Source organism: Bacteroides sp. D2, assembly GCF_025147085.1.
Lineage (GTDB): Bacteria > Bacteroidota > Bacteroidia > Bacteroidales > Bacteroidaceae > Bacteroides.
On record NZ_CP102261.1, the window covers coordinates 5,190,438 to 5,247,837 of the forward strand.

The window sequence follows — 57,400 nt, forward strand, 5'->3', positions numbered from 1 at the left end:
GTGTGATAATCAAGATTATAAATCTGTCCATCCTCTATCCGGATAGTCTCAATAAATGGGTACATATACTTTTTGTTTCATTTCATTATACTCGCTTTCCACATCACTCTGGCAGGTGATCCCACCTCCACTTTTAAAATACATCTTCTCTCCTTCCTGTTCTACAAAACGTATCATAACAGCACTATCTAAATCAATGCCATCAGAATATCCCATAACTCCTGTATAAAATCCTCTGTCATAGGTTTCAGCTTCCTGGATAATCTGCATCGTCTTTTTCTTTGGAGCACCGGTAATAGAACCGGCTGGCAGTAATCTGAAAATAATATCTCCCAAATGCTCCTGATAATTTTCGGGCAATATACCCTGAATTTCAGAACTCGTCTGAAAAATAGCTCCCCGATTAGTCTGTAACCTATCCATATACCGATACCGGGAAACTGACACTCGGTTGGCAACCATACTTAAATCATTACGAATCAGATCTACAATGGTAGCATGTTCGGCAGTCTCTTTTGGATCATTCATCAATAATTGAGCAGCAAAGGGAATTGAAGCATCAATGGTTCCCTTCATCGGATATGAGCTAATTTTTCCCTGATGAATTCTAACAAATATTTCAGGAGAGAAAACCGTAAAACGGTCTTTAATCCATAGCTTATAAATCGCTTTTGAATGAAAATAAATATCATTCAGAGTGAGATTGGTTTCTACCGGAGTGCGACACGTCAAATTAGTAAGGAAGCTATTTCCTGCCAGGATGTTCTGTCGCACGATATTAAACGAGCGTTGATAGGAAGAGAAAGATTCTGCGAAAGGCTGCCAATGTAGTGAAGGCATTGTTTTTGCAGAGTAAGTGGCTATATTATCTTCTGCTGATATAATCTGATTGGTAAATCCATTCAGATTATATAAAACTTCAGTAGAATCAACAGCAGCGACCTCCTCTATATAAGATACATCTTGTAGATAATTTATAATGAAAATGAAAGGACGATGGAGTTGTCCCAACTGATTCATTCGTTTGATAGCCTGTTCCTTATTATATAAGTGCATAAAATACTTCTACGTTTAGGGAAGGCAAATGTACGCAAAAAGTATAGATTAGAAAAAGATAGCAATAAAAAAAGGGTTGCCCGATGTGTCATATCGGCAACCCTTTATCATTTATAAGATTGGTCAAATTACTTCATTACAGCTTTTACTTGAGGAAGCATCTTCTTTACATTTTCATTTTCCGGAGAGATCTTAGCAGCTTCTTCCAGATAGTCTAATGCTTCTTTAAATCTACCATCGGCTTTTTCTTTTTCTGCAGCATATTTATCTGCATCAGAATTTGCCAAAGGAGCAGCTTTCTTCAGGATATTAGCACCATCATTATAGCACAGAACTCCTAAACTGTACAATGCATTTGTCTTATACTGCTTGTGATCCAAAGGAATTACTTTCTTGAAACAGTCTTCTGCTTCTTCTGCTTTTCCGGCTTTCTGTGCAGCAAGTCCTGCTTTCAGATAGTGAAGGCTATAATTCTTCACCATTGTTGTATTCTTAGGATCTACTTTCAATCCTTCTTCCAATGTAGCTACATATTCAGCAGTCTTCTTTTGCGCATCTAAAGCCAAAGCTTTGCGAGCATAGGCATTTCCGATATTGAACTTCTTTTGAATTGCTATATCAAAAAAAGTCACAGCTTCCGGATATTTCTTCACAGCATCGGCAGCTATACCACAATAATAAGCGGTTGCAGAATCTTGATTATTCGTTTGTTTCAAATATTCACTGAATTTCGCATACGCTACAGGATAATTTTTAGCATTAAATGCATCATTTCCTTCTTTTTTCAATTGCTCTGGGTCGGTTTGTGCAAAAACATTAGTCACTACAATACAAAATGCAAATAAAAAAATCAATTTCTTCATAACTTTATGTGTTTTTTAGTTGTTTATCGCTCAAAAGTAAAAGTTATAATAGAAAAACACAACCCTATTTTATTTTTTTGAGCTTTTTGAAACCTATATAACGTTCGTTATTCTTCGTAAAAATGGCGTTTTTCTATTCATTCTTCCCAAACCATATAAATAAACAAAATTCTATCTCTATTATAAACTACTGATTCATAGTCACAAAGAAATATATGAATAAAAAAATGCCAGAAAGTTTTTGAGTTTTCATAAAAAGCACTACCTTTGCATCCGCAAATAAGGCTGGTTCCGTAGCTCAGCTGGATAGAGCAACGCCCTTCTAAGGCGTGGGTCAAGCGTTCGAATCGCTTCGGAATCACTTAAAGGACTGATTATAATTCATTGATAATCAGTCCTTTTTCTTTTCTATGAAAAGCCGAAAGGCTATAAAAAAAAGATACCATTTCTCACCGGAAAGTCACCAACAGTGGAAAAACAGTGTCTTTAAAAACTTATAGCTTATGGCAACACTATCATTAACCATTCTATCCGCTAAGCCCACCAAGGCTGGCAAATTTCCTATTCTTATCCGCGTATCAGTCAAGAATGATAAGGAGTACATTAAAACGGAATATCAATTGGACGATGCTTGCCAATGGTATAACGGAAAAGTAGTAGCCCGCAATGATGCTACAATGATGAACAAACAACTTATATATGAGTTGAAAAAATACAAAGAACGTTTGCAGTATATTGACAACTACGATTGTTATACCGCCAAACAACTAAAAATTATACTAACACAGCAAGATAAAATCGCTCCAGACATACGTACATTCAATGATTTCATGCGACAGAGGATCAAGGAAAAAAAAGAAGAAGGAAAGACTAGTCATGCTAAAATGCTAGAAGACACATTAAAGATCTTTGAGAGCGCAGAAGGTGAGGTACCGATAATTATTATGAATCACATTACCGTTGAACATTTTGATAGATGGATGAAACTCCATGGCCATACTGACGGGGGCCGACAGATTCGGTTAAGTCACATAAAAGCACGGATTAATGAAGCTATTAAGTTAGGGATAATACGATGTGACAAACACCCATTTGCCTACACAAAGATTCCCATCCCAGAGCCAAGGAGTCTTGATATATCTGTAGACGCGATAAGAAAGATTATTAGTGCGGATGTCTCAAAGAGCAAACAGCTGTCTTTAGCTAAGGATATGTTTCTGCTATCATTCTACTTAGGAGGTATCAATTATGCGGATCTTATTCAAGTAGATTTATCAGAAGATGTAATTAGCTATATACGATTAAAAAGTGGTGAGCATAAAACGAAAAACCGAACTACGAGTATAGCTGTCTGCCCGGAAGCCAAAAGCATAATAAATAAATATATTGGGAAAAATGGAAAGCTGAAGTTTGACTACAAATACACAGCAGGTAATTTACAACGCTATATCAATAAATGCTTAAAGCTCCTAGCAACAGAGCTAAATATAAAGGAGGGATTAACCTTTTATTCAGCCCGTAAAACTTTTGCCCAGTTCGCTTCCGAGATTGGGATACCCTATCCTATTATTGAATACTGTTTGGGGCACTCCATAAAGACCAGCATTACTATTAATTCTTATGTTCGGGTTAAACAGCATCAGGCAGACGCAGCAATTCAAAGAGTTATTGAATATATTAATAATCCAGAAGTATTCAAACCATATATAGAGATGCGAGCACAAATGCAAATGATGATGTAATATAAATAATGAGTTAAGAGGTAGCTTATTCGGCTACCTCTTCCTGCTATATTCACCAGAGAGTGATCTATGCTAATTCTCTTACCATATTCAAAATAGATTTTGTCTTGATACATAACGGTAACAAAATTATCTATGTAGCCGATAAACTTTGAAAATATCTCTATTCGAATTTATTAACTTCCATTATGAGCTTACTAAATTTACCATCATTTTCATTTTCAAAAATACTCAAATCTCCAAGAGTCTGTTCCGATAAAGAAAAAGTAGAATTAGATGTAAAATTAGTTATAAACTCTCTGCTATCCATTACAATACTCAAAAGTTCCAATTGATACGAAAGAAGATAATTAAAATTTATATTGTATTGTTCCTTTAAGATGCTCATCAAATCATTCACCCTAATATTAAGCTCTTTAGTTTTATATTTGACCATTCGAGGCTTGAGTTCTCCATTTTTCAATTGACCTATAAGTACTCGATATTCATTCCTTATTTCAAGTATTTCATTAATAAAAAACTCCTTAATAAACCTTTTACTATCAACTTTAGCTTGAATTGTATTAACAATCCATATAGAAAGCCCAGCAGTTATAGCAATACCTCCTATTTGAATCCAATCCGAGACAGTTATCACTAATGAATTTACTACTGAAATCAACTCCATTTCTTTAATTCTAAAGAATCATTAACAATTCTATACCATGCTTCATGCTCTTCCGTAGTTTTTGGTTTTTTATCTTTTAAACGTCTATCCTCCCACTGAAGGTATGTTTGCGATTTAATCATCTCAAGCCAGTGAGGTTCATAAACAGAAACGATATTAAGATATTTCTCTACTATTTTCAAAGAAAAATCAAAAACTAAATTTCCTATAGCCTCATCCAAGAAAGATGGAGCAAAACCGTCCGCCCCATCTAACTCCAAGGTCAAACGCTCTTTTTTCTCAAAAGCCTCTTTAAACTTCTGGTTTAAAAGAGAATGATAGAATTCTTCACCAGACCTTTCACTAATATCACAATGCCTAAGTCCAGTATATTTTGAGAAATCTTTTGCTATATTTAAGACTGCCATATTATTAATTATCAATACTATTAAAAAAACATTCTTTTCTCAAAACCCACCGATACATGGTGCCTTTAAACAGATTTTTTTCTGTTGCAAAGATAAGACTTTTATTAGGATTAACAAAATCAAGTCTAACATTGTTCGTGATTACCAATAACTCTTGGATATATCCATCGTCACAACAATTTTTAATACCTGGAAGTCCCTTACCCCTATTTTCCTCTTGTGTATTCGAACCATATTTTTTATTAAAAGCATTTTTTAAAATAGTTAATCGATCATCATTGAAAAAAAATTCTTTTATCAATTGACTGTGCTTCCTATAAATAGTATCAAGGATACCTTTACCTAAATCTACAGCTGTAAAAACAACCTCATTATTACCGTACATTATTCCTAATTGCCATTTCTTATTATGTGAATTACTCCATTCTATTGAATTTCCACAAATTTCTTTAAGCATTGATTTTAGAGATGTATTTGAAGAAAGTCCTCCTGTCAAATATTTACATGTATGCTCCACACAATTACTAATCATTTCCATTTGGCTAACAGTTAATTTACCTTCTCCTTTTTCAAAATACATCAATTCTGACTTTGATGTATTTTGAAATTTCTTACCATTTTCATCATACATCTTCGATAAAAAGCCTGAATCTACTAAAAAACGCCTACAATTCAAATCTTTTGGCAATTCTCCTCTTGTATTAATTCCTCTCGATTTCATTTCATCTATTATACTTAAAAAAGTCACAATAGCATGAAAATCAATATTTTTCACGTTACTTAATGAAACATATAAAAATTTTCTTCTATTTACAATCCACAAAGACTCTGAAAGTCTCAACTTATTAAAAAAGCAAGCACAATCATTTGTAGACTCAACAAAACTACAGTTCTCCGGAGCATCTATAACCAATCCCATTTTATCTTTTTGCCTATCAACATTTACTATTACAATATATTTCCGTCTCTTTGGTCTGCTCCGACGTTGAAGTAAACGACATAATCTATTATGTCTGCTTTTATATTTTTTTGTTGTATATAGCTTTTTCATAATCAAATCAAAATGAACCGCTAAAATACAAAAAGAAATTGAATATCTAACAAAATACATATATATATATGATCGTTCAATGCACTACATCTTTATTCATTTTTCTTTTTCACTTTCTCTAAGGCTTTTTCGGAGTCTACCAATAATTTAATTATTTTTGTAGTCTACATTACAAAGATAGGACAGTGAATAAATAAAGGAAAATAAACTTCATAAATGCTGGGAAATATGTTATAAACGATAAAAAGACCCCAAATCTTTCGTCCTGGGGCAATTATTTGTTCGCTAACAAATAAACGTCTGCTTCATTTTAAACGATAAGCCAACCATCCTGCAATTAACAAACCTATAATACCTATATACACTTTATCTTTATGCAAATCCCACCATGATAGTTCTACGACAGTTTCTTTTTGATTCAGCAAAACATTAACCTTATTACTAATAGTATCAAGTCGATTCGAGAACTGCTGCAAAGTAATGGATAATGTTTCATAAACTTCAGTCCGTTCTTGCTCCTGCTTGGAAGCGGTGGTAGTACTTTCTTTAATCGGATGTTGTTTCCCTGTTGAATCCGGAGCAGACAAGTAAACTGTTTTATTCTCAATCTTTAGATCACTCAACTTGTCCGTAGTAACCTTCGTTTGCTTATTCACGTTCATCTGTAGAGACTCAATCATGTTTCGCAGGTATTGGAACTCTTCGGAATAGTCCACCTGCTTTTGCATCTCGATGTTGCGGGAAGCCTTACAAGACGATAACCATATTGCTGACGTTAGCAATATGGTAATGTATATTATTCGATTCATGGCCGGATCACTGTATTGCGTAAGAAATTGGAAAATTCACTTCGGACATCGAAGCAGGGACACGCTTTGATATATTCTGCCGGCTCTACTTCACCGCTGCCGTCCAGATCCGGCGAAGTATCACGGTGTCCGAGTACTTCAATTATAGGATATTCCTTACAGAGCTTCGCGACCAATTCACGTAGTGCTGCCCTTTGAGCCGGAGTACGTGTGTCTGCAGGCTTACCGTTTGGATCTAATCCACCGATGTAGCAAATTCCAATACTGTGCTTATTATACGATGTAGTAGAAAACCCCTTCGTGTTGCAATGCGCCCCATCAATGCTCAATGGTCGTCCATTCTCTACCATTCCATCAAGGTCAATGACGAAGTTATAACCGATCTGACTAAAGCCTCTTTGTTTGTGCATCCGGTCAATGTCTTTAGCACGTAAATCTTGCCCAGCACGTGTGGCCGAGCAATGAATAATAATCGAATCAATAGTTTTCATTTCTTTTCCTCCTTATCTTTAGTTATTGTAACTCTACGTGGTGGAATACGACGACTACAGTCATTATCAGGTCGATCACAACGATTATGTTCAGCATCCTTCAATTGTAGTTCCAACTCGTGACATTTATGTATCCAAATTAATTTATCATTCTGCTCATTACGTAATTCAACATAGATAGCATCTATTTTCGTGTCACGCTGTGCAATACGATCCTCTAGCCAATCCACTTGTTTACGTTCATTCTCATCTTCCATAGAGTCAGCAGAAGCATCCTCTTTCCTTGCATCAGTCTTCCGGTTAACATAGAAGTTAACCATCCATTTGATTGCCTCTAAGCCTCCTAAAGCTCCAAGTATTGTTAGCCAGTCGTTTAGTTCCATCATTCCTTATCTATAAAAGATTCACTAATATCCCAATAAGAATCGTCATTCGTTGACACGGCTGTAATAGTACCTTGTGAACCTGGAGACAAGCATACAAAAGAATGAGCACTTATACTACCTGACTTAGTTTGCATAAAAGATGCAGATTGACATTTAAATCCAATTACATCAAAACTACGTGTACCCAATCGGCAATTTATATCCAATATGGCTCCTGGAACATCCGATGGATTAGGGAGATTGATGTAACGAGGCTCGCCAACATACGCTGTCAGTGTCTCAATATATGTTCCCTTTCTCAAATCTATATTATATGGATTTCTACCATGAATACCAAGTTCATCCATTTCATGAACAGCTGACCTCCATATAACTCTTGGTCTACTTCTTTGATATAAATATCCATATTCATCCCAATAAATAGAATTATCTGCCAGCACCCCAGTACCATCTTCCCTCAATACTATTTTCCCATTCGCAAGAGATAAGCTTCCCTCCTCAACTTCCACTCTTCCTTTGAACTTATACTTTTTATTTATTGGATCAAGTTCGAAAACTATTTCACCATCAACAACCGCAAATATCCCTGTACGCTTCTCGCCAGTTGTCTTATCGGTCAAACATTCCTTTCCTTGCACAATTCCAGTCAAATTTCCATCAGATGATTTGATACCAGAGAACATCTTGGGAGTAACAATATACTCTTCCCCTAATTCCGTTGCATAACCGTTCCACTTTTCTATCCATGGAAGAAGGTTTGCGTCCTGACCATCCTTACCCGGCTCCCCCTTCACTCGTATAGGATCACCCCATTCACCTGAATCCGCACTTTCTGATACCTTCTGTGAAATCCACACAACCGCATTCGTCGCATCGGTATGCCATCCGTCCGATGTTCCTCTTCCGGTAGGTTTAGCAGGTTCCGCTTCGCTATCATGATAAGTGATATAAACCCTCATTCCGTCCTTGCCGTCAGTACCGTCAATCCCATCGTTACCGTCTGCGACCATTAATGCCCATGCCGTACCATTATAGATATAAACTCGACCGTTATCCGTATCACGATACACCCAATTCTTTTGAGGATTAGCAGGCGGAATTGAAGAGTCTCCTTTCCAAACAATATCAAGACCATCCTTACCATCTTCACCGTTAATTCCGTCTAATCCATCTTTACCATCCGATCCATCAACCGTCATAACATACCATGCGTTATCCTGATAGACATAGGTTTTCTTGTCGGATATATTGCGGTAATACCAGCCGTTTTGAGGATTGGAGGGATGGGAGGTGAACTCGCCTTTATATACGAGGCTTGTTCCGTCTTCCCCGTTGATTCCATCAGCACCGTTGTTTCCGTCACGTCCGGGTTCACCTTTCAGATTCTCTTTTGTTTCACTGTCCAAGTTATCCCAAGTAAGTTTCACGCCACTCCCGAAATGAAAGCCTCCTTTGTCCCAGTATATTGCTCTGTTGAATATGTCGCCATTGCCATCCTTGTCCCATCTGATATTGCCTTTTGCAATGAATCCGGAACTGTCGGGATTGAACTGGTACAAGATTGTCCCGTCTTCGTCTACGGCTTTCAGCATACCGTTGACGCAATAGAATCCTTTCAGCCCGGCCGTTCCGGGTATGTCACCGCCCATGCGCACTTTCAGGCAATTGCTCCAGTCCTTTGTATAGATACCGTCAAGCACGTCTATTGCAGGCTGTCCGCTTTCATCAGCGTGCATATAAATAGCGGAATGTCTTCCTGCGTACTGCTCTTCGTATGAGCTGTTTCCGAATTGCACGATGTCGTCACCCGGCATGGGTGGATTCGTGACAAAGGTTATCCCGTCCTCGTTTACTTCCGATTCAAACTCCGATACCGGTATGTGAATTACTCCATCAACGATTGATTCAATCTCCACATGATACAATCGCTGGTTGCCTGTAAACTCCTGACAGCGGATGAAGTCATGCTCCATGAAACTCATATCGGTATCCTCGAGCGTGATAAGGTAGGCAGCCCCGTCTTCCGATATCCCGACTGTCTTAATCTTACCGCACCCCTGCGTGATAGTCTGCGCACCGATTATCGCCCTAATCTTAGATACCAGAAGTTCGAATATCGTAAACTGTCCACGTACACGGATAGCGTCAATTTCAAGCATCCACTTCCCCTTGATGTATTCCCATAGTTTCCATCCGTGCCCGGCAAAGCCGGACATGAAATCTTCCACATACTCTTTTACTCCATTCGCCAATTTCTGTCCTGTCTCTTTCACCGAACAGAGAAAGCCGTAAAACTTACCGTTACTTAATATTGCCATATTTTATATTTATTTATTATACGATGATAGTGGATATATTCTACTGGAATACTGTGACCACCAACTATTTCCTTTATAAGTTTCAACTGAATCGTCCGGAACATAAATCTTACAAGCAGCATTGAAGCCATAACCCAGATTTGCGGATGAACATGCAGGTGGGACACTTGAAGAAATCTTCAGATAAATCATAGACTTGCAATCATAGAATAAATCGTTACCAAACGAAGTAACCGAAGCAGGTACTTCCAATCCGGTTAATACGTTACACCCACGAAACATAAGTTTACCTAATAGAGTTAGTCCATTAACAGGTAATATTACAGTCTTCAGACTGGAGCAGTAATCAAAGAAGTTATCCATACCCTCGCTGATTATTTCGTCAGGAAATTCGAAGCTTTCTAAAGAACCGCATTTTTCAAAAATGGACCATCTTAGTTTTAAAGGTTTCATTCTACCACTTTCAAACTCAACTTTCTTTAAATTAGGACAACCTGAAAAAATAGACTGCTGTATATATTCAACATATTTAGGAATAGTCATTTCTTCTATTGCTGTCCCTCTGAAAGCTTCATAAGCAATCTCTGTTACATAGGGAGGTAGTATGAAAGATTTCAAATTAGAGCAATATTTTAATAAACCCGGTTTAATCATTGAGATGGATGTCATGTACTGAAATTCATCAAAGTACATTATTTGAGTATTATTACTGAAAGGAGTACCAAACTGTGAATCTGTTATATTCGCCAATTGCGCTTTAATAATACCAGTACCATCACCATAATTCCCAACCATGTAAGAACCTACGAAATCGTCTTTGAATCGTAGATAAAATTCACCTGTTATATTAAGTACTAGCCGATTGAAATAACTACGAAGAGCTATGGCTGTATCTTCATAGCAATTCGTATTGATATGAAGCGTTCCATCAAGAACCGGGCGAGGATCATCACCAGCTACACCGGAACTGTTAAGCCCGACATAAGTCCCGTCTGCCAGCTTTCCAAGGTTATCAAGCATCTCGGCTCCATTCTCATTATAGGTATATTCCCCAAACACTGCACGCACACGTTTAAGGGCATGCGCTTCTCCCTGTTCCTGCTGTGCATCCATGATCTTGATTAAAAGGTCAACCGGATTAAGTTTCGGACAATCACTGACAAAGAAGTCCGTAATCTTTCCGGCACAATCATCGATAAGCACTCCCTCCTGTTTCAACAGAGGGAAGTTCTGTAATGTCAAATACCTGTTCGTGGATGGATATTGAACCAGTTCCAGACACCCGCCTTGCGGAAGCCTTATCTGTGTCAGTGACGTTCCATCAGCCCAAACTCTACGTAAATGAGTACATACAGAAAGGTCAAGAGAACCGGCCAACGTGGCTATGTTAGACAAAAGGATAGATTGCAGAGATACACAATCCGAGATAGTAAGTCCCGTAATCGCAATAACAATCCGCTCTGTACGGCTTCCCAGCTCTAATTCACGTAACATTCTTCCCTTGATGATAAGATTTCCGTTTACGTTTTTATCATGCCACTTACCAATACTCATCAGCCAACTGGCTCCCTGAATGATATTCTGCTGGTCACCTGTGCCACCCAGGTCTATTATCATTCTGCATACCTGTCCGGCCTTTGTCCTGCTACCCTTTACAATTGATGTACCGTTTGCAATAGTGGGATACATATCGATGGCGGGAATTATATCATAGGCGATAGCGTTTCCGGCAGCACGAACATTTATTGAATCTGTTCCATTTGCAGAATACTCCCCAAAACTATATTTTGAAGACATATACTGGATGCGCTTTTTCATCCATGCCGTTTCCGCGCTGTATAAATCCCCTAGTTCCTGTGTCAATGGGTCAGTATCATTCGTGTATCGTCCGGCATTCATCATTAGCTTGGCATTCTCATAGCGTTTGGAATCTTCATTCACTGTTACAGCCGGAAAATACTCTTTCACGTTGAGATAGTATTTCTGGTACCATGCATAGACTTTTTCTGCATGAGTACCGGATTTCAAGCCGCCTAATACCTCCATAGCCGACATCATAGAACGCATCCCTGCAGCAAGTTCGTCCGGAAACGCCAGTTCTAACAGATTCCAGAACACGGAAGTTTCTCCATTCCAGACAGGAGCTCCGGTATCATAACTGTCATGTACCTCGACATAATACCCTTTTCGAAGTTGTCCCTGATTGGTGATAGGCATTATTGTATCAAGGTCGTCCTGTCTCCATTTCCATTTACAACCTTCTCCAAAACAATAGGGGTATGTGTTTTTTGCCCGGTTGTCGGTAGCAGCAACAAATTCGGTAAAGTTGTGATGGAATATTGCGTCGGAAATATCAAAGTAGGTCTTAGCTTCAGCCCTGAATTTGGCAATGCGGGCGTTGATGAAAAGTGTATTCAGTTCATCATTTGTTTTCCCCACCAAATCAGCACTTGATAAACCGTACCCCTTATTTACAAGTTGGTGTATCAGGTTTATTTGTCCTTCACCTATGTCGGATGGTATGAACTGTTTTTCTGCAGCTTCATAATAATACAGGTTATACAGATTTGTATCACCCGGTTTTGCGATCCAGTATTCTACACCATTCTCTTTATAACCGGATGCGTCAGCATTCAATTCACCCAATGTCCCGTCAAACGGGCAAATTTTGCTCGAACAGGAATAAGCTAGATTATAAGCGGGTATCCAGTATTTTATATTTTCGGGAAGTCCGCCGTCAAAACCTATGCTGTTTTCTCCATTGTATTGCCATGACTCTTCGTCTTCGCTATATGTAATTCTTCCCGTATTCCAAGGTACGCGAAACAATGCCGGAAGTGGGGAGTTATCCGCTCCCTCAATAGAGATGAGACCAGGAAACAAATCGGTATCATAGCCAAAACAATACTTGTCCCCCTTGTCCGGACCACCTGTGAATTCACCCATACAGGTATATACTATTTCACCCTCGTCATTAAGTTCCTTGCGGAAAGCCATAAAGGGCTCCTGATAGACAGAAACACGGACTTTTGGATCAAGAGCCATTGCTTCATTAGTGAGTCCGAGCTGTTTATACAAATCCGTATATGAATTAACCGAACCAGCCTTGTGGTCTTGCATGGATGATGCCCAGTTTTTCTTGAATGTAACGGATGCACATGCAGGAACGTTATCAAACATGATAAACTTCTTTGTGGTTGTTGACCCGTCAGCATAAGTAATAACAGACTTCGTCTTGTCAACCTTACACTTTTCATTCCATTCCCAGTATTTTTTAGAAGATGTGCCCTGACCACTCATTTCCACATTGGTGATGGTCACATTTCGTTCCGGGCGGTTTACAAATAGTATTTCAAGTGTACCTGTTCTCTTTGCTGTATCATAATAAGACGGGAATATATTATCGAATACAAAGACATTCATTTTTGCCCTTATGGCATCGAAGTCTAACTGTGTGGCCATTGCGTCATAAAGATTGTTATTCTCGCTTTCTTCAACCTTTTCATCGGTGCCGGGCAACCAATTGATATAATTCTTATGTACTGCATTGGAACCTAGACCAGTTTCATATATACGGATTCCATAGACATCCACGTCAGCATAGTCAGAACCTATAATTATATCTCCATTCTGCGCCCAATAATCATTTGATTCGTAAAGGAAAGTACGATTCTTTTTTCCATTGATATAAATAGAGCAAAGATTAAATCCGGCATTCCCATACATATTTGGTGAAATGGTCATGGCTATCCTAACACGTACACCATCATCGGTTGGAATTGATTGTAACTCCTCATTTTTAAGAGACTGGCTACACGGCCAGATGTTGTTGGCATAAATATTAAGTCCGGTAAATCCTTGCCCATCCGGTACCGACAAAGTAATAATAGGCTCGGAGTAGTCGGTAACATTATAAATCTTATAATCCAGTTCAATGGTTTTCCCATTACGGGCACTTTCTATTTCAAAAGGCTTGTAACCGATATCCAACAAACTTCCGGCCATCATTCTTAATACACGGTTTCCGTCACTGTCTACAGTCCATCCGTCGTTATTCCAGTTCATGCCTTCCCATTCGGCTGCGATTTGAGAACTGTCTATTTCATTGATAATCTTTTGGTAATTTGACTGACTGTTAGTACGTGTACGCGGGTTCATGTAAAAGACTGATCCGGCTGTAGCGGAAAAGCCGGAAGAGTTGCTCACAGGGAAGATCATAGTATCGGTCAAAGGCTCTCCATTATCCGATACGGCTACAGAGATTTCAAAGTCCGTATCATCCACGGTTTCAATCTCCATTGCATAAGAGAAGCTGTTTTTCGTGTTGGTCGGTATCGTGCTCTCTTCACTGGTATAGACGGTAAGGTCATCCATTTTTATGGAGAACGTACCGCTTGTGGCCGTGGCGTCACCGTCATAGACGGCATATTCGAAAAGCTTGTTGTTCGCCCAGTTGGAAGCCTTATCAGAGAGGCTGTTCACGCACATCAGCTTCACCTGCTCGCCTTCCGATGCGCACATGATATTGAAAGACACCGTTTTGGTTTTAATGGTGCCATCGGAGTTTTCAAGATAAACGGATAATTTGTATACACCCGTCTGTTCGGGGTGGTCAATAGAGAAATTCAAAGCGGTATCCGTATAGATAACGTTTCCCAGCACCTGTTCATACGCTTTGGCGTAGTTTTCTCCCTCAAGGGTGACTTTAAGTGTCTTGTTTACATTTCCGGATATATAGAGAGGAATAGAAATCGCTCCGGAATACAATGTCCACCACTGGAAAGTATCAGCCTTGACAGACAATGACGTCATCGTTACATTATAAGTATAAGCCGGAGTAGCCTGCCCGGTCACTTCACCGGTTATTTTAACCATGATTGAGTTGGCCCCATTCGCAAGAAACTCGGCTATATCAACTTTTGTGGCAGTAATGGAGTTAACCATCAGGGTTTTTATCAGGGTATAGTCTGCACTGACAGAGTTTTTTATGAATATCTCACACTTGCCACGTTCTCCGGTATTCTCGTAAGGATCATTATAGCTGTAACGTTCCTGTGAAATGAATGTGAAATTTAATACGCAAGGTTCACCCTTTTGTGAGGTAAAGGACTTATCACCATTATTTTGGACACGGATATAGTATTGAACTCCAGTTGTGGAGTCAAGACGCTGGTAGATATCGTTGACAGAATCTTGCAAACTGTCTATTTCTTCTGAATGAATTGCGATAACTTCTTTATCCGCATCGGTAAAGTCATTGGTAGATAAATTTTTTCCGTCCACTTTATCTACTTTTTTGTCAATAAGTTCCCGTAGTACGGTATCATCAAAATTTGTCTGATAATCTACCCATTCGCCATTTTTATATTGATACTCCTTATCTGTCTCTTTTACATAGACGACACAGCCTTCTGTCAATCGGTCGGCTGTAATGGCATTCCTTGCGTCAATAGTAGATACCTCCTTATGACCACCTTTACCATAAATAGAATAATGCGTAGGATATACGTCTCTACTTGTGCCCGGAACAATAGGGGAATATACATTCGTTCCCTTCAATTCTTCACTCATTTCACCTCAATATTTAATACACCCGTCTGGATGCTATTCAAACGATAAATAGTGTAACTCTCTTTGTACCCGAAAGCGTTTGTAACTTCACGAGTTTCTTCTTTCCAGTCTGTATTACGCAATCCTCCAATCCAGAACTGAATACCGGTTACCATAGATGTAGGAAGAATGTAATAAGGATACTTACCACCGGTACAATCGAATACAGTAGAGCCTTGCGTCCGGCCGGCCCATGTACTTGATAAAGCTAAAATCTCATCATTTGTCAATGTTCCGTTTGCAGACACACCGTAATACTTCTTCACCTTAAATTGGGCTGATACGGACTTTGTATATGCCTGTCCGCCCTGTATCGCTTTCAGAGTATAAGTTGTATCCGTAGCAACATTTACGTATTGCTTTGCCCTGATTCCGATTAACAGTGATTCATTGTTGATTGATTGTGATTCAATATCCCGATCATAAGTCCATGAAAGATTTATAGTCAGTGAACTACCTTTCTCATAAGTTCCACCTCCTGATAGTGTCATAGTAAACGGAAAGACTTTCGACATGAGTTGTGAGACTTGAGAGAATAAAGTGGTATTAATTGTCCAACCAGAAGCTCCGGCAAGACGTACAAGCAAATCGTCCGTATCTGATATCTTATCTGCTTCGTCAGTTACGTTATCAAGTTCACCTAATGTTACCGCACCACTTGTAGCAATATGCATTTCCTCAATAAATACATCTTCGTTCTCTTCTACAATACCATCCTCGAACTCTTCTGATAATAAAGACATCAGCATAGGTTCTACAGCTTCTGTCTTACGAACAACCAAGCCGTTATTAGCTTCAATTAGTTCTTCAGAAATGAGACCTTTCGAAAAAGTAATTAATCCGGTGGCTGTGTCATTTTTGACCTTGGATAGATACAAGTCTTTTAAAGAGTCGATAGCCTCCTTAAACCTTTCGTTGATTGTATCAAGTTCTTTGTTTATTCGGAGTGACGAGAGAACATTGCTATCTGAAAGTTCCGTTACCTCATCACTCTTTATTATCCGTGATAGAATTTCAGCAAGAACTCGAAGTGATGAAAGAACATTTTTATCGGTTAACGATCTCATATCATCAACCTTTATGATATCGATATTAGTCCCCCCGCTTCCTGTTATTACTGTACTTCCGCCTCCGTTACCAGAGCGTACAACAGTAGCCCCAGCTGGATAATTCTTTGACCGGGGATTAGATGGAATTGCTTTGGACTTTATTAATATCTGATCACTCATACTTCTATCATTATACATTCAAACCGATTCATCTTATAGTCGATTGTACCTCCGACATTGATAAATCTTTTATTAACCATATAATTGTCAGACAAACGGGATAGAGGGGTTAAATCGGATGTATGTTTTATTACCTGTGTTAGTTTAATGCGGGGGGCACTATACCGTTTAATTATTCTTCGTATGAGTTGTTCTTCCGGGCGAACAGTTGTTCCTTCAATAGCCAAGTATAAGTTATCGGTCAGATAGTCATCATCCCAAATAACCTTACTGTGGCACGCTCCATCGTTATTATAACTGGATATTTTGAATTCTATTTCATCAAGTTCATTGATATAATTCTCATTAACTACATTCTCATAAGTACGGTCTGAATTTTCGTTATCGTTTATATCTATTGGAGAACAGTATTTTAGTTTGAGGTCTTTTATTAAATACCCGTATGGAACTTGTCCCTCTCTTTCCGTTAATGTCGGTGCGTAGATTGACAACTCAAGTGTACCGTATATATTTGTCGGAATATTAATTACAACTCCGTCTGCATCGGAATACTTGCCGAGTACTCCGTATGTTTTATACAATGGAACAAACCCCGTTCCCATTTTACCATCAGCATTTTCCACATTAGATTGATCCAAACTTATAGACATAGTCGCCGGGGTGTCACTCCACGTAAATCGTCCGTAATCATCTTTCGAAACATATTTATCGCCGATTCTTATCCCAACCTTAACCATATCTTTTAAATAGGTAATTCCGCCCTCGGATGGAACTATTCCACCCCCAAAAGGGGAATCATATTTATCCTTCTGCAAAACCTTGATACTCATGTTGAGAGAAAGTGCACCACCTTTTCCAAAAAATAAAGCTTCATTCTTTGCACTGATAACTACAGTCGAATCATTAAAGACGGAATTAGGAGTTATATCATTAATCGGATCATATTTCGTGCCACAACGTTGCCGGACTTGTATTGCGCACTCATAATTGTATGATTGCGTAGTTGGTGTCTTTAGCCCTGATTCATAAGAGGCGTATCTTAATGGAATAGCCCCCAGCAATTCGGCAGCATTACTCTTGTTTTTATAAATGGACAAGTCTGTAACAGGAGACAAAACACCATTTTTGTAGGTAAATTGATGCATCGTTAAAATGTTAGGATATAACACCTCTCTCTGCGTATGTCTTGTATTACCGTTGCCTAGATTAGTAGATACTTCTCCAATATTTGACAATAACTTTAGTTTATCAAAATCTTCGGTAATTTTAATTTCCTCTATGGGATAATTACTACATTTAACAGTTACTTTATTATAGCCCGGCAAAATATCTAATGCGTGATCCGATCCAGCAAAACCAACATTTTGTATGTTAAGCAAAGTCGGGGAAACAGTTCCATTTTTCTTAAACGTTATTGGATCGTATTTATAGAACTCTCCGATATGGTCTATATCGATGAAATATAGCTCGCCTTTCCAATCAACACAGGTCCAATTAAGGAACTTACAGATCTCCTCTAACACCTCTTTCAAAGTCATTGCTTTATCATCTTCATCAAAGAAATTCTGTTCACTTACTGTCATATTTTCCAGTACATTAGTTCCTTCTGCATAACTTTCTGTATCTTTCGCATATACATGTGGGAAATATATGGCGTTGTATTGAGCAGAAGCCGAAGTAATACATTTTTTTATCAAGTCCCAAAAAGACACAAATGTGCGGCTCTCCCCTATTTGTTTGTAATCAATAAACTCGAGAGTGGACATGGCACTTATGCACTCCAGATCAAGATTAAATGTCTTCAGGGTATAATCTTGTGTATAAAGCTCTGGCTTTATGAATCCACACCAAGTAACTAAGCCATCTACTTTCAAGGTCACCCGATACATTTGATAACCTGTAGAAAATAAATTCTGCAAATAATCACTGCCAACAACCCGGATCGTTGCTGAACTAAATCTGGTAGGAGTATAAAGAAATTCTTCATCCTCTATATCAACTGTAAAAGGAGAATCTCCAGCAGGAGTTAACTCTTTTGATTTACCTGTATAGCCTTCTTTTTCGATTTCTACCACACATGGAACATTGTCCAGTGTGGCGAATGGTACTGTATATATAAGTGCGTAACTCATGATATTGGTTTCTTCCCTTGTGATTTAAGTTCATTATTAATCGTAAGAATAAGGTCTTTAGCCCGAACTCTAGTAGTTACGGTGGAGGACATATTTCCACTTCCTCCCAACTTTCCGGAATTGATAGCTTCAAATAGTCGTGACTGCTGCCCTCGGTTTAAAATCATTTCGCCGGCATTGACACGGGCTAGTATTTTATCTCCAGAAGTGGGACCACCGGTTATAACGCCTCCTGTAGCAAATTTAGGAATAGAAGCAAACAACGCGACTGCAGCAGCTATTGCTGCACCAATGGCAATAATGTTTGCTGGGAATGGTAAACTTGCAGCACTAGATCCAGCTGCACTTACTCCCTTTGCAGTATTGGCAGCCACTTCCTTCGTTGCTGTAGTTACTGCTGTGGCAGCCTCTGAAGTATCTGCAGTTTTTTTAATTTCCGAATTTGCAACTTTTACACCTGTGACAGTCGTATCAACAGCAGCTTCTGTTACTTTTGAAGCAGTGGCTACACCAGTCATTTTAGCCTCCTGCTCTTTTGCCTGTGTGAGTTTATTGGTGATTTCTGTCAGACTCTCAATCATCTTAATGATAGATAAGAAAGTGTCTACTACATTTGTCATTGCGTTCCAGATAGCCATAATTCTCTCCCATCCGGATGCATCTACGTCATTCATTACATCGCGAAGGTTACTGAACGCACTAACAATACGGTCTGAACTGCTTGCAATGTCTTTAACGCCAGAATACAATGATTCATTAAGCTCTTTATTGAAATTCTTGATATCCTCTTTTACCTGTGCTAATTTCAAAGCTTCATCTAATGAAGTGACCTTGGTCATTGCCTTATTAAGTTCTTCGGTCATTTCTGCCCCCAATACCTTTGCTTCCTCTTTTGCATCATCCCGCCATTTTTTAGCAATATTGAGTTTGTCACTTAGAATCTCTGGCTTAGTCTTTTTGTAATCGAATGTTGCATCATATTTTTGTTCTTTTGTCCTCTTAGAAAGGAGCTTGGCTTTTAACTGAATAGCGGAGATAAATACATCAGCCTCATCTCCGATACCTTTGATACCGGCAGCGGATTTGGCAGCTTCGATCGAAAGGGATGCAATATTACTGTTTAAATCCTTTTGAGACATTAAACCTTTGGCCTGCTGTGCACGGGCCTCTTCGACCTTTGTGTTATAGTCTTTCTGAACCTTTTCAAATTCAACGAGAGCAGTATTTTTATCTTGATCTTTGATTGCCTTTTCTGCAGCTTGTTTTCTAGCTTTCAAATATTCACTTTCTAGCACTTTTTTATTACCTGTTCCTTTAGCTTGAGCATACATCTTAATGTTCAATTCACCAAGATTCTTGTTATATTCAGCTTGAGTAATCTTTCCTATTTCTAGTTCGGCTTTTAATTCTTCGAATTGTTTATTGAAAGATTCCTGCTCTTTTTGTAGAGGAGTTTTTTTCTTTTTGCTATCATCGGGATCAGTGATAGGAGTATTTTTTATTTCCTCCTTAGCGACTAAAGCAGCATATGCTTTTGAGTTTTTATCTGCATCAACTAAAATTTTATTAGTATTGTTTAAATCTTTAGTTATAAGTTCAAGCTCTTTAAACGGCAATATATCTTTTGACGTTTTGACAAAAGAATCATAATCATATGATGTCGAGTTTACATCTATGGGGCTTTGGGGATGTCTCTTATTATATTTATCTACAATTTCATGTTTCTGTTTTGTCAGTTCTTTGCGTTCTTGCAATGATTGCGTATATTGATTTGTATAGTAATCCGCTAAAGCTGTATTTCTCATTAATGCTACACGTTGCTGTATAGCCTTATTGATATCGCCATTAACTTTTAATGTTTTACTGTCGATAGAGAATGCTGTTCCAAGAAGTGTATTCAGCTGGTTTAGAGCACCGACGCGAGTTTTATATGAGTTATTTGTGTCGTTTATTATATTTCTTAATTGAGTAAGCTTTATAACCTCTGCATAATTTCCAGCACCTGCCTTTTGAGCACCTTTCTGATATTCCTGATATTTTTCATTAACTTCTTTCTGTCTATCTCTCCATGCGCTAATAACTTGAATTATCTGTGTAATGCCAGCGATTATCATCATTGGAGCCAACGATTTTACAGCAGACTTCAAAGCTATATTAAGCTTTGCGGCACCCGCAACAGCCGAATTATAAAAACGATTTGCTCTGAATCCAGCTTCATCGAATGCTTGTCCCGCTTCCTTGGCCATCTTTTTAGCGGCAACTAATGCCGCCCTTTGCATTTTGGCAAATTCAGCAGTTATATAACCAAATACCTTACCTCCAATATAACCAGAAACAGCAGATACAATCCACGTAAGTAAAGTTTTCAAGTTCTTCTGTACATACTGAACAGCTTTTGTAGTTCCATCAACAATCTGTTTGTAAAGATCCTGTATTCCTGTGTTATTAGTAAAATCTGTAAATGCATTTTTCAGGCGATTTACGGATGTTTCCAAGTTATCAGTATCAACGTTAGGAATCATCTCGTTGAGTGCTTCTGCAAACTTAGGAAGTACATCTGCGCTCATTAGCTTACCTTGCTTCATTAATTTGTCAAGTCCACCAACAGAGACACCAGCGGCTTTTGCCATAGCCTGTAATGCTACCGGAAGACGTTCACCCATCTGTAGGCGTAATTCCTCGGAACTAATCTTACCTTTACTCATCATTTGGGAGAGTGCAAGCATTACACCGTTACTATCGTCTGCGCTCATCCCAAAGGCTGTACATGCACGGGAAACGGATTCGAATACTTTACGCTGGTTCATCATGGACATACCGGAAATAGAAGCAGCTGCCGTGAATTTCGCATAGTTTGCAGTCAGAGCATTAATCTCCAGCCCGTACTTCTTTGCCAGATCCAACAAATACCTTTGGTTATCCGCATACCGTGACATAGTACCGGACACATTCTTTAGTGCGGTAGTCACTCTATTAGTTTCACGGGCTACTTCTATGAGCCGTGAGACAAAATTACTCAAACCTAAGCCACCGGCTCCCAAGGCTGCAGCAAAAGTAAGAAGCTGCATTTGCATTGATCTAAATGCAGCTTTCACTTGATTTGATCCTCTCTTGAAGTTCTCTGTCAAGAGATTTATTGCTATACTAAAACTTAATTTACCTGCCATAACATCTTTGTTCTTAGGTGTTTATTCCATTATTCATAAATAACTCGAAAATGTCCGCATCTTCCGCCAATGCTCTTTCCGCTTCTTTCATATCCTCCATCTCTTCCCAAGGAAATGTTATCAGGTCTCTAGCACCATTCTTTAACTTACTTGCGTCAATATGTGGAAGGATTTTATAGTAGGTCCATAGCCTATCACTCTCCATCTGCTCCTTTTTTCTCCGTTCGTAGGCATCTATGTATATTGGAAGATCACATAGTTCCATTTCTTCCAGAGCATAATGCGCATCAAGTCCAGCCATGATAAGTGTCGCAACCAATTCACCAATCATCCCAGGTGTGACGTCGTGATTTGCTATGTCATCCTCTTTTTGCTTTTTTTGAAATTGAGCGAGAACTGCTGTTTCTCGCTCCAAAGCCATAACCATTTCACGAGTTATCTTTTCGTTTGATAGGGTGTGCCGGAATACTTCAAACGTATACATCTTGCCTTCATTGTTGCATACTGTAGTTGTGTAAAGTAATGCATCTACATCATCCTTATCGGCATAATCCATTAAGGAGAATGATTTTCCCCGAAGCTGTTCCCATCTGATTATTGATTGAATATTCAGTTTTACTTTCGGATCAAAACGAAATCTTTTCCTCGGTGCAGGGCTATTTACCACTGTTGGAGGACCCGGGCGGCAGCATTTACTATCAATAATTGCAACTACTGTAACTAGGGTAAATACGATTATTATGATTGTGATGAATAAACTCATAGTTGTTCTAATTAAAAAAGGCGGCCATCATCTGACCGCCTTCACGTTTATTACTTTTTATGCTTATTCCCCTGCAGGAACGGCTTCAACCTTTTGCAAGGCACCAACACCTTTAAAAGATGCGGAACACGTTGCAATTTGCCCATTATCACTCTTTAAAGACAAAGAGGTAAGCATAATCTCACCTTTATAATTCGGTTTGGTAGTATCAATTGCGAAGCTGCCACCAACGTTAGTTTTATCGGTGATAGTTGACTCACCGACTACGAACTGGAATGTTTCACCAGTATCTACATGTTTCAGTAGTTCGTCATAACTGGTTGCTCCTTGTAACCGGGTAAGCAATGATTCGCTACTGATGGTGAAACTCTTTTTTCCAGGTAACGACGCCGCCCAATCGCCGCACATTTTATTGGAGATATCAATTTCTTCAACTGACACTTCCAAAGAACAACTGGATGCGAACGCTACCGGATTTTCACCAAGGAAAAGGAATAACTGACCTCTTACGAGGTCTTTACTTGAATCATGTTTAACTGCTGCCATACTATTTAAAATTTTAGTTTTACGTTTCATTTTTTACTCTACTGAAAATTGAAGCACCTGAAAGTATTTCCCCTCTGAATAATCTTCCGTGGAATCTTCCAGGTGTATTGTCATATCCGGATTAGAGAAGTCACCTTCTAAAGCCTCATATATAAGAGAAGCTAGTTCTAAGCTACGATCATAATCATCACTAACAGCGTTTACGAATACAGTAGGAATTTGCCGGGCAACGCCCATTTTAGTATATTCTTGTTTGTAACCATCACGCTGATATATGATGAAGTCACCCTCTGTCTTCATTGGGGCAACAACAGGAAATATTTTCTTTCCTATCAGAGAGGTGATATCTCCTGAATCGAGTAAAATATTTCTAATCTCGGTTGTAATCGCCAGTTTATTCATTAGCTTCTGTTATTTATTCGTTGAACGGCTTTTTGAACACCTTGATAGAGTGCACTCATGGCCTTACTCTCTTCACTCACTTTTGCATCTGACCAAAAACGATTAGCCGGCATAATACCTCGATTTGCTCCGCTTTTAGTCGTTCGGACTTTCGTTCCGGAATCTACCAAGTGAGAATGATTACCACCCGGACGATCAAAGCCCGCAAGTGCTCCAAGTTTGTTCCGTTTAACCCGGTTCGTAAACGAGTTCATCAGGTGGTTGGTCTGTTTACCACGATGAAGAAGACGGGACCGGAGGTTAGCCCTACCTTTAACTCTGAAAACATTGACAGCAGATCGAAGCCCGCTTCTAATAGCCTTGTCCTTTTCAAAGTCCTCTAAATTGTCTACGAGGTACTGAATGTTTTCCCGGTCTATTTGTTTAACCTCAATCATGTATCAATTTTTTCAAGAGTTAATAGCAGACTGTTATCGTTCATTTGAGGATTAACCATTTTGAGATTATACTCGTTACCGTTGTAAACAACATGAAGATTCTCTTTGATAGCCGGATAATTACGCACTTGGAAAACGAGTGTATGCCCGATAAATTGCTCCATCGCACTAACTCCATCCCGATCTGCGATAAGAGACATTTTCTTTCTGCATGCCCGGCATTGGAATACTTCTTTATACTCCTTCTTCACTGCACCTGTAGGGCTTTGTGTCTCAATTGGGGATTTGAATACAAGTGTTTCACGTAATAATCCTGCTCTCATTTTGAATAGTCTCTATAAAGATCAACTAAGTATTTCGCTCCATGGGGAATTTCCTTTAGAGTGGCATAAGCGGTATTTTCCCGATTTGCATAATAGGCACCAAGACACAGCAACATCGCCTGAACCAGTGGCGTAGGAATATTCTTACCGCCATCAATGGTAGCAAGTTCTTCCACGGATACGCAAAGTTCCTTTGCAGTCTTCTCCTCGACTACTTTAATAAGAGCCTCTATATACGAATCTTCATCCGTATATGAGGGCTCTATATTCAAGTGCCTTTTTGCCATATCTAAGGTCACGTATGTCATATTACTTCATCGATGCGACACAGAATGACTCTTTACGAATAAAGCCCATGTTCCAATAAGAATTGGTAATGAGTCTTACAGTACCTTTGAGAGCCTGTGTATAAGGATCAACTAACAATTCAATACCACCCCACTGGCCTAAGAAATAATCAGACCAGTTACCGAACACCGCTCCGAATTCATCATTACCCTCTCCCAACTCTTTTGGCAAGTTATTCGTACGCAAAGCCTTATAGCCATTCAATTGCCCGTCCCCATTGCCTGCAAAGATGAAACCTCCAGCCCCTGATGCATCTTTCACTTTTGTCTTAGCCTTACCAATGAGTGACGGATGCAAGATATATGCAAGGTTGCCAAACAAAGCGTTCTGCGTATCTGCACTCGTCTCCATTGCAACGATCTGCGCCCAGTTGATATCCCCTTTTACAGTATTACTAAGGGTGTGGAACATACCATCGGGAGTATTTTCTACGCCCTTAGTTTTGCTAAATGCCGTTTGCTCTATCTTCTGTGCGATGGCTACAGCAATAGCTTGGCGAATATAGGCTTCAACAGAAGCGTTCTCCTGCACAAGCAACTGCTTAGAGATATCCACATATGCTGTCAATCGGAGCGGCTTGAACACATCCCCTTTGGAGAATTTTCCGGCTCCGTCTTTTGCCTCTTCATTTTCTCCTTCCCAAAACACATTAGCCCCTGAAAACTGCGGCCAATAGATATTACCCTGCAGACCTGTCATAAAACGAGCTCCTGCACGGGCCAACACTAGTGCCGATTGCAATGGAAGCAGCATTTCCTGTTGTTCTTCATCGATGATAACGCCAGTAGCGGCTTCGGTAGCAGCTGTAAATGCTGCACGGCTCTCTAAATTTACAGGAACTACAATACTGCGCTTATCCGCCATTTGTGCTCCTGATGTGTTATGTAGTGTGGTAGCTGCATCAATAACACTTGCGTCAGACTCGTTCTGTTGAGCTCCGTCCACCATATTTGCAATGGCTCTACGTAATGAGAACCTTTCATTTGCTATTGGCTGATGCCTCTTTCCTTGCTGACGATTCATAACCTCGTGTTCTTCGATCTCAAGATCAATTTCTGCTCTGCGCTGCTGGTTTGTTCCCAGTTCTTCGGCTTCTTCCGGTTTGAACTGACGTTTTTCAGTCTTTGCGCCATTAATAATCTCTTTAGAACGAGCAATCAGTTGATTTCTTTCGTCCTTTAACTCTGTAATACTTTTTTCTTTTGCCATAAATTTATAAATTTAGTGATTTCTCTATGCTTTGGTAATATTCTTCAGGGACTGTCTGCTCTTTCTTACGAAGTTCTTCTTCGACTTGCTCTTTACCACGCAAACACACGGACGTTTTGCTGTATGCCGCATTATACACCGGTGAAGCATCGTACAAATTGCCAATTTTATGAACTGTACGTTTCCAGGTTCCGTCATTTTTCTTTTCCCAAGTGTCTTTTTCAACATCGAAACAAAAAGAACTCTGGTCTATCTCTCCGCGACGAAGGTTTTCCAGTAATTCTTCTCCGAGTGCTGTTTTCGGTGCCTCGAATCGATATTTCAATCCCTTGTCATCCACGGACAGAAATAATGATCCGGTCCCTTCTTTGCTTCTTGCAAGAATACCACGGGTCTGATTGTGATTCAGTAATGCAAATACATCGCTTTTCTCAATAACTCCGTCTAAAGCCCCACGCTCTATAACTTCCTCAAATGGAAGCCCGTCAGATGGTGTATTGAATAGCAGTGCGTAGCCTTCTACAGTTCTCTTTTCCTCCGTATCTCCGGTCAATTGCACCTGGAATGAAGTATTTCTAATTTCTCTTTTTTCGTCCATAACTGTACTTTTACTAACTAACCAAATTTTTGTCTGACAAATCGGGATTATTTTGCGGTTCATCCACTTTTTCTTTCACGGCATTATCCAATGTCTGTACATTCACTTGTACAAAAGCCTTATCTCCATTCTCTATTCTAGGCATATTATTCTCTCTTCGAACTTCGTTGGGTGTAGCCGCTCCTACTGTAGCCAAATCCTTCCAAAATGCAGCCTGTGCACTTTTATCGGTTCTTAGAATAGCGGAAGTATCGAATTCAGATATAAATCTTCCCCGTTCAGATGGTAGAAAGACTTTGCGGTTTATTTCTAGCTCTATTTTCGTAATAACTGCGAGGGCTGTATCTGTTAAATATTGAAGTTGGGTAGCTTCTACAGTCGAATAACTGGATTTTGAGAGATCGAAAGCTTTGACTGGAGATACAGAGAAGAACCGACAGAGGTCCACAACGTTAAACTGTCTGCTTTCAATAAACTGGCTATCTTTGGGACTGATAGAAATTGGCTGATACTTCATATTCCCTTCCAGTACAGCAATACCATTCGGATGTCCGGTTACAGGATTTGTACGTTCTTCCCATGTCTGGTATATCTGATCCTTTTTGTCTTTATCCAGTCGAGCCGCTTCAACCGTCAGTATACCTGCAACACTTGCACCGCTCTTGAAAAAACCTTCTGCGTGCTCTTCTGTACTGGTTGCAATCCCAAGAGATTGGCGCGCATGTTCGAGTGTAGACACACCAATAATGCCGTCATAAGAGAAATTGAGCACATGGATCATGTCTCGCGGATCTACAAGTTCTCTAAAACCTACTACCTGATACCGTTTACGCATAATCCCCGAACGGTCAGAGACCCAAGTTATCGTCACCTGGCTGGATGGCAAATAAATGAGCTGTGCAGCATTCATTTTACTATCGCGTTCAATGTATGCGTAGCCGTTACCGGTTAGCAGTACGGAAGCCATAAGAGTTTTGAAGAAAACATACCGGGTCATATCTTCATTAGGCTCCATATTGAGCATGTAGTATGCCGGATGAGATTTAGCCTCGGCTTTAAATCCATCTGCATCTAAATGATAGGTTTTCAGCGGAAGCACGGCTACACTGTCCGAGATAAGATCAACACAGCGGTAAACAGTAGACAGCAGCATTGGTTTACTTCTGCTGGTAAACATGGGACGGGAACCATTAAAACTCCAGGCTGTAACCTGCGACGTTTCCTGTTTACTCGCTTTTCGTATTTCAAATCCTAAAAATTTCATATATACTTTTTCTACTAACCAAAAAGTTGTCAGACAATTAATAAAATTCTCCATAACGAGGAGAAACGAGATATATTCCAAGTGCTTCCAGTTTGGCGATCACACCATCTATTTTTTTCTCTTCAAACTGTTTTGACGGTTTTGTATTGCCGTTCCTGTCCCTTGCCATAACGACATTGCGGAAACAATGCCGGTTAATTACATTATTGTCGATAACGGCTTTACCGGAGAGAATCAAACGTTCCATCTCCTTTGTCGGGCGGTTGAAATTTCCGAGATTCTGACCGTATGGCTCCATCGGTAGCCCTTTTTCCTCTGCGTTAATGACAAATTGAGTGGAGTTCCAGGAGTCGTAAGCGATTTTTTGAATGAATACTATTTCCCGGATACTCATTATGTCATTCAGGATATAATCGTAATCGGTCACATTACCGGGTGTGATGGTTATATGTCCTTGTCTTCGCCATTCTCCGTATAAATCTTTAAACCGCTTTTCCTGTAAGGCGGCTTCCGGCAGGTAATAGAGTGTTTTGAAATAGTACTTATCCGATGTGGGAAACATAAAATTAACACAGGTAAGGTCGCTGGTACTTGACAAGTCAATACCGGCATAGCAATCCATATCCCGGAACTGTTCAAAGTCAAGATTAGCGGAAGCCTGCAAAATATAATGGTCCGGTATCCATACGGTTTCCGAGTCACACCAGATATTGAAATTCTTTGTTTTAATGCCGACTTCTTCCGATGGAGCATTAACTGCTGATTGGACTTGTGTCTGCAAATATTGAGGTTTGACCGTAACTCCTAGATTGGGGTTACTCTTCTGCCAAGTTTCCGGATCCTTCCAATCATCTCCCTCATCAGGAGAAAAGATAGCAGCAAAGAGTGCATCATTTTCTTTTAGCCCAGACAATACTTCCGTACACATTTCACGGTATTGGTAACATGGACCTAATTTATCAAATCCGGCCGTAGTGATAATAACCGCCATCGGATTATCACGCATACCCTGTGAGGACTGGAGTACGTCTTTTAGACCTGTATTCTTTGCAGCGTGATACTCATCAATCAAATACATCGAAGCATTAAAACCGTCTAACTTTGAATCATCTGCGGCAAAGACCTGTAAAAGAGATAACATCTTTTCAAATTTGACCTTATCACGATAGGAAACAAGATCTTTTCCTTTCGGATCAATCCCTTTTGCGAATTGAGAGCAGAACTTGAATGCGATTTTAGCCTGTTCTTTAGAGTTAGCTGCCAGATCCACTTCTGCGTCCATTTCTCCGTCAGCAATTAGATGATACAATGATAATCCGGCTGCAAAAGCTGTTTTCCCATTCTTTCGTGCAATCTCTATGTAGACATACTTCACAAGGCGTTCATCTGTCTCTTTGATATAGAACCCATAGATAGCCGCTATTACAAATTGTTGCCATGGTTGTAAGATGAACTGCTTTCCGGCATGGCGTCCGGTGAAATGTCGAAGAATGGAAAAGAATTCTATAACTTCATCTGCTTTTACCTCTTTGAATTCGTATCGATCATCCTCCATCATGGAAAAAAAACGTTCAGCAGCAAGCTGAATAAACTTACCGGATACGACTTTCCCGCCTATAACGTCTTGAGCGTATTTATAGTAAGTCTTTGTCTGCATTAACGAGTTTCTTTCTTGCCTTTCAGATACGTCTCAAGTGGGGATTCTTCATTATCTCCTGCGTTCATGGCTTTGATTTGCCCCTTACTTTTAGCAGTCAATCCATATTCTTTTGCCAGTTCCAGGTATTGGCTCCAGTTCTCTTTAAGCAAATTCGCCTCCGGACGTTTCACCCATTCGCCTTTTAGATTCTCCATCGTCATTCCATCCCGCGCCAAAACTTCAACGCATTCCAGATAAGCATCATAAGCCGTGGCCATCCGGTGCAGCTGGGGAATATCGGCAATTTCCAGCATACCTCTATCATTCAATTGCTTCACAAGGTCCGATATAATCTTTCGGGCTTCTTTATGCTTGATCGTTTCAGGTAGTTTAAAGCTGATTTTCTTCTTTTTTTCCATGATTTTGACTCGTTTTACTATAAAACCATACGATTGTCAGACAAAAATGTGGCTTTTAACAAAACGAAACAGTTTGGCTTTTTTCAAAAAATGCCGTGTGTGTGAACTAAGGTAGGGCGAGGTTTGGAAGGCTCATTTGCTCAAAATTTGACCCCATACCCCCTTTTTACGAATTAATAGTTAAAATTAACTTAAAATTAATAATTCCGCATTGAATTCGTAGGGAAATCCCTATTTGTTTGATTTATGTATAAATATTGCCCTAAACGCTTGTACATATACAAAAGATTATGTATCTTTGTAGTGTCAGATAAACAAAGTATTAACCCTTTAAAACAAAGTATGAAAGAACTGAATGAACTTGAACGGATTGAGTTCGAAATTGAAAAGGAGAAACAGAATCTAAGAGAATGGAAACGCAAGGTACTTATATTGGAAATAGGAAAAGAAGATGATGAAGCCCGTACCGATGCGATACTCGAAAGGATATCAGAACTCCTTGAAAGAAAAGAGAAATTAAAGAAGTAGTAATCGCCCCTCTTCGGAGGGGCATAGCTCTAACAACGATATGAGAACATTAGAAGAAGATTTGTTGAAGATGGATAGTTTGCATGGGGATGAACTTGATGCACACTTGTACGAGATGAAGGCTTTGTACACCAAGCCAGAAGAAAGAGAAGCTATTAGAAAACATCTGGATAAAACTCTGGACACAATAGCTAATAACGTTGAGAGTATTAGTAGTCGTCTCAATATACGGGAACAGATGAATGATATTATAGATTTAATCCCTGTGTCATATATTGCCAAGAACTATTTTGGCAAGAGCCGTGCGTGGTTGTATCAACGTATTAACGGATATAAGGTTAGAGGGCATGTATATACTCTTAATGAGAAAGAGCTTGAAATATTTAATCGTGCCTTAAAAGATATTGGTAACAAAATAGGTTCACTTTCAGTTAGTTAATACAACTGTTATCTGACACCGCCTTTGCTTGTGAACCGTGCAAAGGCATTTAGGGAGTAGCTATGTTCTACTCCCTTTTTTATTATGCACCACCTGATGACATTTTTTGCACAAGCTCATCAGGTTGTCGTAGTCATACGCCAATTGATTACGTTGTACCGGATCATCCGTACTCATAAATGAAGATATGTGGTGGATATCTTCGGCTGGAGTTGTTTTATTTTCTTTCAAACACATTTCACAAAGGGGATTACATGCAAATTTCCATGCACGTAACCGACGCCAACGATCGGAATTATATACTTTCCTCCGTTCTGCATCGTAATAGTTATCATTCCTCTTCTGTTGTTTTTGGGGCTTGTAAATAGTCGGCATAAGGTATTTCTTTTAATAGTTTATTATCATTGATAGCTTGATACTCTATCATTCGGAAGCGATAACAGAAATGATCTATCAATTCTTTGTCAGTTGAAAGAGATGAGGCTTTTTCATCAAGAGATACAAACAATACTGTATCTTGGAAAATATCTTCATTGTCTTTAGAACAATAAAGTCCGTGGCTATGATCGGCACACAGTTGTTTTAGCTGCTTGTAATTGCTTGCGATCATAGCCATAACTTTATCATTAACCTTTCCCTTCTTTATCCTTCTCATTCGGTATCTTCCAGTTACCTGATTTATCTATCAATTCCTCAATACTACGGTTTACCATTCCTCGAATGATAATTGATGTACTAGTTCGTGTTATTTTTGAAAGTTCATTCAAAAGCATTGCACTACGTTCATCCAACCGAATAGAAATGCGTTTTTTATATTCCATATTAGTATTTTATAGCCTCATCTCATTTAATCATTTTCTAAAAAACATATCGCCCGAAATGGACCGGGCTGTAATACTGATAATGTTTTGGCTGTATCATTTAAAGGGTTAATAACTTGCTTTATTCATTAGAATTTTTATTAGTTAAACTTCGGTATCGGCATCCAATAATCAGGGGTTATTCCATTTTCCCATCTATATTCTTTGTTATACCCCCAATACCGGCAGATGTAATAATCATAGTCACCATATGAGTTTTGAATTGCTCCTAGCACATCTATACTACCATATTCATTACCATCTATTGCTTCTATAATAGGGATAGGAACCCTATCTTTTACACTTATCCAAGGAGATTGCTTGGTTCCATCTACAAAACCTTTCGCATATACTTGTCGAAGATAAACCTCAATCACATGCGGCTGATTCATTCGGTTAGCCAACTGGCTTACTATATCTTTTAGCTTCATTTCTATTCTTAGCTTCATTTCTTCATTGCTATACGTTAATTAGTACATATCCTAATGAAGTTATCATAGATATTATTACCATCCCAATAATACCTCTCAAACATTTCTGAATGATTGTATCACCTACCCTCATCATGCCTAAAAGACAGACAATCATCCCGGCGACAAGATGTAAAAGAATTATTTTAAATACTATTACTTCACTCATAAGTATGCTGTTTTATTTCAATTTACGCATCATGTATTCCATGCAATCCATATTGTATACTTCGCTTATTGGCATGGCTCTTCCTCCTTCTTTCTCTTTTTTACGTATTTCCAAGCAAGTGTTATCGCAGATATAAAATTTATCATACTTATCACAAAAAGAATACTATATAACCATACTATACCCGAGTGATAAGCAAGTAAAAAAGCAATAATTGATAGCCAAAATACTATTTCTTCAAATTGATGATCTTTCATTGTTATTCCTCCCTTAGTCAAATAACACAAACTCGTAAGCAAATACAAAAGGATTGGACTCCCATGTGCCTTTGCCGGAAACTTTGTCTATCAGGACAGCAAAGGCTTCTTTGGGGCTCCTAAACCAGCGAGAAGCAAAGTATTTATTATCTCCGTCCAAAAAAGCATCATAAGCATAAAGAAAAGGGGATTCATCAGATATTACCTCTTGCTTAACAATTCCCTCTTTCAAGCAATCTTCATCGGATATATCCTGCAAACGCTCTATTTTTACATTGGTTATCTTTATGTGATGCTTACAAGCATACGACTTAACGAACATTTTGTTATTCCATCCGGAAGAATCCTTCATAAGACCACGAATACTCAAATCTTTCGGATGTCTGTCTAGTGAGTCAGGATCATAGCCTGAATCCTTGTAGCTTTGTGCAATTGCGACCACTTCGCCAACCTTATAAAGGGGATTATTCCAGCCTGTAAAATCTCCTTCTTTGTTTTTCCACCCAAATGCACCATATAAAGGAGATATTAGGTTCCCTTCGCTATCATAATCTTTAGATTCAAAAACGGGAAATACAATATCCCAACTTTCATCAGGTCTATCGTATTTACAAATCCTTCTAGTCATAGTCTTCCGACCATCTAATACGGATTGGGTTAAGCCAAATTTATCGTTAAACATTATTTTCTTCATGATTATTCCTCCCATTCTACTCTAACTGTAGTTATGTATGTAATATCTTTTTCATTAACTTTCATACGCATGGCTGCTTCTTTTGAGTTGTAAACCGCTCCAAAACTTTTTTATTTCAATGCTTCATATATATTTATCCATCCTTCATGCATAAATCTTCAGGATTGTCTTTTTCTCCATCAAAAAATCTTCCCTCTTTAGTATAAAGAACAGGATATTCATCGCTATTGTTAAAGTCTTTAATTAGAGCAACAAGAGGAAATCTTTTGTTACTTGCGTCAAAACATACAATTCTAGCTTTAGATCCGTCTCTTGTGCATACAGATGCACCTGCTTTTGCTTTTTCTAAATCAAATGGTTTCATAATTTTGTATTTTATATTAGTCCAATTGCTTCCTGTATTCCAGCTTCCAATGCTTCTTCATAGGTGTCCCACTGACCACCATCGTTAGGACCTTTATACATTCCATCGGCTATATAAGTTCCATTGTCAGCCTTGCATATATCATAGCCATAACCGCAAGCGTTTCTAATGATGGAAATATGTAGGTTCTTCGTTTCACGTAGCCATTTTTGCACCAATGATTGTGATGGTTGATAAAAATCTCGATAAGGTAGTATAGCATTAAGTAGCTTCACTGTTTCTAATGTTATAATTTCTTCTTTCATTTATCTTCCTCCTTGATTAAATCTGGGTGATCGTAGATGTTGCCTATTACTCGAATTTCCCGCTTTGATGAATTCCACCAACCGGGAGATACTTGATGCCAATAACCTGTGTCCATTTTTTCGTCTAGATCTTCTATATTGGCTAAACAAAAACAAGCATAATCATCTATATACTTCACTAATTTGGGATATTTACCGTTTACGCTGATTATATCCCCTTCATAGATTTCTTTTCCGTCCTTGTCAAGTAGCCCGGTGAATTGACCTAAAGTTTCTGGGTCTATAGTATTATTCTCATAACATGCTTTTTTTTCGTTTAAAGTAAGAATGTGTAAAACGCCATTAGAACGATGAAGCAAATCTCCATATATCCAAGATTTCCACTCTGTAACGACATTTCCTTTATCATCCTTTACGGAATTTAATATCTGCCCTCTGAATTTTATTGTACGATTCATTTTATTCCTCCTTTTTTAATTCTTCACAATGCAACTTATAAGCATAGGCAAACATCTTCAAAGTAACAGGCTCAAAGTGAAAATCTGCCTGTTTGCCATCTACCACAACAGAAACACATAAATCTCCATCACAAAAATCAATATATGCCATAGCATCATCATTCCCTCTGATAGAAAAGGTTTGTGTCTGTACGCTATTCATGATTCACCTCCTTTTCTTTAAAGTGTTCGATTAGCTCTTCTACAGTAGCCTTGTGGTAACTTCCTGAAATAATAGTGGCATGATTCCAATTTTCATCCCAAAAGAACATACTGCCTTTGGGTTCTGTGAAATAATGGTCGTTACCCACAGCATCATCATAAGAAACGCTAAGCGGTGAATCTGCTATGAACCATTGATTTTCGTTTGTATCATCCCTCAATGCGGCTATTGCCAAGAAAAGTTCTTCATTTGTTCCGCAGTCAATAAATTTCCCACATAAGCGACTATGTTTATCAAAAGGAATATCAAAAGAGTCTGCAATTACATAATTAGGAGCATCGAATCTTTTTTCTGGATATTGATAAGCCCATATTATACTGCAATTATCCGTCCATATTGGGGAATTTTTGACATATCCCAACTCCTCCAACTTCTTCCGAAGCTCCGGTGTATTGCGTCTAATAAACGCAGGTGTTGTAAATCCCATAGTTATTCGTTTTTAAGTTCTTTCAATACCTTTTTCACTATCTCATATCTATTAAACTTCCAATTAGTATAAATATCCTCTATGTGCTTGTCATATATGTATGAATACAATTGAGAACGAAAAGATTCTCCATCTAGCCCACTATCATCATAATCATCGTACATCATCAATTCATGAGCTAATTCATTACATTCTTGATGTGTGACGAAATCATACAAAGTCCTATCATAAACATTTGTCTGACGGACATACTTTTGTCCCGGCTGTATCTTGCAGGCACAAAATTCACATATATGCTCTTTCTTGGCTGTTGGATAGGTTTCTCTTAGTACTGTTGGCATAATTATTTCTCCTTTCAATTCTTTTTTATACATCAATTAATAGCTCGGATTCAGCACGTCTACATCGCACTCATGGCATAAATTGCAAACCTTTGTTTTATCTTTAAGGCACATGCTCTTAGCCTTTTTCGGATAATTCCAGTCGATGGAACTGCGAATAATTGCTTTAATATGATCTAATTCCAAGCTCTCCGGACAATGTTCATTGAGAAAGTCAAAATCTTCCTTAATTAGTTTCTCATACGCCTCTTTACTTATCTTTATGCTCATATCTATTCTTGTTATTCGTTAATTGGTAGTTTCATAAAGCACATCCACATGGTCTTACCATGTCTTCCAGTAGTATGGACAAACAATGGATTCCGTTCGATGGCATCTAATACTTCCCTGACTGTTATCTGATCCTCGTTCCATTTGAAAATCAGAACTCCGTAGTCTTCAAGTACCCGGAAACATTCATCTACTCCTTTTTTTATCACCCTTGACCAATCTTCAGGAAGTTTGCCGTACTTCTTAGCCAACCAACTATTTTCGCCAACCTTTAGAAGATGGGGAGGGTCAAATACTACCAGCTTAAAGGATTCATCCAAGAATGGCATATCGGTAAAGTCAGATACAATATCCGGATGAACTTTCAGATTTCGACCGTCGCAAAGAGTATGCTCTTCATCTCTAATGTCAGCAAACAAGGTCAAAGGATTTTCCTTGTCGAACCAAAACATTCGGCTACCACAACAGGCATCTAATATGATTTTCGTTTCACTCATATTCATTTTGTATTGAGTTATTTCTTCTTTTTAGATTCACGTTCCATTTTTCTTCGCTGTTGCCTTGTAAGAGGTGGAATAAACTTAGGTATCTTTTCTAACGACTTCTTTACTGATTCACTTGAAGGCGTGTATATATCAGTATCTAATACTAATCCCCCATTAAGAATATGTTCGATTTGCCCATCAGATAACTTAATTGTCTGTTCGAGAGTCGGTCTTTTCCATTTGAATACTCGAATGTAATCTGGAACAGACTTAAAAGTCTTTGTATGCTGCATATTACCTCCGCAATCACACCTAATAATAAAAGGAGTTACACCTTTATCGGCGTAGGTAGTTATTTTCTCACGGGAACACTTTTCACACTGATACAAATCAAATGTTCCCCGACCATCGTATATTCCATCATCTTCAATGGTTGATACCATTTTAGCGTATCTATTTCTTATCTCTTGTATATTCATTTTTATTCTGTATTGAGCCATACGGCAGATTTTCAACTGCCGTATGGCAATGTTGTTATTCTTCCTCGAATTCGTCTTTATCATCCTTTTCTTCGCCAACATCTTGAAGTCGTGAATCGATTTCACTGGATAATTCTTTGAGCAGGTTTCGTTGTTCTCTGTTTGAAAGTTCACTCAGAGACTCGTCTATCAAATCTAAAATTCCGTATTTCATAATTTGCTACGCTTGCCTATACAGCGTTAGGTTCAAGTTTATACTGGTTTTACGCTAATTGTTTTAAATAATAATCGCATCTAAATCCCTTACGAGGCGAAAAATCTACAAAGTCAAATGACTTAAACAGCCACATTTTATTTGCCCACCTTGCAAGGTCTAACTCATATTGTTTAGGCTTTCTTTTATTCGTGAAATCCCGGTAGGGTTGAACAAACGGAGTAATGCCTAAACTCTTCAATGTGTTAAGCCGAAACAAATCCTGCTCAATGGTAGAATTGAAACCGACCAAAACATAGCAAGTAATCTTATAAGGTTTCACATACTTGATCATTTCTTTCAGCCGATCAGTCAAATCTATTTGGGGTAAGTCCCAAGCTATGTGAATATTTTGTTTCATCTTCAACTTATTCAGATAATAAGCCTGTTCTTCGTCCATTATGCAAACATCTACGCCATGTAACTTTATAGATTGTCCAGTTTTCAAAAGATAGCTTACGGCATTTTTCCATTCCGGGTTCGCAAAAAAGTTGTTGTCTAATACTTCTATCCATTCTCCCTTGGGATTCAGGTCTACAGGGTGGACGGACCGGATGTAGCCCTCTTTTTCCCGAACCAGACAAAATGGGCATTTCCGAATACATCCCCTGCTAAAAAACTGTATGGAAAAAGGATATTGGGGATAAATGGAGTAGTCCATCAATGAACTGTTCTCCACTGCTTCAGGAAGTCTGCTTGCAATATTATACCCGGTACCACCTTTTTCGATTACATCAGCCTGCAATGTCAGATAGTTGAAATCCGGAGTGAAAGTAAACACCTTACTTGCCATCACCTTGTCGTATATGTTGAAAGGTGTAGCCCATTCTACTCGATCACCTTTCGTTTTATAATATGCAGAGGCACGCATAAGAGCGAAATTTGGAAAGTTATGACCGTCAACGTCGATTAATCCGATGTTCATTACTGATTGTTTTTTGAAAGTTATTTATTCTCGTCCAATATTCGAGGATACCATTCAATAGGGACTTTTGCCCACTTTCTAAATGACTCATCAAATCCCTGCAAATCATCAAACATATCCATTTTACATTTATCAGTAGTAACTAATGAGGCGAACTCATTAAAATACCGGTCTGCGCACTTGACAAAGTCATTATGGAGTTTTTTAAGGTTACCTAGTAATAATCCTTTGGCGATCATTACATCAGATGCCTCCTCTATCAAGTTATTCGCTTCACAGTTCAAGAGATGGGTGGCTGATAACAACATATTCATTCTATCCATACTTCCATCATTTATGGCTATATTTATTAAATCTTGCTTTGGTCTCATATTATTCCTTATCTATTTACTAGTTACTAGTTCGATACGATGGGCTTTTACTTCGTTATACCAGTTATTTTTATATTCTCTAGCCTCAACAGTAAAAGCAACTTTTACTGTATCTCCAATTCTAGGAGGATTTTCTATAGGTCCATCGAAACTATACATAGCAAAGCGCATTTTACTGTGATACCTTTCGTTGGTTTCTATAACAAATTCCCTCTTCTCCCACTCTTTCCCATTTTTAGATATTCCGCTGGTAGCTGGCAATTCTACCAATATTTTGCCTTCTGTTTCACATTTCATTGTTATATATTTAAAAAGGTTTTTCTTCGGATGAGGCTGACGGATTAATATGTGGAATATCCAATAAATCATAAAACTGTGTAGTTTCTGCATTGAATCCGCATATGAATTTCCATGTCCCAATACTACGCCCCTTAGCTATGTCAATCATTGCTGTATTTTCTGTTGATACATTAGAAAAAGGTTCCGGGTACTTTTTGTCCCTTCCGTAATGCTCTGGGCGATATAAAAGCAGAACAACATCTGCAGCTTCTGTTATCTGTCCGCTTCCACGTATTCGACTTATAGACGGGGCTACATCGACTTTATCACGACTTAATTGAGATAAGGCTAGTATCCATATTCCAAGATCTTTTGCTATATTTTTCAATCTCCGCGCAAAGATGCCTAGTTGCATTTCGTCTCCTGAACCGCTATTACTATTTGCAGAAAGGATCTGTAAATAATCGACAATAGCTCCATCTATATCATATCGTTTTTTCATCATCCTTATACTGGATATTATTGAATCAATCGTAGATGTGCTTTTTCCATCGAAATAAAGAGGAAGATTGTAAATAGGCGCAAGTCCTTTATCTACCATGGAGAATTCCTCTGCTGTCAATTGCGCACTTGCTATACGTACTCCATTCACTCCGCTTGTTTTACTCAATATACGCTGTGACAACTCAACCGGCGACATTTCCATTGTGTAAAACGCCTGTTTTGCACCTGCTATAGCTGCATTTACACAGAAGCTAGTTGCTAGAGAAGTCTTGCCCTGTGAACTGTCGGCTGCTATCACTGTCAAATAACCAGGCTTTAATATCCCCTTTCTATCAAGTTCACGAAATCCGGTAGGAGTACCTGAAGAAGCATCAGGATCATTTATATTATTCTGAATTATTTTGTAGGCTCCTTCAAGGGCTTCACGCAAAGTTATCACACCAGAAGTCTGATCTGAATATATACCATCCAGAGCATTTCTTACTTTTTCTATAATCTCGAAAGGATCCTCTGTAACACATGGTATCAAACTTAATGCATTTTTGAGATTGTCTTCAATCTGACGCCTGGCACTAGCGTCTTTCAGTATAGCAGCATGCTCGTACAGGTTCGTATAAACTCTTTGACCCACGATTTCAAAAAACAAAGGAGTATCCTTCTCTTCATTCATTCTCCCCCTTAGCTCACGTTTTACTACCATGAAATCAAATTTCTTGCCTTTCTTATCCAGCTCTTTTATAATCTTAAATATCTGTTTATGAAAGTCATGATAAAAACATGCCTCATCCAAAATACTACTGACTTCTACAAGCTTATCGGGGTCATTCAATAACGTTCCAAGTACTAGGCGTTCTTCATCCAGATCGTAAAATGCTATTCTTTCATTTCGTTTCATTGTTGTTTCTCGGTTTTAATCCAATTTAGTACAGTCCTATACAGGCTAGAGTATTGCTTACGCTTATCTTTTCTATTTTCTATTTGGGAAATAACATCAGCAATTTGCTTTTCTGTATAGGTTTCCATTAATCTATCAAGTTCCTTCTCCGTTATCTGATTCATGTTCTTGGGATTGGCACAATAAGGAGCATTATCCTTTATCCAAGCCTGAAAACTTAAAAATTTAGGAGAGAGTGTGGAGCCGTAAGGCTCGTCTTCTTTCTTATCCGCGTTAGCGGATTCTTTCTTATTATCATTTACATTATCATTATCATATACATTAGGTTCCACTTTGGTTTCCATTTGGTTTTGCGATGGTTCTTTGGTGGTTTGATTTTGGTTATTCTTTGGTTCCGATTTGGTTATTGTTTGGTTATTGTTTGGTTTTGAATTGGATTCATCTTGGTTCCCTTTTGGGGGCCTACCTCCCTTCAAACCATTCTCAAACTTTCTATTATTCGCATTTATTTGAGGTATAACCATAGCTAGCATGGCGTTCGTAATTGGCTTTAGTGATTCAGTTGTTTCTCCATATAGACCATACTCAATTATGGCCGTGAGCACTTCTCCCTGCATCTCTCTCGGCAAATTCTTGATTGCTTCCAACCAGCTTTTATAAAAAACAAATGACTCTCTTTCCATAATCAATACACTACAAAGACAACAGGAATTCTATCAGGACGTAAATGGCCCATGCAGAATTGGCTCAATGTACATTTCTTAGCACCTTGCCTTTTATTGTAACTACATCCGTTGCATCCACATGCAGAAACCTTGGCTTGTACGGACTTGTTTCCATATAAAATCAATGGTTCACCCTCTACTTTCAACCATTTATAATCATTCTTATCCATAATCATTTACTTATAAAGTGTGAGCATAATCGAATTCCAATAGATCTCTTACACCCCCAAATAGGGCAATATACCATGAAGTTCTTTTCTGGACCAGCACGCTTACAAGTGCGGCAATCACATTTAATTTTTGTCTCTATCTTCTTTACCATGACATTTCTTACTCCTCAATAAGGTTAGTTTAGATATAATGGCTCTTTGGGTTGTTATTGTACCTGCATCAGAGCGATGAAGTAATGTAGTCTTCTTTATTCCTACTTCTTCTTCATCCAAATAATCAAAGACAGCACTCAATGAACCAAAAGCATAGCCTTTCTTTCGAAAGATTAAATACACATATATGACTTTCATAATTCAAATAGTTCCATATGTTACTTATTAGGAACTATGCGATGAATCTTTTTACGAATCTTATTGCATCTACGTATCAAGTCACGGGCTGGAGAACAAGGAGATGTACGCTTCTCTATTTCTCTGGAGCATTGACATAGTAATCGGTCAATTGCTCGTATATCCGTTTTGCATAATTCCGGCATAACATCAATCTATATTTTTTTCTTTTATCAAGCGTTTGATCTCCTTACGATAATAGTCAATCATTGCTTTATACTCAAAATCAGATATCTTGTTCATCTGATTCTTCATAGACTCTAGCATGAGCACAACAGATTCACCATACTTGGAGATTAGCCCACGTCGATATCCCTGCAGATTACCTTCGTCAAATCGATTACATGAACGACATTGAGCATTGCAGTTCTTCTCATTGAACCGTGTGGCCATATGTTTTCTATTGATGTAATGTCCACAATCCGCTTGATCGTATGGAAGTATTCTATTACATGATATACAGGTGAAAGTACCGTCTTTTCTCACATCACGTAATCGGATGAACTTGCTAAACACTATGTCTAGCTTAACCATAAGGCTATTCTTTCTTGGCTTCGACTTTTGCAACATTCGATTGGAGAATTTTGGAGTATTGTTCTTCACTGCGAAAACGGACAGCATGCCGGTACCATACCCCATTTTTAGCCTTATATGTACAATCTGAATAATCAATATCAGCCACCTTGGAAATAATCGCATCTGAAGGACTAAAGTCCCAAAATATTGATAAATGGCCAATAAGAGGAGTTTCTTCTATATGTTCACTCTCTTGACAGAAAAACATATTGGAATTCTCTTTTGAAAAAGAGATAATCAGTTTATTGTCGGTAGCCTCAACTGAAACATAATTGCTTCCATTGGGAATGTTGAAAGATTGTTTACTCATGATCTAATATTTTTTTGAATCATAATATTTTTGATTAGTGATGTATTCTTTGACTACATCTTCTTGAGAGGCACGACAACCTAGACTGTCATGTATGTACTGATACTTCTCTGCGCTCATGCCGGATAATACATCATCATTATACTCCGTTCTCCCGGCATAGATGCATCCTGCTATTGTCACTACTGCTACAACTATTGTTAGCAAGTGCTTGATGACTCTATTCATGCTCGAGTGTAATTTTGAGGTATAGCATAACGTAATACATCAGAACCTTTACATTCCCACCGGCCATTCTTTTTGTCGGTAGTCTTTATGAAAGCGATTTTTTTTTCAGCGGCCAATCTCTCCAGCCTTCTTCTCCCTCCAACCAAAGCCGAGGACTGATTTTTACTGAACGTTACGTTTTCAGCAGCCATCATAATTTCCTGTAGTCTATCCATGATTAGTTCTCCATTTTATTTTCAAGGGCACGTCTCTAAAAGAGAAAAGTAAATTGTCACATTTAAAAATCATCATAAAGAATAGATGACGTGCCCTTATTATTATTACTTTTGTATGTCACATTTAAAATTTTATACTTATGATTACTCTCATTACTCCTAAACTAAAAGATGATCTTTTAGCTGATTTATTATCTGTTGAAAGCATGAATGTTCAAAATGATATTCATTCTTGCGCTAAAGAATTTGATACCTCCTCTGATATAGTTGAAGCTATATATGACCAATTTGAGGAAATGGGGCTACTTCAACAGACCAAATGCTTAGGAGGAACTATTATTTTCCGACTAAGAGCCAAAGCTCATGATTTCTACAGTCATGGAGGTTTTGCTGCTCAAGAAGAAATCTTAAAAGCCAATATTCAGAAACTAAGTGATGAATTGGATTTTCTTGCAAAACAGCTTTCTCCAAATCTGTGCGAAAAAGCTGCCTCGCTTTCTACTATTGCTGCCAATATTGCGGCCGTCCTTGGACTCTTCAAGTCCTAAAAGAAAACATTCCAAATTTCTTATTGGGTCCTTTGATGCTATATACATCTTAGGACTCATTTTATCCTTATAAACTTCTTTTCCATCTGATGTAATAGACCTGGATACGGATAACAGTCCTTTTGCTTTCCCGTCATCTCTGCTTTCTGTTTCATGGTATATTGATATTTCAATACGCCTAATGCTCTGTGTACTTTTTTCTTCCTCCTTTTCGATCCAATATTCGCAGTTATCACATAATCTGATAGTAAGACTTCCATCTTTCAGTTCAGAAAGATTTATTCCTGCTTTACATACCGATTTATAGCTATACACATTTCTATCATAATTAAATGGAGAGATCTCATTTCTAACTTTGCAGAGGATTTGATAGCAGTTGCCACATGTATCACATGCCTTTGCTTTCGGATTATGGAAGCATTTAGATTCATGCTTTTTCATTACCGATTTCGATTTACTGTACTTTTTACAGTAGTCACACTGATAAGCTTCTATTGTCTTCATACCTTTTCTTCCTCCTAAAAGAAGAAAGCTCTATCCTTTCACTATCCTATTGTGGCTGTTAGATAGTTACTCAAATAGAGCTTTGTCCAATGTCTTTTTTCGGTAACAGCCACGAAACCTTTTTAATTGTGTCGTAAAACATTCACATATCATTGGATAATTGAAAAGGACTGCCTATCTTTGCAAACAACTAAATAAACAGCGATAGGAATAGGGACGCTTCTCTAACAGCCCTTTTTGTATCCGCTCGTTTTATGTGAACTGAATTACGAATGCAAAGATTACTGATATTTTAAAGTAAAACAAATATTTCACTTTAAAATATCAGTATTTAAACTTTAATTAACTAATACATCATGAATAGCTGCGAAAGGAAAGCTGAAGAATTAATTTTATATGCCCACAAAAAAGGCGGGACTATTGAATTAGAAGAAGTGCTTAAAGAATTCGATAAGAGTTATATATCAGACGATGTAATGCTCGTGCTTGATATTTACGGAAAGACAGGTTCGGCTGTTTTAGACTCTGCTTACGGCTGGACCTGGTTTCAGTTATCAGAAAAGGGAATGCTGTTCGCGCGAAGAGGCTGCTTTACAGGAGAAGCCAGAAGAGATCAATTGGTTAAAATTGGAGCAATAGCCGCCATAATAGCAGCTATTGCTGGAATAATACAACTATTCCTTTGATTTAACAGCATCTTTTGGCAATTTACCAAACTTGATGTAGTCATAAAGAATAGCAGCGTTAGCGCTAAAATCGTTGAAATTCCGGTTGCCATTGCACCCAATGAAACACTGAATTGCAAGTTTAGCAACCTCTAATCGGATTTCTTCATCTGACATAACAATAAGTTTTTAATGGTTAATAAACTAATTCGATACAAATATACTTTAAAATAACAGTAAAAACAAATATGACAACTAAAGAACGATTTATAGAATACTTAAAGATAAAAGGAATTGGGCAAACCTCTTTTGAAGAATCTTCTGGGCTATCAAGAGGAGCTATATCCCAAAAGTCAGGATTTAGCGCAAATTCTATAGAAAAAATAGCTATAGCTTGTCCTGATTTAAATCTTGACTGGCTCATTACTGGTAATGGAGAAATACTTAAATCATCCCACACTAATATAATTGCGAAAGCTCCTATGGAGTATGGAAAGGAACAAACTCGGCCACGTGTTCCTCTCACCGCTGCTGCTGGTTCTTTATCAGGTGACTCTATCGGAGTAACTTTAGAGCAATGTGAGCAAATGCCATTAATACATCAAATACCGTCTTATGACTTCACGATGTTCATTAAAGGCGATAGCATGTCGCCCCGGTTTGAATCTGGAGATGAAATAGCCTGCCGGCATATTGATCAATCTCGCTTTATCCAATGGGGAAAGGTACATGTATTGGATACTACACAGGGATTTGTTATAAAGAGAGTATATGAAGACGGTGATAAGATTCGTTGCGTATCATACAATCCGGAATATTCGGATTTTTCAGTACCCAAAGAAGATATTCTCTCTATGAGTTTAGTTGTTGGGGTAGTTAGTATAATGGAGATGTAAAAATTCCAAGATATGGGGTGGATTCTAATAGGACTATTTCTTTTTATGATAATTGCAGTTATTATTTTGAAAGGTGATTGGCAGTATGAAAAGGAAGCATTATTAAAGGCTCAAAAGCATATATCGCAACAAAACGAATTAACAGAATCGCAAAAGTATTACTTTGGAGATAAATGCATCGGCCTATCAGCACGTAAAGGATACAATAAATTCTCAATTGCTGGCGCATACTACAGGGATCTTCCAATTACTATGGTTGGAAAGTTCAACGGTTATGCTATTGCGCAAACCGACAATGAACACGACCAATACGCGATAGCAATATATAATGACACTGGAGTCCATTTGGGTTTCTTACCTGGAGGAAACAAAAAACAACATTCTTATATTATCAATGAAGGAGAACAAAAACGAGTTCATGCTTATGGTTATCTAGCATGGAATGGTTCGGGAATGTATGGTGAAGTATGCGTTGAAACGGATAAAAACCTCGTTGCAAAAAGGAATAAGCCATATAACGTAGAATTATAAAATATTTAATTATAATATCATGGAAACATCAATTACACCAATCATTATTGCAGTAGCAATAATTCAGTTAATAATGATTATCGTCTTCTTTACAATGGCGAGTAATATATCAGCCATTCGTAAGAGTATTATTCTGAAAGACAAAGATTTTCAAGCTAAGTTTTACGCATTAATATTATCTGGAGAAAAAGATAAAGCAAAACTTCTATTGTTTGAACAAATTTCCAAGGAAGAATCATTTATATACGCCATTCTCTATCAAAATGATAAAAAGATTGATACTATGCAAGAAAAATTCAGCAAAGAATACGATAGCGAATTGCAATTATTAGGTATAGAAAAATTAGATATGTCTATGCTTAAGATTTCAAAAGAGTAATAAATCAAATGTAATTATTAACCAAGACACTGTAACGGTAGAAAGAACAGTATCAAAGAAAGAAAAATGATAGTCACAAATTGATTATAATCAGCTGATAATTAAGCAAATTCGACAGGAAAACGTATTAGTTAAAGTGCAAACTTCTAAGGCGTGGGTCAAGCGTTCGAATCGCTTCGGAATCACTATTAACATCCGGTAACAGTTAAATGTTATCGGATTTTTCTTTTAAATAGCTGATATTAAACGTTTTACTTTCGCCCCGTTTAACTTTTAATAACTTGCCTGTGTAGGCATATTTGTAGGCATATCCCCTCTACAGGCATAAAATAGGCATATAAAAATGACGGCAATAAGAGTTGTAAGACAAGGCAAAAAAGGCAAAACCGACCGGCTCCCCCTGTATGTGGAATTTTATATCAACCGCGAGAAAATAAGGATCGCGGTAAGGTTAAGTGTCACGTCCAAAGAATGGGACGAGCAAAACGAAGTGATAAAAGGCCGGGACAAAGAGAGTAAAGACAAAAATTTAATCATCTCAAACATCCGGTCACGTGTAAGCGACATATTTGTTCGTGCCCGTCTTAAAAATGAGACGCTGACAAAAGAAAGTTTCTTCCGCCAGTACAACAATCCTTCGGATTTTGGTACTTTCTTTGATTTTGCACGGGTTTACCTCAAACAAATTAGCAAAACAATTTCTTTCGGTACCTGGAAACATCACGTTTCTATCATCAAGAAACTGGAAACATTCGCCCCCGGCCTTGTATTTTCAGAGATTACCCATGAATTTCTCCTGTCTTTCTTTGCATATCTTCGCAAAATAGGTAACATGGATTCTACGGCATGGCGTAACATGGCTACTATCAAAATATATGTAGGTGCCGCCATACGCGGCGGTTATATGGACCAGGACCCGTTCGCGGCCATAAAGATACGTCGCCCCAAAAGTGAAGTTATATACCTGACGGAAGAAGAACTCCTCCGTCTGACCGCCTTGTACCGGTCCGGCCGCCTGGAAGAATGTACCCAGAACGTACTCCGTTTTTTTCTGTTTCTTTGTTTTACTTCTTTGCATATAGGCGATGCAAAAGCATTGCAGATAAACCAGTTCATAGGGAATGAACTACACTACACACGAGGTAAGACCAAAATACCGGTAACTGTACCCTTATCGGACCCGGCACGTTATATTTATGAATATTACCGGGCCGGACGTACAAAAGGTAACTTGTTTATGAACCTTCCCACGGATCAGGATATAAACCGGGTATTGAAAACAATAGCCGGTAAAGTAGGAATAACAAAGGATATCAGTTCAAAGACCGGGCGGCATACATTCGCTACCTTGTATTATAAGAAAACACATGATATCGTAACGCTATCCCACCTTTTGGGACATAGTTCTATAACTATGACAATGGTTTACGCACATGCTCTGGAAGATGAACGCGAAGCGGGAATACACGCCTTTGATGATATGTTATAACTAAAAGAGTGAAGGGGAAACGTGTTTCCCGCTTCCCCCTTCGCTTTTCTACTCCAACGTATAAACGCTCCAGTCTATCGCCTTTTTAAGTGCCCAGCCTTCCTTTTGTGTCTCCTGTATATGTTTCACGGCACCGGTGTAAAACTCTTGTAGTTGCTGCATACTTGCAAACTCGTAAAACGTCGGGTTGTCTTCTTCCCCGAGCTTGAAAGTAACAGGAAGGTTTTCCCCGCCTGTCTGCAAGGCAAGATCGTACGCCGTCTTATAATTCATCTGGTTCTCCATGGAAAGCCAGACTTTCAGGCCGTTCCATACGTACCCGCTTTCGATCGTGTCGGTTATCTTCCGGTTATACCATTCATTAATAACCGCCTTGATTTCTGCCAGTGCGGGTAGATGATCGAACGTCTCTTCCATGTAACTACGTTGCACTCCTTCGGGTGTCTCTGTTTCCTGGTAATCCCACGTAATACGCCAGATTCCCCGGCGGCGGTTGGTGCATCTTACCGGTTCCGCCTTGCTGTCTGCATAAATCCGTATCATTTCAAGTAAAATGTATAATTATCAATCCTTTTTCACTTACTTCACCTTCGCAATGTGCTTCAAAAGGCAGTTCTCCGTCTCTTGCCGCTGATTCACAAATGAAAAGGGTTTCCTCCAGGCTGGTAAAATACTTTCTCTCCTTGCCGTCGAGTTCCAGCTTTATAACAGTCCGGTTTCCGTTTTTCGTCGGAACGTCCTTTTCATAATCAAGTACGATCACATCCTTGTTCATCAGTTCGGGCGACTTGATCCTTGCCCCGGTAAATCGTTTCCGTCCGTCTTTAGGCTTGTACTTGTAGCCCAGATCTTTTAATTTTTTCATTTTCTTTCCTGTTAGTTTATAAAATAAGTTCTTGCAATCGGCATGTTTTGTAAGCCCGTAAAATGAGGCGGTTAACTCCTGCCTGCGTTTCTTGCTTTTAATCTTGTGCATCTTGCGGGCGAACTTCTGTTTGTTACGCTTCCTTAACCGTACATGATCCGGGCGGGTTACATATCCCAGAAAGTCGATACCTTCGGTGATCGGGAAAACGGTATCATTGCTTTTAATCTCCAGGCGGGCTTTCCGGGTCTGTTCATGAATGATATCCCTAACCTTCCAAAGGTATTTCTTACTACCGGAAAGCACCAGACCATCGTCACAATACCGGTAATAATATGCTACCGCCTCCTGATCCTTTAACCGGTGATCCAGGTAAATGGATAGAAGCAAATTACAAAGCCCCTGTGATGATCTTAGCCCGATACTTACGCCTTTAGGCATCATGCGGATGCACTCTTCCAGGATTCCGATCAATATTTTATCCTTGAACATCCTTTTCACTGCATCCAGCAAAACGTCCTGGTCTACGCTCTCATAGAATTTCGTTATATCGAACTGGTACCCGAACAGGGTTCCTTCGGGATCATCCTTTATATCTTTAACGATATACTGTAAAAGGTCATGCGTTCCCCTGTTTTTAATGGATGCGGAAGTAGTCCGGATAAAACGTACTTTCAAATGCCGGTCCACCACATTCATAACAGCGTTAAGAACGATCCTGTCCTCCAGGGAAACCGATTGTACGATCCTTACTTTCGGCCCGTCGTCTACGGTCATTTCCCGATATCCTCCGAGCTTGAACCGCCCGCTCCTGATCCGCTGCCTGATCCTCTCTACCGCCTTCGGGACATCCGCCAGTATTCGACGCCCGGCAAAGCTGCGCTTTCGTCTTCTTTTGCGCAATACCGTTTTTATGGCGTCCTCTATATTGGCGTCCTCGACAATCTCTTCTATAATATTATCTTCTCTCCACATGATAATTAAATCAGCCTTCAATTCCCCGGGCCGGGCTTCTTCGAAAAAACTTCCTACCAAACCCCATTGCCCTGCGCTTTATTTTTCCCCTTTCCAACCGTAAACGGCTGCTGTTGGCGAGGCTCATTCCTCTTGGCTCCACGCCGGGAACACGTTCCCACTGTTGTACGCCAATTTTTAAGGCTTATGCGCTTTTTCTTTATTCTAATTGTTTGCAAGCCGAACACCGATGTTCGCATTCGTGTTCGATGAATCGTTATTCGCGTTCGCATACGAAACACCGCCTAACGCGTTCGCGTTGTTGTTCGACCGATACACCACACGAGTGTATATGAGGAAATCCGCCTTTGTACTTTTCGGAAGTACCGGCGCCCGTCTTACTTTCCGGACGCCCGCGCTACCCGCACAACGTTTTACGTTGCTGTTTTTTCTCTTAATCTGCCTGATTTATGGCTTTAAAGGCCGCGACGCTGCCCGCCCAGCGTATTATGCCCCTGAAGGCAAGCCGAACACCGATGCTCGCAGACGTGCTCGATGAATCGAGAACCGCGGCCGCAGACGAAACACCGCCCAACGCGTACGCGTAGTTGTTCGACCGATACACCACACGAGAAAGACCGGTACCCACATAGAACCTATCGAACCAATGTGAGGAAGTGGAACCGCCTTCTTTAGCTGCAATCAAATCCATATACCGGCCCCAAACCATGTGGGTAGGATAAATATCCGCGTTATAAACAGTAATTCCCTGTACAATGCGTTCCGTTCCGTCCGGCATGGTAATAAACCACCTTCCGTCCGCCGCCGTCTTGTTTACTGTGACATACTGCAACCATTCCGCCTTGTTTCCCTGGAAATTTTCATATCCCAGTACATTGACGGACTGATAATTTACACCGTCCCGGTAAGCACCTTCCGCCTGTGGATTGGAACCGCCTTTTTCCTTATAATAAGAAACCGTATCACGCATCCCCAGTGCATTTGTAAGGCCCGTCACTTTCTGGTAATTACTTGTTCCATATCCGCAAACTACCTGCGAATCGGTATTACCGTATTTAAAGAAATGCAGATTACCCACATCCTTGTGCATCTCCCAGTCGAACAGCTGGAAACCCTTGCCCCTGTTCTGGGCGTATTTGATTGCCTGGCTCTGTGAAATGGTTCCTACACTTGAAACACCACTGACAGAACGCAATACATCATCAATCAAGTAAGCTTCATAAGCACCTCCCAGGCATTCCGTATGTTCTACCCAGTCCGGCTCGATCGCTTCCACACTTTCCGACGTTGTGAGTAAAACGAAATCGAAGGCCGCCGAATTAAGGAAAGTAAAGGCCAGTTTCGTAGCTCCTACAGGAACGGCACAAAACAGGTACATACCATTGATAAAACCGTTCGCATTTGAAACGCTGATCCGACTTACTATTTTCCCAGCATCATCTACAAATACAGCCCCGTAAAGAGTAGAAGCAAAACCGGGAAAACGAACCTGCTTGTAATTCCGGACGTCCACCAGGGCGAACGATCCGGATTCGTATTCATTCTTCGCCTCTTCAATGGTCGTGTAATCCGTATTCTTACGAATCCCAATCCCTTCCGTTACGTCCAGTTTCTCACGGGTAAATCTTACACTGGTGTACCCTGCCGCTGCCGGCGCATCCTCATTGCTTGAAATAAAACCGTAAAGACACTGATTCAGCACGTCCGTTACTCCCTTGTACCAGTAATGAGGCTCATATACGTAAACTTCACCTTCCGATCCGGTTAATACTGCATCCGTGGCGTTCTCCACGCTGTCACTATCCCCGTATTTATTCCGGTTCTCATCATGAAGCGGATAACAGGTCATTTCACCCTCCGCCGTCTTTTTAGCCAGAATACAACGTCTTTTCGACAACACTTCCAATATATGGGAAGACGGGGTAAATTCAGTATTATAGTCATATCCGGTAGAGTTATCCAGATTCGTAATCTTTTCCCCGTCTCCTACCGTCTGATCTATTTTTATGCCGACAAACTGCGGCTGAATGATATTCAGTTCCGGGAAATGTGCACAAGTGGCGGCGTACTCTTCATCCGACATGGACTGGGTGAGCCGGTACGTACCTACCAGGCGGCACGTCTGCACGTTTCCCCCGTCTTCATCAACGCCGCCCATTGTCATAAGCCTGCGAAGCAAATTACCGTTCCCGTCCATATCTATACCGGTAATTCGTAGATAGCTGGTCGCACTGCATTGCTGTAACAACGTGTTCCAGTCGATCAGGCTACAGTTATCAATCACAAGGCGCGTGATATTTGCCGTACCTTCCAGCTGCAGCCCTGCATTGGTTAGTTTGCTCAGGTATCGGAGTTCGAGCGTCTGTAAAGTTCCGGGAAGGACGCAAACGGCCAGAGGCGCACCGCCGGCGAATGTCACACCGGTAAGGGATGTATCACCGGCCAGAAAGGTTTCAAGTTTGGTATTGCTTGAAAGGTCCATACCGGTAAAGGAAGAGGATTTAAGCCCGGAAATGTCGAGTTTTCGAAGGTTACGGCAATTACCCACCAGAAGGGCGTTAAGTGTCATCTGTCCGGCCTCACAGCTAACATTCAGTTCACGCAAGGCCGTACAGTTGTTCAGGTTCAACGTGCCGACAATGGCGTGGCTTACATCCGTCAGATCAAGCCCGCGAATACGGCTTGCACCGTAGAAATATTGCGGATCGTTTACTATTAAATCCGTGTCCATTGTCAGTTCCACCACAGCCCCGGCCGTTTCTGCAAGTACCGCACTTTGGTGCGGTGTTCCGGACGTGTAACCGTACCCGTAATAGTACCGTTCGGAGGCCGTAATCCGAATTTTCCGGTTATCGCTGCCGAACTTGTACCCGAAATAAGCCGCAAAGCTGTCACGACGGTAAGTACCGGCTACATACTGACTATCCAAAAGGGCGAAACGGTTCTGAATGGTATAAGTACGGTGCGCATAACGGCTTCCCTGCAAGGCATACAGATAATTATAATAACTGGTTCCGCTGCTGGTTGTCACCCCCTCGGTAAGCGGAAGGATATATTTATATTCCGAATCCTTGTTATAAATCCGCTCGCACCAGTTACCCATTTGTTCCTCGTTAAATACTTGCAGGACATATTCAAGGCTCATATTACTACGCAAGGTTTCCGCCACTTCCCGCAATTTGTCCGGACAAGACCGTACCAGTTCCCATAAAACGGAATCATGACCGGCAAAAGCATAACTACCGATACTATCGTCAAAACTTTCGTGGGTAATGGTATATTCGTATTTCAATACCGAATCATTACGCACACCGAACAATGTGTCCATATCGTAAGGAAGGAAATACCAGATCAGAGAATCCCAAGTCGCCAGCATCATGTTTTTTGCCCGGTTATCCACGGCCATAAAATAATCGGTAATCAGATACCATGCAAACGGGCTGTCATTACCGAAATACTGGTTATATTCCGCCAGGAACTTGGCGGGATCATCCTTACATGAATCGATCCAGTTCCAAAGCCTTGTAACTGCCGCCTTGTCGTCCTCGTGTGCATCCGCCCAGGTAGTATCTGCCTTGAAACGAAATTCCAGCGCATCATCAAAAGAAGACATATCGGTAGTCCCGAACAAGCAAAGGGCCTCGGAGTTATTCAAGAACTCCAGGCAGATACATTTGTTACGCTGCCCGTTCAGGGCCGCTTCGTCGTTGAATCCTTCAATTCCTTCAAAACCGTAAATAATCGCACTTTCCGACTTCTCATTATTGAAATTGTATTTTCCCAGATAAGTATTCGCACCGGTGCCGTCGTTGTCATAAAACAGGTCCATAGGGAAACCGTCTACGCCTATACGTACGTCATATTCCCCCTTATATGCAGCCTGCGGCGGTGTCAGCCACCTGCACTTCTTCCAAACGTCGTTCACAATACGCACCGCACCGGTATTATGTGTACCGGAAGAATCGGAAAAGTCCGCTTTCAAACAGAATATACTGATCGGCCGTGCTCCCGGTTTGAAACTGTATTCAAGAGACGGCACATCCACGCCGTTAACTTCCAGCGTGGTACCGTATTTTTCCAGGCGCAAGAAATAAAGACGGTAATTCTTACGCGGATAAGTGGTGGATGATGTACCCTGTATTCTTAGACCGATATTCCTTGCTACAAAATCATACTCCTTACCGTACGGGCTATAAAAATAGATATCGACCGGTACCTCGAATTTCTTGTTATTGGTGGCGTTGACAAGGTTCACATCGCCGACAATTCGCATAACCGCCTTTCCCTGGGCGCGTAACTTGTCTATGTCGATATCCGTACCGTTGTCCCCCGTAACATCGTTTTTTTCAAATAACAGGACCATTTCGTCCGACGTAGTACGGTCTACCATGTAATTATTTAATTCTTCATCATCCGTAAGCGCACGGTTATAAATACGGAAATTCCTGATCTCCACATCCGCCGTATCACTGAACAAACGGATGTTTACCGGTTCCGCCTGCAGTAGTCCTTCGGTAGACCCATACTGCACAGCCCCGCAACGGATTCCGTTTACATAAAGTTCCAGCAACCGTTTGCCAGCCTTGGACCCGACAATAAAGGCTATTTTCAGGTTCATATCACTTGCAAACTTTGTACTTACTTCCGTACCGCCGGAAACACGCATAAGGGCCTGCTCCGTTGTCATCTGGAAACCGATATCGCCGGCCATACAGTCCAGTATCACTCCCTGCCGGTCCGTTACCGATGAACAAAGAATTTCCATTTCATAGGTAGCCCCGGTAGTGGTCGCATCTGTGGAGAACGGCTGGTACCCGATTTCAATCTTCGCGCCTCCCGTAAGTTTCAGGGCGTCACCCGTCCAGCCGTTGCTGTTCCAGTCGAAACCTGCAAACGTTGTATGTATGTCGCCATAATCCCAGGCTCCCGGATCGGATTCACTGTTACTCCGCCCGGCTGCTGAAAGTTTCAGTACAAGCCCGGCGGTAGTTTCCTGCAAGTCGATCCCGCTTTCCGTCACGTCGATATAAAACGGGTATTCCGTGGCTCCCGTCTTAAATTTCATATTGATTTCACCCTGCTGGGTAAAACGGTTGGTATATGTTTGCGTAGTACGCGCCACACTGACAGACTGCGTTTTCACCCCGTCCCGGTAAACGTCCACTTTGGCCGGCGTCGCGGCGGGATCATAAGCCACAAAGTCAAATTTTACCTGTTCGTACTGCCCCGCTTCCAGGCGCGGAACAAGATGATCCTCCGTAAAAATACGACCGTCCGGAAAACTTATCATCGTGCCGATGAACGGTGCCGATCCTCCGGATTTCAGGATATCAATGTAGATACTTTCGGATTTTAACACAAGATCGGCGGAAGCCTCCATTTCGGCAACCATTTGAACGGTATTCCGACCGGTTACAAGCGAAGAAGGGGACAAACTGAAACTGCCGTTTGTCGTTCCCGATCTTGTAATGGTGTGCGCGTTCTGTTGCTGGCCGTTCAGATAAAGCGTGACGACCTTTGTTCCGGAACCGTTGACGGCATAAGGAATATTAATCGTATCGGCCAGCGTATAACCGCCAGCGGCTATGGCCCCGGCCAGATTATAAGAGCTGGTAAGGGAAAGGCTGACAACCTTTACGGATGTAAATGCCTGTCGGGTTTGTTTCTTGCCGGTAGTCGGATCGGTAGTGGTTGCCACTACGTAAATATCCGTGTTTCCCACAAGCAAGTAACTTGAAAGGTCCAGTTCGTAACTACCTTTAGAAACATCGCTGACTGTTTGGGAATACATGGTAGTTGTTCCACGCCTGATCGTAACGGTTATATCTGCCTTTTGCCCGGTGGATTCCCCTTTTTCGTCCCCCGTGGTGTACTGGTGATCGTACGTATAAGTAAGACGGGCGTTTCCGCCTTCCTTGATTATGGTGTTATCTACAGCCGCATTTAATACAATTTTAGTAGCCACCGTTTCGCCGGAACCTCCACCGGAACCGGCCGGGATATCTACAGCGGTAATTTCCGCACCGCTTTTATTCTGGAAAGACAGACGGACGGATGTTTCATCCTCGCTTACCTCCGCATTTACATTGAACAACGTGGAAGCGTCCACCTCGTTAAAACGGGCGGTTACAACCTTGTTTTCTACCGGATTGGTGGAATCTAAGGACAAAGTTTCGTCCACTTCCAGGATATCCACGTTTACATTCACATTACCGGCCGCGTCCGGCGTCTGCTTCTCGCCGTTTACCGTTACACTCTTTACCGTTCCTTTGCCGCCGAACTCTTCCCAGCTCGCCTCCTGATCCCAGACAGCCGGATCGGTTCCGGTAAATTGCCACGTCTCCCATTTACCGAGCGATGTTTCAAAGGTGATAACACGCCCCCGGTCGCGCCACTTGTCCGGTACCGCGGCAATGGCGGAAGCAAGAGTATAGAAACCTTCCGTTAGTGGCATGTTACCGGTTACGTTATAAGTATTCCCGCCGGCCGAACCGCCGCTGCCGAAATCCTCCCACTTTTCGACATTTTCAAAATCCGCGTCCGGATTACCTCTAAATTGCTTCGTCACCCAGCCGTCGGCAGTAAGGAACGAAAGGATCACGCCGTTTTTCCGGACATTGTTAATCTTATCCGCCGTTTTCAATGCTGTAAACACTCCCGACAGGTCACTATAGACGGTACCGGCGTTCAAAAAGTTGTTCACGTTGGTAAAGGTTGAAACCTGGAGTCCGGCCGTCTGCTGCAACTCCTGTTTTATTTTGTCACGGTCTACCTGCAACGTGCTTATGTCCTCGGAACAACTGGAAATATCCTGGGATAAACTTTTCAGCTTTCCCCAAAGAGAACCGTCTTCGCTCTGTGAACCGTCTTCGCTGCCAATACGGGCGTTAATATCAGCCAGCAATGCGGCAAGCGAATCACTATCTTTAAGCCCGTTCAGAAAATTAAGAATTTCGTTAAAGTTGTCGATTGCCTGGGAGGCATTATTACCGACAAGCCGGTCGATACGTAAAGATACGGCGTCTATAGCCTTCTGTAATGCAGCATCGGCGGCAATGCGTGCGGCTTCCTCTTCCAGGACTTCCTCACCCTGGGAAACCTTTTTCAGGTTTACGTTTAAAAAGTCAAGAACCGCCGCCACCATTTGGTTAGTAACGCTTCCCGCGTCTTCCGCGGTTTCAATGACTATAATAAGATCATCGATATACTCCTGTGTTGCCATATAGATACATTAATTAAATTGTTTGCTGAACTCTTTGGAATGAACGCCCGGTTTCCGGTAGCCGCTTTCCGTAATTTCTCCGGTCCAGTTGGACTCCTTCTCGGCAAACGTGAGCTTTAACGTCACGTTCTGCGGCGCGTCAGGGCGGACACGATAAGAAAACTCTTCCGCCGAAGGAATTACCTTGATCTCTTCCTGACCGTAACCAGACAGGTAGACATTATCAGAGGAAAGCAGATCAAGAAGAAAGCGTATTTCTTGCGGGCGTTTGAATCCCGTCTTAATCGTTACGGCTTCCTGTATCTCCGTACGTATGCGATCCGAATAATAATCATCGGTAATTTCATCGTAACGCCGGAAAACAGCGTCTTCGTCTTCATCCATGCCGGGAGTTACGCTCGCCTCGCCTTCCAGAGAAAACACTTCGTAAGTCCCGTAACTGTTCAGGAACCGGAGCCGGTAATGCTCGCGAACCGTCGGGCTTTGCTCGATCCCGATCCGGAGAGCGAACGTATCACCGCTATACACGTCAAAAAGGTTGGCCAGTACCCCGTAATCGGTAAAGAATTTAAGTCTTACGGCTTCCAGGTTCAAGGCATATAAACTCCCCGTCGTGCCTGGTACTGCAAGGCTTTGACCGGTAAGAAGTTCCGTTATTTTCAGTTCGTGTCCCGGATAGATGAAACAGAGCGGGTAAAGTTCCGTCTCGCGCATCGTTATACGCCAGTCGTTACTCCGGGTGGTAAAGAAGAAATTACAAGATTCATTCAGGAACTTCAAAGAAAATATATCAGTCCCCAT

At 40.1% G+C, this 57,400-nt stretch carries 65 protein-coding genes and 1 tRNA gene (2 of these 66 only partly in view); 10 read left to right on the plus strand and 56 right to left on the minus strand.

Annotated features, from left to right (window positions below; all coding sequences use genetic code 11):
• From NQ505_RS19230 to NQ505_RS19240, 3 genes are all read right to left on the minus strand, one after another.
• Window positions 1-65 carry the 5' portion of an aminotransferase class IV family protein gene (locus tag NQ505_RS19230; protein ID WP_008998284.1) on the minus strand. Its footprint begins 532 nt before the window's first position, so only the first 65 of its 597 coding nucleotides appear in the window; it begins with the start codon at window positions 63-65; its stop codon lies beyond the left edge, outside the window.
• Complete coding sequence (locus tag NQ505_RS19235) at window positions 49-1,056, minus strand: aminodeoxychorismate synthase component I (protein WP_008998285.1); 1,008 nt, start codon at window positions 1,054-1,056, stop codon at window positions 49-51. The genes NQ505_RS19230 and NQ505_RS19235 overlap by 17 nt, the downstream gene beginning before the upstream one ends.
• 128 nt (window positions 1,057-1,184) lie before the next feature.
• Entirely contained in the window at window positions 1,185-1,919 is a 735-nt protein-coding gene (locus NQ505_RS19240) for a tetratricopeptide repeat protein (protein ID WP_008998286.1), read from the minus strand.
• 287 nt (window positions 1,920-2,206) lie between these two features.
• Here NQ505_RS19240 and NQ505_RS19245 point away from each other — a divergent pair.
• Together NQ505_RS19245 and NQ505_RS19250 are read left to right on the plus strand one after the other, a co-directional pair.
• Window positions 2,207-2,280: transfer RNA gene (locus NQ505_RS19245), tRNA-Arg, on the plus strand.
• A gap of 142 nt (window positions 2,281-2,422) precedes the next feature.
• Window positions 2,423-3,661, plus strand: coding sequence for a tyrosine-type recombinase/integrase (locus tag NQ505_RS19250; protein ID WP_008998287.1), 1,239 nt, complete (start codon window positions 2,423-2,425; stop codon window positions 3,659-3,661).
• A gap of 163 nt (window positions 3,662-3,824) precedes the next feature.
• Here the strand turns inward: NQ505_RS19250 and NQ505_RS19255 are convergent, their stop codons facing one another.
• The 22 genes from NQ505_RS19255 to NQ505_RS19360 form a co-directional block, all read right to left on the minus strand.
• Complete coding sequence (locus NQ505_RS19255) at window positions 3,825-4,328, minus strand: hypothetical protein (protein ID WP_008998288.1); 504 nt, start codon at window positions 4,326-4,328, stop codon at window positions 3,825-3,827.
• Entirely contained in the window at window positions 4,319-4,735 is a 417-nt protein-coding gene (locus NQ505_RS19260) for an STAS-like domain-containing protein (protein ID WP_008998289.1), read from the minus strand. The genes NQ505_RS19255 and NQ505_RS19260 overlap by 10 nt, the downstream gene beginning before the upstream one ends.
• 4 nt (window positions 4,736-4,739) lie before the next feature.
• Window positions 4,740-5,786: a hypothetical protein gene (locus NQ505_RS19265; RefSeq protein ID WP_259825702.1), complete on the minus strand. Its 1,047-nt coding sequence runs from the start codon at window positions 5,784-5,786 to the stop codon at window positions 4,740-4,742.
• A 305-nt stretch (window positions 5,787-6,091) separates the two neighbouring features.
• The gene (locus NQ505_RS19270) at window positions 6,092-6,595 is read right to left on the minus strand and encodes a hypothetical protein (protein WP_008998291.1); all 504 of its coding nucleotides are present in this window, start codon (window positions 6,593-6,595) and stop codon (window positions 6,092-6,094) included.
• A complete protein-coding gene (locus tag NQ505_RS19275) occupies window positions 6,592-7,086 on the minus strand; it encodes an N-acetylmuramoyl-L-alanine amidase (RefSeq protein ID WP_008998292.1) in 495 nt (164 codons plus the stop codon). The genes NQ505_RS19270 and NQ505_RS19275 overlap by 4 nt, the downstream gene beginning before the upstream one ends.
• Entirely contained in the window at window positions 7,083-7,469 is a 387-nt protein-coding gene (locus NQ505_RS19280; protein WP_032844669.1) for a hypothetical protein, read from the minus strand. Before NQ505_RS19280 ends, NQ505_RS19275 begins: the two co-directional genes overlap by 4 nt.
• Window positions 7,469-9,790 (minus strand): hypothetical protein, encoded by a 2,322-nt coding sequence (locus NQ505_RS19285; RefSeq protein WP_008998294.1) that lies wholly within the window; start codon window positions 9,788-9,790, stop codon window positions 7,469-7,471. Before NQ505_RS19285 ends, NQ505_RS19280 begins: the two co-directional genes overlap by 1 nt.
• Window positions 9,791-9,799: 9 nt before the next feature.
• Window positions 9,800-15,361 carry a leucine-rich repeat domain-containing protein gene (locus NQ505_RS19290; RefSeq protein WP_008998295.1) on the minus strand — a complete coding sequence of 1,854 codons (5,562 nt, stop codon included), beginning with the start codon at window positions 15,359-15,361 and terminating at the stop codon, window positions 9,800-9,802.
• Complete coding sequence (locus NQ505_RS19295) at window positions 15,358-16,629, minus strand: hypothetical protein (RefSeq protein ID WP_157179062.1); 1,272 nt, start codon at window positions 16,627-16,629, stop codon at window positions 15,358-15,360. The genes NQ505_RS19290 and NQ505_RS19295 overlap by 4 nt, the downstream gene beginning before the upstream one ends.
• Complete coding sequence (locus NQ505_RS19300) at window positions 16,626-18,761, minus strand: hypothetical protein (protein WP_008998297.1); 2,136 nt, start codon at window positions 18,759-18,761, stop codon at window positions 16,626-16,628. Before NQ505_RS19300 ends, NQ505_RS19295 begins: the two co-directional genes overlap by 4 nt.
• Window positions 18,758-21,928 (minus strand): tape measure protein, encoded by a 3,171-nt coding sequence (locus NQ505_RS19305; protein WP_259825706.1) that lies wholly within the window; start codon window positions 21,926-21,928, stop codon window positions 18,758-18,760. Before NQ505_RS19305 ends, NQ505_RS19300 begins: the two co-directional genes overlap by 4 nt.
• Window positions 21,929-21,941: 13 nt before the next feature.
• On the minus strand, window positions 21,942-22,691 hold the full coding sequence (locus NQ505_RS19310; protein WP_008998299.1) for a hypothetical protein: 750 nt from the start codon (window positions 22,689-22,691) through the stop codon (window positions 21,942-21,944).
• Window positions 22,692-22,754: 63 nt separating this feature from the next.
• Window positions 22,755-23,237: a phage tail tube protein gene (locus NQ505_RS19315; RefSeq protein WP_008998300.1), complete on the minus strand. Its 483-nt coding sequence runs from the start codon at window positions 23,235-23,237 to the stop codon at window positions 22,755-22,757.
• A gap of 33 nt (window positions 23,238-23,270) precedes the next feature.
• Window positions 23,271-23,639 carry a hypothetical protein gene (locus NQ505_RS19320; RefSeq protein WP_008998301.1) on the minus strand — a complete coding sequence of 123 codons (369 nt, stop codon included), beginning with the start codon at window positions 23,637-23,639 and terminating at the stop codon, window positions 23,271-23,273.
• Complete coding sequence (locus NQ505_RS19325) at window positions 23,639-24,076, minus strand: hypothetical protein (RefSeq protein WP_008998302.1); 438 nt, start codon at window positions 24,074-24,076, stop codon at window positions 23,639-23,641. The genes NQ505_RS19320 and NQ505_RS19325 overlap by 1 nt, the downstream gene beginning before the upstream one ends.
• Entirely contained in the window at window positions 24,073-24,399 is a 327-nt protein-coding gene (locus NQ505_RS19330; RefSeq protein WP_008998303.1) for a head-tail adaptor protein, read from the minus strand. Before NQ505_RS19330 ends, NQ505_RS19325 begins: the two co-directional genes overlap by 4 nt.
• Window positions 24,396-24,686 (minus strand): head-tail connector protein, encoded by a 291-nt coding sequence (locus NQ505_RS19335; RefSeq protein WP_008998304.1) that lies wholly within the window; start codon window positions 24,684-24,686, stop codon window positions 24,396-24,398. The genes NQ505_RS19330 and NQ505_RS19335 overlap by 4 nt, the downstream gene beginning before the upstream one ends.
• 22 nt (window positions 24,687-24,708) lie before the next feature.
• Window positions 24,709-25,956 (minus strand): phage major capsid protein, encoded by a 1,248-nt coding sequence (locus NQ505_RS19340; RefSeq protein ID WP_008998305.1) that lies wholly within the window; start codon window positions 25,954-25,956, stop codon window positions 24,709-24,711.
• Window positions 25,957-25,960: 4 nt separating this feature from the next.
• The gene (locus NQ505_RS19345; protein WP_008998306.1) at window positions 25,961-26,554 is read right to left on the minus strand and encodes an HK97 family phage prohead protease; all 594 of its coding nucleotides are present in this window, start codon (window positions 26,552-26,554) and stop codon (window positions 25,961-25,963) included.
• Window positions 26,555-26,567: 13 nt separating this feature from the next.
• Window positions 26,568-27,818, minus strand: coding sequence for a phage portal protein (locus tag NQ505_RS19350; RefSeq protein WP_008998307.1), 1,251 nt, complete (start codon window positions 27,816-27,818; stop codon window positions 26,568-26,570).
• Between the two features lie 37 nt (window positions 27,819-27,855).
• The gene (locus NQ505_RS19355; RefSeq protein ID WP_008998308.1) at window positions 27,856-29,475 is read right to left on the minus strand and encodes a terminase large subunit; all 1,620 of its coding nucleotides are present in this window, start codon (window positions 29,473-29,475) and stop codon (window positions 27,856-27,858) included.
• Complete coding sequence (locus NQ505_RS19360; protein WP_008998309.1) at window positions 29,475-29,876, minus strand: phage terminase small subunit P27 family; 402 nt, start codon at window positions 29,874-29,876, stop codon at window positions 29,475-29,477. The genes NQ505_RS19355 and NQ505_RS19360 overlap by 1 nt, the downstream gene beginning before the upstream one ends.
• 342 nt (window positions 29,877-30,218) lie before the next feature.
• Between NQ505_RS19360 and NQ505_RS19365 the strand changes: the two genes are divergently transcribed.
• Together NQ505_RS19365 and NQ505_RS19370 are read left to right on the plus strand one after the other, a co-directional pair.
• The gene (locus NQ505_RS19365) at window positions 30,219-30,404 is read left to right on the plus strand and encodes a hypothetical protein (RefSeq protein ID WP_008998310.1); all 186 of its coding nucleotides are present in this window, start codon (window positions 30,219-30,221) and stop codon (window positions 30,402-30,404) included.
• A 40-nt stretch (window positions 30,405-30,444) separates the two neighbouring features.
• Window positions 30,445-30,843, plus strand: coding sequence for a DUF5053 domain-containing protein (locus NQ505_RS19370; protein ID WP_008998311.1), 399 nt, complete (start codon window positions 30,445-30,447; stop codon window positions 30,841-30,843).
• 60 nt (window positions 30,844-30,903) lie between these two features.
• On the opposite strand, the gene NQ505_RS19375 is transcribed toward NQ505_RS19370, so the two are convergent.
• The 26 genes from NQ505_RS19375 to NQ505_RS19500 all read right to left on the minus strand — a co-directional run bounded on the left by NQ505_RS19375 (window position 30,904) and on the right by NQ505_RS19500 (window position 42,525).
• Entirely contained in the window at window positions 30,904-31,218 is a 315-nt protein-coding gene (locus tag NQ505_RS19375; protein ID WP_008998312.1) for an HNH endonuclease signature motif containing protein, read from the minus strand.
• Window positions 31,175-31,459, minus strand: a complete 285-nt coding sequence (locus tag NQ505_RS19380) for a hypothetical protein (RefSeq protein WP_008998313.1) — start codon at window positions 31,457-31,459, stop codon at window positions 31,175-31,177. The genes NQ505_RS19375 and NQ505_RS19380 overlap by 44 nt, the downstream gene beginning before the upstream one ends.
• Before the next feature lie 10 nt (window positions 31,460-31,469).
• On the minus strand, window positions 31,470-31,664 hold the full coding sequence (locus tag NQ505_RS19385; protein WP_008998314.1) for a hypothetical protein: 195 nt from the start codon (window positions 31,662-31,664) through the stop codon (window positions 31,470-31,472).
• Between the two features lie 140 nt (window positions 31,665-31,804).
• On the minus strand, window positions 31,805-32,152 hold the full coding sequence (locus tag NQ505_RS19390; RefSeq protein ID WP_032853347.1) for a phage protein: 348 nt from the start codon (window positions 32,150-32,152) through the stop codon (window positions 31,805-31,807).
• A gap of 460 nt (window positions 32,153-32,612) precedes the next feature.
• Window positions 32,613-33,293, minus strand: coding sequence for a hypothetical protein (locus NQ505_RS19395; protein ID WP_032853400.1), 681 nt, complete (start codon window positions 33,291-33,293; stop codon window positions 32,613-32,615).
• Window positions 33,294-33,426: 133 nt separating this feature from the next.
• Window positions 33,427-33,657: a hypothetical protein gene (locus NQ505_RS19400; RefSeq protein ID WP_008998318.1), complete on the minus strand. Its 231-nt coding sequence runs from the start codon at window positions 33,655-33,657 to the stop codon at window positions 33,427-33,429.
• 11 nt (window positions 33,658-33,668) lie between these two features.
• Entirely contained in the window at window positions 33,669-33,932 is a 264-nt protein-coding gene (locus NQ505_RS19405) for a hypothetical protein (RefSeq protein WP_232292988.1), read from the minus strand.
• A 26-nt stretch (window positions 33,933-33,958) separates the two neighbouring features.
• On the minus strand, window positions 33,959-34,420 hold the full coding sequence (locus tag NQ505_RS19410; protein WP_008998320.1) for a YopX family protein: 462 nt from the start codon (window positions 34,418-34,420) through the stop codon (window positions 33,959-33,961).
• A 1-nt stretch (window position 34,421) separates the two neighbouring features.
• The gene (locus tag NQ505_RS19415; RefSeq protein WP_008998321.1) at window positions 34,422-34,622 is read right to left on the minus strand and encodes a hypothetical protein; all 201 of its coding nucleotides are present in this window, start codon (window positions 34,620-34,622) and stop codon (window positions 34,422-34,424) included.
• Window positions 34,615-35,109, minus strand: coding sequence for a hypothetical protein (locus tag NQ505_RS19420; protein ID WP_008998322.1), 495 nt, complete (start codon window positions 35,107-35,109; stop codon window positions 34,615-34,617). The genes NQ505_RS19415 and NQ505_RS19420 overlap by 8 nt, the downstream gene beginning before the upstream one ends.
• A gap of 2 nt (window positions 35,110-35,111) precedes the next feature.
• Window positions 35,112-35,450: a hypothetical protein gene (locus tag NQ505_RS19425; protein WP_032853402.1), complete on the minus strand. Its 339-nt coding sequence runs from the start codon at window positions 35,448-35,450 to the stop codon at window positions 35,112-35,114.
• Window positions 35,451-35,486: 36 nt separating this feature from the next.
• Window positions 35,487-35,720: a hypothetical protein gene (locus tag NQ505_RS19430; RefSeq protein ID WP_008998324.1), complete on the minus strand. Its 234-nt coding sequence runs from the start codon at window positions 35,718-35,720 to the stop codon at window positions 35,487-35,489.
• 11 nt (window positions 35,721-35,731) lie between these two features.
• Window positions 35,732-36,217 carry a class I SAM-dependent methyltransferase gene (locus NQ505_RS19435; protein ID WP_032853403.1) on the minus strand — a complete coding sequence of 162 codons (486 nt, stop codon included), beginning with the start codon at window positions 36,215-36,217 and terminating at the stop codon, window positions 35,732-35,734.
• Between the two features lie 17 nt (window positions 36,218-36,234).
• A complete protein-coding gene (locus tag NQ505_RS19440) occupies window positions 36,235-36,705 on the minus strand; it encodes a hypothetical protein (protein WP_198286881.1) in 471 nt (156 codons plus the stop codon).
• Window positions 36,706-36,739: 34 nt separating this feature from the next.
• Entirely contained in the window at window positions 36,740-36,898 is a 159-nt protein-coding gene (locus tag NQ505_RS19445) for a hypothetical protein (RefSeq protein WP_157179063.1), read from the minus strand.
• 49 nt (window positions 36,899-36,947) lie between these two features.
• Window positions 36,948-37,862 (minus strand): hypothetical protein, encoded by a 915-nt coding sequence (locus NQ505_RS19450; RefSeq protein WP_008998327.1) that lies wholly within the window; start codon window positions 37,860-37,862, stop codon window positions 36,948-36,950.
• Between the two features lie 20 nt (window positions 37,863-37,882).
• Window positions 37,883-38,185, minus strand: a complete 303-nt coding sequence (locus tag NQ505_RS19455) for a hypothetical protein (protein ID WP_232292989.1) — start codon at window positions 38,183-38,185, stop codon at window positions 37,883-37,885.
• Between the two features lie 60 nt (window positions 38,186-38,245).
• The gene (locus tag NQ505_RS19460) at window positions 38,246-38,530 is read right to left on the minus strand and encodes a DUF3127 domain-containing protein (RefSeq protein WP_032853350.1); all 285 of its coding nucleotides are present in this window, start codon (window positions 38,528-38,530) and stop codon (window positions 38,246-38,248) included.
• Window positions 38,531-38,540: 10 nt separating this feature from the next.
• Window positions 38,541-39,911 (minus strand): replicative DNA helicase, encoded by a 1,371-nt coding sequence (locus NQ505_RS19465; RefSeq protein ID WP_008998330.1) that lies wholly within the window; start codon window positions 39,909-39,911, stop codon window positions 38,541-38,543.
• Window positions 39,908-40,594: a DUF6291 domain-containing protein gene (locus tag NQ505_RS19470; RefSeq protein ID WP_008998331.1), complete on the minus strand. Its 687-nt coding sequence runs from the start codon at window positions 40,592-40,594 to the stop codon at window positions 39,908-39,910. The genes NQ505_RS19465 and NQ505_RS19470 overlap by 4 nt, the downstream gene beginning before the upstream one ends.
• Window positions 40,595-40,596: 2 nt before the next feature.
• Window positions 40,597-40,806: a hypothetical protein gene (locus NQ505_RS19475; protein WP_008998332.1), complete on the minus strand. Its 210-nt coding sequence runs from the start codon at window positions 40,804-40,806 to the stop codon at window positions 40,597-40,599.
• A gap of 123 nt (window positions 40,807-40,929) precedes the next feature.
• Window positions 40,930-41,157: a hypothetical protein gene (locus NQ505_RS19480; RefSeq protein ID WP_008998333.1), complete on the minus strand. Its 228-nt coding sequence runs from the start codon at window positions 41,155-41,157 to the stop codon at window positions 40,930-40,932.
• 189 nt (window positions 41,158-41,346) lie between these two features.
• Window positions 41,347-41,766: a recombination protein NinG gene (locus NQ505_RS19485; RefSeq protein WP_032853352.1), complete on the minus strand. Its 420-nt coding sequence runs from the start codon at window positions 41,764-41,766 to the stop codon at window positions 41,347-41,349.
• Window positions 41,735-42,082 (minus strand): hypothetical protein, encoded by a 348-nt coding sequence (locus NQ505_RS19490; protein ID WP_008998335.1) that lies wholly within the window; start codon window positions 42,080-42,082, stop codon window positions 41,735-41,737. The genes NQ505_RS19485 and NQ505_RS19490 overlap by 32 nt, the downstream gene beginning before the upstream one ends.
• 3 nt (window positions 42,083-42,085) lie before the next feature.
• Window positions 42,086-42,310, minus strand: a complete 225-nt coding sequence (locus tag NQ505_RS19495; protein ID WP_008998336.1) for a hypothetical protein — start codon at window positions 42,308-42,310, stop codon at window positions 42,086-42,088.
• Window positions 42,307-42,525 carry a hypothetical protein gene (locus NQ505_RS19500; RefSeq protein WP_008998337.1) on the minus strand — a complete coding sequence of 73 codons (219 nt, stop codon included), beginning with the start codon at window positions 42,523-42,525 and terminating at the stop codon, window positions 42,307-42,309. The genes NQ505_RS19495 and NQ505_RS19500 overlap by 4 nt, the downstream gene beginning before the upstream one ends.
• A gap of 140 nt (window positions 42,526-42,665) precedes the next feature.
• Between NQ505_RS19500 and NQ505_RS19505 the strand changes: the two genes are divergently transcribed.
• Entirely contained in the window at window positions 42,666-43,073 is a 408-nt protein-coding gene (locus tag NQ505_RS19505) for a hypothetical protein (RefSeq protein WP_008998338.1), read from the plus strand.
• 860 nt (window positions 43,074-43,933) lie between these two features.
• Window positions 43,934-44,263 carry a hypothetical protein gene (locus NQ505_RS19510; RefSeq protein WP_008998340.1) on the plus strand — a complete coding sequence of 110 codons (330 nt, stop codon included), beginning with the start codon at window positions 43,934-43,936 and terminating at the stop codon, window positions 44,261-44,263.
• Here the strand turns inward: NQ505_RS19510 and NQ505_RS19515 are convergent.
• Entirely contained in the window at window positions 44,252-44,419 is a 168-nt protein-coding gene (locus NQ505_RS19515) for a hypothetical protein (protein WP_008998341.1), read from the minus strand. The two genes, NQ505_RS19510 and NQ505_RS19515, sit on opposite strands and share 12 nt — an antisense overlap.
• A gap of 71 nt (window positions 44,420-44,490) precedes the next feature.
• Between NQ505_RS19515 and NQ505_RS19520 the strand changes: the two genes are divergently transcribed.
• From NQ505_RS19520 to NQ505_RS19535, 4 genes are all read left to right on the plus strand, one after another.
• Window positions 44,491-45,138, plus strand: coding sequence for a helix-turn-helix transcriptional regulator (locus NQ505_RS19520; protein ID WP_008998342.1), 648 nt, complete (start codon window positions 44,491-44,493; stop codon window positions 45,136-45,138).
• 12 nt (window positions 45,139-45,150) lie between these two features.
• Window positions 45,151-45,669 carry a hypothetical protein gene (locus tag NQ505_RS19525; protein ID WP_008998343.1) on the plus strand — a complete coding sequence of 173 codons (519 nt, stop codon included), beginning with the start codon at window positions 45,151-45,153 and terminating at the stop codon, window positions 45,667-45,669.
• A gap of 19 nt (window positions 45,670-45,688) precedes the next feature.
• Window positions 45,689-46,048 carry a hypothetical protein gene (locus tag NQ505_RS19530; protein ID WP_032853354.1) on the plus strand — a complete coding sequence of 120 codons (360 nt, stop codon included), beginning with the start codon at window positions 45,689-45,691 and terminating at the stop codon, window positions 46,046-46,048.
• 343 nt (window positions 46,049-46,391) lie between these two features.
• Complete coding sequence (locus tag NQ505_RS19535) at window positions 46,392-47,537, plus strand: site-specific integrase (protein ID WP_004303351.1); 1,146 nt, start codon at window positions 46,392-46,394, stop codon at window positions 47,535-47,537.
• Window positions 47,538-47,585: 48 nt separating this feature from the next.
• On the opposite strand, the gene NQ505_RS19540 is transcribed toward NQ505_RS19535, so the two are convergent.
• The 4 genes from NQ505_RS19540 to NQ505_RS19555 form a co-directional block, all read right to left on the minus strand.
• Window positions 47,586-48,080, minus strand: coding sequence for a hypothetical protein (locus NQ505_RS19540; protein WP_007760657.1), 495 nt, complete (start codon window positions 48,078-48,080; stop codon window positions 47,586-47,588).
• A 1-nt stretch (window position 48,081) separates the two neighbouring features.
• Window positions 48,082-49,377, minus strand: coding sequence for a reverse transcriptase domain-containing protein (locus NQ505_RS19545; RefSeq protein ID WP_008998345.1), 1,296 nt, complete (start codon window positions 49,375-49,377; stop codon window positions 48,082-48,084).
• Window positions 49,378-49,810: 433 nt separating this feature from the next.
• Window positions 49,811-56,599 (minus strand): CotH kinase family protein, encoded by a 6,789-nt coding sequence (locus tag NQ505_RS19550; protein ID WP_008998346.1) that lies wholly within the window; start codon window positions 56,597-56,599, stop codon window positions 49,811-49,813.
• Between the two features lie 9 nt (window positions 56,600-56,608).
• Window positions 56,609-57,400: the 3' portion of a hypothetical protein gene (locus NQ505_RS19555; RefSeq protein ID WP_008998347.1), read on the minus strand. It continues 366 nt past the right edge of the window; the window shows 792 of its 1,158 coding nt (coding positions 367-1,158); its start codon lies off the right edge, out of view; the stop codon is at window positions 56,609-56,611.

Bases quoted from the DNA above. Each gene is read 5' to 3' on its own strand.
- NQ505_RS19235 (WP_008998285.1), bottom strand. From the start codon at position 1,056: ATGCACTTATATAATAAGGAACAGGCTATCAAACGAATGAATCAGTTG.
- NQ505_RS19240 (WP_008998286.1), bottom strand. From the start codon at position 1,919: ATGAAGAAATTGATTTTTTTATTTGCATTTTGTATTGTAGTGACTAAT.
- NQ505_RS19250 (WP_008998287.1), top strand. From the start codon at position 2,423: ATGGCAACACTATCATTAACCATTCTATCCGCTAAGCCCACCAAGGCT.
- NQ505_RS19255 (WP_008998288.1), bottom strand. From the start codon at position 4,328: ATGGAGTTGATTTCAGTAGTAAATTCATTAGTGATAACTGTCTCGGAT.
- NQ505_RS19260 (WP_008998289.1), bottom strand. From the start codon at position 4,735: ATGGCAGTCTTAAATATAGCAAAAGATTTCTCAAAATATACTGGACTT.
- NQ505_RS19265 (WP_259825702.1), bottom strand. From the start codon at position 5,786: ATGAAAAAGCTATATACAACAAAAAAATATAAAAGCAGACATAATAGA.
- NQ505_RS19270 (WP_008998291.1), bottom strand. From the start codon at position 6,595: ATGAATCGAATAATATACATTACCATATTGCTAACGTCAGCAATATGG.
- NQ505_RS19275 (WP_008998292.1), bottom strand. From the start codon at position 7,086: ATGAAAACTATTGATTCGATTATTATTCATTGCTCGGCCACACGTGCT.
- NQ505_RS19280 (WP_032844669.1), bottom strand. From the start codon at position 7,469: ATGGAACTAAACGACTGGCTAACAATACTTGGAGCTTTAGGAGGCTTA.
- NQ505_RS19285 (WP_008998294.1), bottom strand. From the start codon at position 9,790: ATGGCAATATTAAGTAACGGTAAGTTTTACGGCTTTCTCTGTTCGGTG.
- NQ505_RS19290 (WP_008998295.1), bottom strand. From the start codon at position 15,361: ATGAGTGAAGAATTGAAGGGAACGAATGTATATTCCCCTATTGTTCCG.
- NQ505_RS19295 (WP_157179062.1), bottom strand. From the start codon at position 16,629: ATGAGTGATCAGATATTAATAAAGTCCAAAGCAATTCCATCTAATCCC.
- NQ505_RS19300 (WP_008998297.1), bottom strand. From the start codon at position 18,761: ATGAGTTACGCACTTATATATACAGTACCATTCGCCACACTGGACAAT.
- NQ505_RS19305 (WP_259825706.1), bottom strand. From the start codon at position 21,928: ATGGCAGGTAAATTAAGTTTTAGTATAGCAATAAATCTCTTGACAGAG.
- NQ505_RS19310 (WP_008998299.1), bottom strand. From the start codon at position 22,691: ATGAGTTTATTCATCACAATCATAATAATCGTATTTACCCTAGTTACA.
- NQ505_RS19315 (WP_008998300.1), bottom strand. From the start codon at position 23,237: ATGGCAGCAGTTAAACATGATTCAAGTAAAGACCTCGTAAGAGGTCAG.
- NQ505_RS19320 (WP_008998301.1), bottom strand. From the start codon at position 23,639: ATGAATAAACTGGCGATTACAACCGAGATTAGAAATATTTTACTCGAT.
- NQ505_RS19325 (WP_008998302.1), bottom strand. From the start codon at position 24,076: ATGATTGAGGTTAAACAAATAGACCGGGAAAACATTCAGTACCTCGTA.
- NQ505_RS19330 (WP_008998303.1), bottom strand. From the start codon at position 24,399: ATGAGAGCAGGATTATTACGTGAAACACTTGTATTCAAATCCCCAATT.
- NQ505_RS19335 (WP_008998304.1), bottom strand. From the start codon at position 24,686: ATGGCAAAAAGGCACTTGAATATAGAGCCCTCATATACGGATGAAGAT.
- NQ505_RS19340 (WP_008998305.1), bottom strand. From the start codon at position 25,956: ATGGCAAAAGAAAAAAGTATTACAGAGTTAAAGGACGAAAGAAATCAA.
- NQ505_RS19345 (WP_008998306.1), bottom strand. From the start codon at position 26,554: ATGGACGAAAAAAGAGAAATTAGAAATACTTCATTCCAGGTGCAATTG.
- NQ505_RS19350 (WP_008998307.1), bottom strand. From the start codon at position 27,818: ATGAAATTTTTAGGATTTGAAATACGAAAAGCGAGTAAACAGGAAACG.
- NQ505_RS19355 (WP_008998308.1), bottom strand. From the start codon at position 29,475: ATGCAGACAAAGACTTACTATAAATACGCTCAAGACGTTATAGGCGGG.
- NQ505_RS19360 (WP_008998309.1), bottom strand. From the start codon at position 29,876: ATGGAAAAAAAGAAGAAAATCAGCTTTAAACTACCTGAAACGATCAAG.
- NQ505_RS19365 (WP_008998310.1), top strand. From the start codon at position 30,219: ATGAAAGAACTGAATGAACTTGAACGGATTGAGTTCGAAATTGAAAAG.
- NQ505_RS19370 (WP_008998311.1), top strand. From the start codon at position 30,445: ATGAGAACATTAGAAGAAGATTTGTTGAAGATGGATAGTTTGCATGGG.
- NQ505_RS19375 (WP_008998312.1), bottom strand. From the start codon at position 31,218: ATGCCGACTATTTACAAGCCCCAAAAACAACAGAAGAGGAATGATAAC.
- NQ505_RS19380 (WP_008998313.1), bottom strand. From the start codon at position 31,459: ATGGCTATGATCGCAAGCAATTACAAGCAGCTAAAACAACTGTGTGCC.
- NQ505_RS19385 (WP_008998314.1), bottom strand. From the start codon at position 31,664: ATGGAATATAAAAAACGCATTTCTATTCGGTTGGATGAACGTAGTGCA.
- NQ505_RS19390 (WP_032853347.1), bottom strand. From the start codon at position 32,152: ATGAAGCTAAGAATAGAAATGAAGCTAAAAGATATAGTAAGCCAGTTG.
- NQ505_RS19395 (WP_032853400.1), bottom strand. From the start codon at position 33,293: ATGAAGAAAATAATGTTTAACGATAAATTTGGCTTAACCCAATCCGTA.
- NQ505_RS19400 (WP_008998318.1), bottom strand. From the start codon at position 33,657: ATGAAACCATTTGATTTAGAAAAAGCAAAAGCAGGTGCATCTGTATGC.
- NQ505_RS19410 (WP_008998320.1), bottom strand. From the start codon at position 34,420: ATGAATCGTACAATAAAATTCAGAGGGCAGATATTAAATTCCGTAAAG.
- NQ505_RS19415 (WP_008998321.1), bottom strand. From the start codon at position 34,622: ATGAATAGCGTACAGACACAAACCTTTTCTATCAGAGGGAATGATGAT.
- NQ505_RS19420 (WP_008998322.1), bottom strand. From the start codon at position 35,109: ATGGGATTTACAACACCTGCGTTTATTAGACGCAATACACCGGAGCTT.
- NQ505_RS19425 (WP_032853402.1), bottom strand. From the start codon at position 35,450: ATGCCAACAGTACTAAGAGAAACCTATCCAACAGCCAAGAAAGAGCAT.
- NQ505_RS19430 (WP_008998324.1), bottom strand. From the start codon at position 35,720: ATGAGCATAAAGATAAGTAAAGAGGCGTATGAGAAACTAATTAAGGAA.
- NQ505_RS19435 (WP_032853403.1), bottom strand. From the start codon at position 36,217: ATGAGTGAAACGAAAATCATATTAGATGCCTGTTGTGGTAGCCGAATG.
- NQ505_RS19440 (WP_198286881.1), bottom strand. From the start codon at position 36,705: ATGGCTCAATACAGAATAAAAATGAATATACAAGAGATAAGAAATAGA.
- NQ505_RS19445 (WP_157179063.1), bottom strand. From the start codon at position 36,898: ATGAAATACGGAATTTTAGATTTGATAGACGAGTCTCTGAGTGAACTT.
- NQ505_RS19450 (WP_008998327.1), bottom strand. From the start codon at position 37,862: ATGAACATCGGATTAATCGACGTTGACGGTCATAACTTTCCAAATTTC.
- NQ505_RS19455 (WP_232292989.1), bottom strand. From the start codon at position 38,185: ATGGATAGAATGAATATGTTGTTATCAGCCACCCATCTCTTGAACTGT.
- NQ505_RS19460 (WP_032853350.1), bottom strand. From the start codon at position 38,530: ATGAAATGTGAAACAGAAGGCAAAATATTGGTAGAATTGCCAGCTACC.
- NQ505_RS19465 (WP_008998330.1), bottom strand. From the start codon at position 39,911: ATGAAACGAAATGAAAGAATAGCATTTTACGATCTGGATGAAGAACGC.
- NQ505_RS19470 (WP_008998331.1), bottom strand. From the start codon at position 40,594: ATGGAAAGAGAGTCATTTGTTTTTTATAAAAGCTGGTTGGAAGCAATC.
- NQ505_RS19475 (WP_008998332.1), bottom strand. From the start codon at position 40,806: ATGGATAAGAATGATTATAAATGGTTGAAAGTAGAGGGTGAACCATTG.
- NQ505_RS19480 (WP_008998333.1), bottom strand. From the start codon at position 41,157: ATGAAAGTCATATATGTGTATTTAATCTTTCGAAAGAAAGGCTATGCT.
- NQ505_RS19485 (WP_032853352.1), bottom strand. From the start codon at position 41,766: ATGTTGCAAAAGTCGAAGCCAAGAAAGAATAGCCTTATGGTTAAGCTA.
- NQ505_RS19490 (WP_008998335.1), bottom strand. From the start codon at position 42,082: ATGAGTAAACAATCTTTCAACATTCCCAATGGAAGCAATTATGTTTCA.
- NQ505_RS19495 (WP_008998336.1), bottom strand. From the start codon at position 42,310: ATGAATAGAGTCATCAAGCACTTGCTAACAATAGTTGTAGCAGTAGTG.
- NQ505_RS19500 (WP_008998337.1), bottom strand. From the start codon at position 42,525: ATGGATAGACTACAGGAAATTATGATGGCTGCTGAAAACGTAACGTTC.
- NQ505_RS19505 (WP_008998338.1), top strand. From the start codon at position 42,666: ATGATTACTCTCATTACTCCTAAACTAAAAGATGATCTTTTAGCTGAT.
- NQ505_RS19510 (WP_008998340.1), top strand. From the start codon at position 43,934: ATGAATAGCTGCGAAAGGAAAGCTGAAGAATTAATTTTATATGCCCAC.
- NQ505_RS19515 (WP_008998341.1), bottom strand. From the start codon at position 44,419: ATGTCAGATGAAGAAATCCGATTAGAGGTTGCTAAACTTGCAATTCAG.
- NQ505_RS19520 (WP_008998342.1), top strand. From the start codon at position 44,491: ATGACAACTAAAGAACGATTTATAGAATACTTAAAGATAAAAGGAATT.
- NQ505_RS19525 (WP_008998343.1), top strand. From the start codon at position 45,151: ATGGGGTGGATTCTAATAGGACTATTTCTTTTTATGATAATTGCAGTT.
- NQ505_RS19530 (WP_032853354.1), top strand. From the start codon at position 45,689: ATGGAAACATCAATTACACCAATCATTATTGCAGTAGCAATAATTCAG.
- NQ505_RS19535 (WP_004303351.1), top strand. From the start codon at position 46,392: ATGACGGCAATAAGAGTTGTAAGACAAGGCAAAAAAGGCAAAACCGAC.
- NQ505_RS19540 (WP_007760657.1), bottom strand. From the start codon at position 48,080: ATGATACGGATTTATGCAGACAGCAAGGCGGAACCGGTAAGATGCACC.
- NQ505_RS19545 (WP_008998345.1), bottom strand. From the start codon at position 49,377: ATGTGGAGAGAAGATAATATTATAGAAGAGATTGTCGAGGACGCCAAT.
- NQ505_RS19550 (WP_008998346.1), bottom strand. From the start codon at position 56,599: ATGGCAACACAGGAGTATATCGATGATCTTATTATAGTCATTGAAACC.